Source organism: Caballeronia temeraria, assembly GCF_001544795.2.
Lineage (GTDB): Bacteria > Pseudomonadota > Gammaproteobacteria > Burkholderiales > Burkholderiaceae > Caballeronia > Caballeronia temeraria.
Genome location: NZ_FCOI02000005.1, coordinates 169,747 through 226,657 on the forward strand (window position 1 = coordinate 169,747; position 56,911 = coordinate 226,657).

The window sequence follows — 56,911 nt, forward strand, 5'->3', positions numbered from 1 at the left end:
CGGCTCCGGCGGCAAGGGCACTTCCGGCGCCGCCGCTTCCGATGCCGCGCTCGCCGCGGATGCCTCACTCGCGGCAGATGCCGCCGAAGCCTCGGACACCGCCGGAGCCGGCTGCGCGGGCATCGGCACCGGCATGGCAGGCAGCGCGCGCTCGGGCGCGCTCGCCGCTCGCGGAATACTCGCGCTTTGCAGCAGCGGCGGAACGGGCATCGCCCTCAGACGCCGTTGCACGACCGCATCCGAAGCGCCCGAAGCCGCCTGAGGCTGCGCGTGAGCCGCTGTCGTGATCGAAAGAAGCGCGCCTGTCACCGCGCCCACGAGAAATCTTGCGCCGATCGGCGTCTGGTTCGTCTTGTTCTTTCCTGCCTGCTGCATCGATATGAATGATCCGCTTTGCCTTCGTCCAGTCCGAGCGGCCCATGCGCGAGCCTGCGCGCATCGACAAAAAAGCCGGTGCGTACGAGACACCGGCTTCGCCGCTACATAACGTTCGTCAGGGGAGCTTCAGCAAAGTTCATTCCGGGCGCGCGCAATGCGGCGCGCCAGATGAGCCGTCAATGCAGACGGATCGACGCATCGCCGGAAGCCGAGGCCCGCGCGCGCAAGGGTTCGTCGTGAAAGCGCTGATGACACAGCTTCTGGGCGATCGCCTCGCCGATGTAAGGCACATCGGTCGCGAGCCTGGCGGTCGCATAGGCGTGAGCGGTGCCCGCGTCGTGCACTTCGATATCGCTCGCATAACCGCCGAGCTCGTGCTCCAGAAACCGCCGCACGTCGCGCGCGGCGCAGCGTTGGGGAAGATTCCAGACGAGCAGGTTCATCGCCGTCACCTTCTTGCGCGCGCGGGCGCGAGCCGTGACGCCCGCCGGGCGAGCATGTGCGCCGCGAGCGTGCCGGCAACGAAAAGGGACACATAAGCGAAGATCATCGCAACTCCACGGGCTAATTTCGAGATAGGTCCATACTAATCCCATAGACCCGGCCCGTGCTGCGACATTCCGTCTTTTTCAATAGATGTTCTAAATCGGACGGATACCCGGAACCCATCGTCAGAAACCCGAACAGGACATGCTGGAAAGGTTCGGATAACGATTCGGCCAGTCGCCCGCCATCGCGCTCTGCGCGTCCTTCAGCGTGATGTCGCCAGTGCAGACGCAGCGCTTCAGATAGACCGCGAGCCGTTCCTTGCGGCGTTGTCCCTCGCGCCCTTCCCAGCGGCGCAGATCGAGATTCGCGGGCGAATTCGGCGAGCCGCCGAGCAGCACCGGCATGCGGTGATCGAGCGCGTATTCCGACGCGAACGACGCATCGATGCTGCGCTGCTTGAGCAGCCGCTCCTTCTGGCGCATCTGGATTTCGAACGACGGCAGCACGCGGTCGACGTACCCCGGCATGCAGATCGTATCGACGATGGTCGCCTGCGTGACGCGCGAGTCGAGCCATTCGGCGCGCTGGGCGCGCGGCGCGCCGGGCACGAATGCGAGCATCGCCCAGCAGCATGCAAGCGCCGTGCGCGCGGTCCGGCGGGCACGGCCCGCGCCTGGTTTCGGTTCCTCGGTGAACCCGGTATCCCTTCGATTCATGCCTATCGTGCGCCATCGATCGCGGCCGCGGATCGCCGCTCGTTTTTGAGATGATCGGAGGTTCAATTAAAACACATGAAACGCTGGCTGAAGACGAAGAGTTGAGCGTGAGCTTTGAACTCCGTCACGCCGATGCACCGGATGCGGGAAAAACACGGGCGCTGCGGGCGGCGAGCGCGGCATCGAGCGCGTCGGCGGCCGCGACGAATGTCGCGAACGACGCCGCGATCCGCGCATCGTCCTCGCCGTTGCGATCTTCGTCGACGGCACGCTCACAGTCGCCTTGCAGCGCGACGCACGCGCGCATGAACGGCGCCGCGCCGATCACCGCCGCCGCGCCTTTCATGCGATGCGCGATGTCGCGCAAACGCGCGTGGTCGCTGTCCGCGAACGCCGCGTGGGCGTCGGCGAGATCTTGCGCGTTGGCGGACTTCAACGTGTCGACGAGCGCGCCGGCCTGATCGCCGAAGCCGGCGAGCAACGCGGCATCGAACGATTCGTGCACTTGCGGTTCCATCGGCGATGCGAGAGAAATACGGCCATCGCGCGTCGCGGCGAGCAGCGCCTCGCGCAGCGCGTCGAGGCCGAGCGGCTTCACGAGACACGCGTTCATGCCCGATGCGACCGCGCGCATCGCCGCTTCGGGCTGCGCATTCGCCGTCAGTCCGATGATCGGCACGGCGCGCGCTTTCGACGCGATCTGCGCTTCGTCTTCGCGGATCGCGCGCGCCAGTTCCTCGCCGCTCATTTCGGGCATCGAGCAGTCGGTGAGGATCACGTCGAACGCGTGCGGTTCGGCGCGCCAGCACGCGAGTGCGCTCTTGCCGTCGACGGTCAGTTGCGCGGCGCCGCCGAGCAGCCTGATCTGACCGTCGAGCACGATGCGGTTGGCCGGATGATCGTCGACGACGAGCACGCGCAAGCCCGCGAGCGATGCCGTCGATACGCCCGTCTGCGCAGGCCCCGCCGCGGCGGTGGACGCACCGGCATCCGCCTCGGGCAAATCGAGGCGCACCGTGAAGCGCGTGCCGCGCCCCGGCTCGCTCGACAGGTCGATGACGCCGCCCATCATCGTGACGAGCCGCTTGCTGATGGTGAGGCCGAGGCCCGTGCCGCCGACGTTGCGCGCGCGGCCGTCGTGCGCCTGCGCGAACGGCGTGAAGAGCATCGCCTGCTTGTCGGGCGAAATGCCGATGCCCGTATCCGCCACCGCGAGCGTCACCGCGCGCTTGCCGTCCTGCGCCGGCGCCGCCTCGTATTCGAGCGTGACCGCGCCGCTATCCGTGAACTTGATGGCGTTCGAGAGCAGATTGCCGACGATCTGCCGCAGCCGCTGGCCGTCGGCGCGCAGCCAGACCGGGCCGTCGCCCGAAAGCCGCTTCACGACGAGCGCGACGCCCTTCGCGCGCGCGGCGGGCTCGTAGATCGCGGCGACGCCCGCGACCCACGCCTCGATGTCGAGCGGCGCGGGGGCGAGCACGAGCCGTTCGGCCTCGATCTTCGCGACATCGAGCAGATCGTCGATCATGCCGAGCAGGTCGCGCGCGGCGTGGTGCGCCGTCGACAACGCGCGCTGTGTCGCGGCCCGCTCGCCCGGCGCGCGCAGTTCCATTTCCAGCAGCCCGAGCACGGCGTTCATCGGCGTGCGGATTTCGTGGCTCATCGTCGCGAGGAACGTCGATTTCGCGCGGTTGGCCGTTTCCGCTTCCTCCTTCGCGGCGCGCATCGCCTTTTCGGCGGCGATCCGGCGTGCGACCTGCACGCGCAGCGTCAGCGCCCAGCCCGCGAGCACAAGCACGAGCGCAATGCCGAGCAGCGCGCCGAGCTCGACTTGCGGACGGCGGCGCTGCCACAGCATCTCGGGATGCTCGGAGAGCTGCCAGCGCCGGCGGATGTTCTGCAACTCGGCCGGCGGCAAACTCTGGATCGCGCGATTGACGATGCCGAGCAGCACCGGTTCGCTGGCGGCGACCGTGAGGCCATGCGGCACGGGCTGCGTCGACAGCACGCCGCTCATCACGAGCGAGCCGCGATACGGATTGCCCAGCGCGTAATTCGCGAAGCTCATGTCGATGACGGTCGCGTCGGCCGCGCCTTTCGCCACGGCGTCGAACTGCCCGTCGAGCGGACGCGCGGACACGAAGCGCGCGTCCGGCGCTTCCCGCCGCACGACATAACGCACGAGCGGAAATTCCGGCAGCGCGACGCGCTTGCCCGCGAGCGCCGCGGCGTCGCGCAGCGGCGGCCGGCCGGCCGGCGTCACGATCGCGAGAAGGTCTTCGCCGGCCGGCTCGCTGGGCACGCCGCCGGAGACGAGCGATGCATCGCCTACGCTGTACGGCACGAGCGCGGAGGCGCCGCTGCGCAGATCGGCCGCCTGCTGCTCGCGGCTGCCGCGCACGCGGGCTTCGAAGCGCAAGCCGGTCACGCGCGCGATCGCATCGAGCAGATCGATGGCGGCGCCCGCCGGCCGGCCGCGCGAATCGATGAACGTCAGCGGCGCGGACTGCGCGGACATCGAGTAGTGCACGACGGGATGCGCGCGCACCCACGCGCGTTCCTCGGGCGAGAGCTCGACCGGTTTTTCCAGCCCGGTCGCCGATACCCCCGGATTCCAGCGTGCGTACTCGACCAGCCCGAGCGACGGCGGCAGCGCGCCGAGCGCATCGTCGACGCGTCGCCGCAGCGCGTCTGCGCCGGGCCGGTCGGCGGCGAACGCGAAGCGATAGCCGTCCTCGCCCGAATTCGCGGCGGCGGCGATCGTCAGATTCGGCAGATCGAAATACGTGATCGTGTAGGCGGCGGCCGTCATGTCGCCGACGAACGCATCGGCGTCGCCGAGCGAGACGGCGAGCAAGGCGTCGATGAGGCGCGGATACGCGACGGGCCGCATCGAGGGATACGCGGATTGCAGCCGCGCCGCCGATGTCTGCGCGTCGACGTAGGCGAGCCGATGCGTCGGCGGGCGCTTGTCGAGCGGCGCGAGAAAGGCCTGCTGGATCGGCAGATACGGGCGGCTGTAGGCGAGCGCAGCGCCGCGGTCCTCGCCGGTCGCGCCTGTCGCCATGTCGATTTCGCCACGTTCGAGCGCCGCGATCAGCGCAGCGCGGGTCGGATAGAGACGCCATTGCGCATCGGCGTCGAGCGCAGCGGCGATGGCCTTCGCGTAATCGACCGATATGCCGCGCGCCGTGGCCGCGCCCGGATACGCCATGTCGAGCGGCGGCGCCACGCCCGGCGCCGCGCCGATGACGATGCGCTCGCGGCAGAACACCGCGCACGACACGCCGATCAGGATGACGAAGAAGACGCGCGCGCACGCGTGCGAAAGCCGTCGCGCGCGCGGGACTTGCGCGGCGTCGCCCCGATGTGTCGCATGATCGAACAAGCCGCACCCCCGGAATGAGCGGTGCGGCTAGTGTCTCAAAAAGGCCGGATCACGTATATCACCGGCGCGGCGCATGAAGCCGCGCGTCGTTGCGCGACGCGAAACGCGCGTCAGGCCGGAACCGACTCCGCTTGTTGCGCGCGCGCCCACACGCGATGCTGGCTCATCGCTTCGATGAAGCTCTTCAGCACGGCTTTCGCGTCGCTGCCGACGGCGACACCGTCCTCGCCGCCCGGCAAATGCGCAGCCGCGAGCACGTCCTCGCCGTCGCCGATCGCGCCGATCGCCTTCAGATGCTTGAACGCCTCGAGCACGAAGTGACGCGCGTCGCCGGATTGCGCCAGCAGCTTCGCGCTGTCCTTGCCGCCCGCGACGATCACGCCGTCGAACATGATCGACGGCATGCCGAGAATGGTCGCATCGGCCTCGATGCCGGGGGCCGGCGAGCCGAGCGTCGGCGAGATGACCTTCGCGTGCGCGCCTTCGGCCTTCAGCGCGTCCTGCACGGCCTTGATGCTGGCGGCATCGGCGCCTTGCGCGGCGAGAATGGCGACCTTGCGCGTCTTGATGGAAGGCTTCGCCTTCGCGACGAGCGACAGCGCCGGCGATTCCGTCACCGATGACTTGCCGAGTTCATCGGCGTCGGCGTTCTTCTTCGGCGCGGGCAAGCCGAGATTGGCGGCGACGCGCGCGGCGAGTGTGTCATCGATGTTCGCGAGAATGCCGAGCTGGCGCTCGCGAATGTGCTTGCGCTCGACCTTCGACAGCTCGAACGAATACGCACCGACGATGTGGTCCTTTTCCGGATCGGTCATGCTGTTCCAGAAGAGCGTCGCCTGCGAATAGTGGTCCTTGAACGACGGGCTGCGCACGCGGATCTTCGAGCCTTCGACACGCTCCGTGTAGCTCTCGAAGCCGCCGCCCGCCGCGGCCGGCGCGGTTTCCTTCGGCCATCCGCCATCGATCGAATTCGGCTCGTAGGACGCCTGCCCCTTGTCGATCGTCTGGCGATGCATCGCGTCGCGCTGGCCGTTGTGCAGCGGCGCGAGCGGACGGTTGATCGGGATCTCGTGGAAGTTCGGTCCGCCGAGACGGCTGATCTGGGTGTCGGTGTATGAGAAGAGACGGCCTTGCAGGAGCGGATCGTTCGTGAAGTCGATGCCCGGCACGATATGCCCCGGACAGAATGCGACCTGTTCGGTTTCGGCGAAGAAGTTATCGGGATTGCGATTCAGCGTGAGCTTGCCGATCATCGTGAGCGGCACGAGCTCTTCGGGGATGATCTTGGTCGGATCGAGCAGATCGAAGTCGAACTTGTGTTCATCCTCTTCCTCGACGATCTGCACACCGAGTTCCCATTCGGGATAGTCGCCGTTGTCGATCGCTTCCCACAAATCCCGCCGATGAAAGTCCGGGTCCTTGCCCGCGATCTTTTGCGCTTCGTCCCACAGCAAGGACGCGGAGCCGATCGTCGGACGCCAGTGGAACTTCACGAAGCGGCCTTTGCCTTCTGCGTTGATGAAGCGGAAGGTATGGATGCCGAAACCTTCCATCGTGCGCAGGCTGCGGGGAATCGCGCGATCGGACATGGTCCAGAGCACCATGTGCGCGGATTCGGGCACGAGCGATACGAAGTCCCAGAAGGTGTCGTGCGCGGAACCGCCTTGCGGCATTTCGTTGTGCGGTTCGGGTTTGACTGCATGGACGAAGTCGGGGAACTTGATGGCATCCTGAATGAAGAACACCGGCATGTTGTTGCCGACGAGATCGAAGTTACCTTCCTCCGTATAGAACTTGACGGCGAAGCCACGCACGTCGCGCACGGTATCGGCCGAGCCGCGCGAGCCTTGCACGGTCGAGAAGCGCACATAGACCGGCGTTTCCTTCGACGGGTCTTGCAGGAATGCGGCCTTGGTCAGTCCGGCTTGCGATTCGTACACCTTGAAGACGCCGTGGGCGGCTGAGCCTCGTGCGTGGACGATGCGCTCGGGGATGCGCTCGTGGTCGAAGTGCGTGATTTTTTCACGCATGATGAAGTCTTCGAGCAGCGAGGGGCCGCGTTCGCCGGCGCGCAGGGAGTTCTGGTTATCGGCGATCTTGACGCCCTGGTTGGTCGTCAGGGCTTGATTCGTCGCATCCGTGCGGAATTTTTCGAGGGCTTCGACTTTGTTGTTGGTGTTGCTCTGCGATGGGGTGCGGGCCACGCCGCTTGCGGGCGGTTGCTTCTTTGTTGCCATTTTGTGCGGACTCCGGGGGTGGGTGAGGACTTGCTGTCCTTTACCGCAATTGGTGTTCCTACTCGGGGTTTTTTTGCTGGGTCCCAGAAAGTAACCAAAGAAAGCAGCTCGTGACGCCCGCGGTCACACGTAGTTTGGGTAGTTCTCTCGTCCTCGGTGGCACTCGCCTAAAAAGTGCCCTCGTAGGCCCAATCGGACTTGGATCGCGCACGGTCTGACAAGCTAGGAGTTTGAGGGCACCGGTTCAGCACGAAAGAGTTCCGGCACTGCGCTTCGCGCTGCCGTGGGGTCTGCAAGGGAAACCAGTGTGCAGCACTTGCAATGAAATAGGAGCGTTAGTAAAGAAGCGCGCGCGAACCCGATTTGACCCGTCGGCCGCGAAGCGGGCCGGAGCTATCTCGTGCTGAGCCCGCAAGTTAAGCGGTGCGAAGCGGCGGACCGTGCGCGATCCAAGCCCGGTAATTGTGATGAGGGCACTCTTTAGGCGAGTGCCACCGAGAACGAGAGGACTACCCAAACTACGTGTGACCGCGGGCCTCAACGAGCTGCTTTCTTTGGTTACTTTCTTTGCAGCAGCAAAGAAAGTGACTGCCGCCCCGCACAGGGGCATCGCTAATAAACCGACACGAACACGGGATCCGGCGACACAAAACCAAACCCACCAAACCCCGCCCCGCGCAGAAAAAAACCAATCAACCCCCACCCACCGGCGACAACGCCCCCAACTTATCGGCAGTCACCTTCTGCAAGCCAATAATCCGGCTCATAGCCGCATGATTCGCCGTCGCCGCGTCATACATCTTCGCGAGATCCGCTTTGAGCTGCGTCCTCGACCCGCCGTCGAGATAAACCATGTGCCCTGAAGGATAAAACGTCGCCGACAGATTCTGCCGCACGGTCTTGTCGATCAGCGGCATCTGCTGCAAGTCGATGATCGTCTGATAGAACGGCGTCACGAAGTCATACATCCCGTTGGCGGACAGCACCTTGAGATCCACGTTCAACGCCATTACGGCGGCGAGATCGCCCGCCGTATAAAGAATGACGTTGCCCTTCGAATCCAGGCCCTTCTGCGCGCCCGTCGGGTCCGTATGCTTGAAGTCCCAGTTGAGGAACGCCTGATCGTTCAGATCCGTGAACGACGATGTCGACGTGAACTTGAGCTGCTCGTTCAGATAGCTGTTCCACATCGTCGTGTAGACGCCGCTCACCGCCGTCATCGTCGGATCGTTGCCGCCCGAGTTCGGGTCGATCTTCCCCGCGATGCCCGTCGAAATCGCCGTCACGCGGCCATCGTAGGAACCGAGCGATTCGCCTTTCGACTTCAAGAGCGTCGTGAGAAACAGCGAATTGCCCCGGCTGTCGTAAGCCGCGATATCGAGACTCCACGCCAGCAGCGTCGCCTTATCGATGCCCGTGTACTCGGACAGCTTTTCGACGACTTCATCGTCCGTCTGCGGAAACTTGCGCAGCGCGTTCAGATAATCCGTGCGCGAGAATTCCGCCACCTCCTCCGCGAAAGTCAAAAGGTTCGTCGGCGTCGGATGCACGCCGAGCTTCTTGTGATACCACGCGTCCGCAGCCGCCGTCGGCAGCGCGCCGACGGGGTTGCCCGCCTGCCGGTAATCGAGAATCGACGATTGCAACGTGACGCCGTTCAGATCGATGCCGTCCTCGTGCAGCTTGTACGCGAGCACGCAACTGCGCGCCGTGCCGTACGACTCGCCGAACAGGAACTTCGGCGAATTCCAGCGGTTGTTCTTCGTCAGATAGCGCTTGATGAACTGCGCGATCGACGCCGCGTCCTGATCGACGCCCCAGAAATCGCGATTCTTGTTCGGCTCGATCGCCGCCGAATAGCCCGTGCCGACCGGATTGATGAAGATCAGATCGCTGCGGTCGAGCAGACTGTCCGGGTTGTCCTCCATCTGATACGGCGCGGGCGGCGTGAAGCTCGGCATCGCCGTCTTGATGCGGCGCGGCGCGAACGAGCCGAGCAAGACGAACACCGACGACGACCCCGGCCCGCCGTTATAGAAGAACGTGAGCGGCCGCGCTTCCTCCTTCGCGCCGTCCTTCGTGAACGCGACATAGAACATCTTCGCGCTCGGCTTCGAACTGCTCGGGTCGACGGTCACGAGATGGCCGACCGTCGCCGTATAAGCGATCTTCGCGCCGCCAACCGTCACGCTGTGATGCGTGATGGCCGCGTTCTCGTCGGCCTCGGTCGCCGCGACGGCGTCGTCGGGGCCGTTGCCGTAAGCGACCGGATCGAAATATGGCTGGTCCTTCTTCGCCGTCGTGGTCTTCTTCGGCGCTTTTTTCGCGGCGGCGGTCAAAGCCGGTTCGTCCGCGCCCGAAGGTTTGCCGCTCGCTGCCAGTGGATCGGAGTTCATTGTCGTCGCTCCAGAATCGTCGTCGTGGTTGTTGTTCACTGTCCTACGCCCTGCTCAACTTTTCGCGGGTGCAAGCGCCGCCGCGATCTTCGCGCCGTCCGGACTGCCCATGCCGGTGCACGCGTCCCAGCCAGCCGCCGCCGAGTAACTGCCGTTGTTGCCCTGCGTGATATCGCGAAACGCCGTCTTCGTCTTGTAGAGCCTCGGATTGACGAAGCCCGAAGGCGATCCGTTGATCGCGTTGATGCGCGCGATCAGCGCTGCCCAGAGCGGCGCGACCGCGCTCGTTCCGCCGACGACCGTATCCTCGCCGTCGATCAGCACGTCGTAGCCGGTTTGCGGCGACGCATCGCCCGATACGTCCGGCACGCCGCGCTTCGCGAGCGCCGTGTGCTTGCCGTTGCGCGTGACCGACAAACCCTGCTGCCACGCCGGCAACGCAAAGACACCGGACACGCCGCCGCCGCCCGCGCCGCCCTGGTCGCCATCGTTCCAGACGACTTCGTTCGAGATGCCCGTCCCCGATGCCGTGACGCTCGTGCCGCCGCAGCCGAGCACGTACGGGCTCGACGCCGGAAAGTCGACGTGGTCCGCGCCGTCGCCGACGCCATCGGACGAGCCGCTGTCGCCCGACGCCGCGCAGACCGTCACTCCGAGCGCGGCCGCGCTTTGCAGCACGTCGTTGAACGCGCCGATGGACTGCGACGACCAGTTCGACTCCGGCCCGCCCCAGCTGATCGAGATGACCGAAGGCTTGTTCGTGGAATCGTGCAGCGCGCGATTGACGGCATCGACAAAACCGGCGTCGCTGTTCGGCGCGAAGTACACGGCGATGCTCGCGCCCGGCGCAATCGCGCCCGCGATCTCGATATCGAGCGTCACCTCGCCGTCCGGGCCGTTCGGGTTGCCCGTGGGCGCATTGGTCGCGTTGTCGACGCCGATCGCGACGACCTTCGGCGGCTTCACGCCGAGCTTCGAGAAATACGCGGTGAGATCCGCATCGCGATAGCCGCCGCCCAGCTCGATGATCGCGATGCACTGGCCGGCGCCGTCGCCATCGGGAAAGTCGTAGAGGCGCGCGAGATCGACCGGCGTGAACGACGTGCTCGCCACGCCGCGCGCCGGCTTGAACGGCGGACGGAAACGAAAGTGCGGGCGCGCCTGCGGCTTGCTGTCGAGGCCGAGCACGGCGGTGACGGCGTCGTGCATCTCGCCGGGCACGTTGACCGGCCCCGTGCGCCCGCGATATTCGCCGATGTTGTGATGCTGAAAGCGTTCGAGCTTGACGTCGAAAGCTTTCTGGAATTGTTCGATGCTGCCCTTCAGCACGACGCTGCGCGTTTCGGTTTCCGCGCGCACCACCGTCAGGCCGTATTGCCTCGCGAACGCCTTGACCTTCTCGACGTCTTCGTCCGACGCGGTGAAACGTTTGTCGAATTCCTCGCGCGAAACGGCTTGCGCGGGCGCTTCGCCGGCATCGATACGCGCCATCATCTGTTTGAAACCCGCCTCGTCCTTGCGCCGCAGCATGACGATCACTTCGATCTGCTCGGATGGATCGCAGGCGCCGATGCACTGCGCGCCTTCGGGATGAATCTTCTCGCTGCCGCTGACCGGTTGCTTCGTCATGGTATCGATGCTCCTCGTTGGCCATGAAATTCAAAGTTTCTCGATCCTGCCGCTGCTGCCGCGCTTATCGTCTTATTTTCCGGGCGCGAATGCAATTGCTCGGACCGTTGACCCGATGATGCAGTTCCGGCGGGACAAAAACCGTCCCGGTCTTCGACGGTGTGTCCCGATCCGATTTCTCGGCGAAAACGAGAATGCGCCCGGCCACGGCGCCTAATGCGGACGGCCTTCGTCGTACTCGGAGCGCGCGCCCTGCGGCAGCCACGGCTCGCGATTCCTGCACCACAACTCATACGTCGGCTCGAAGACGCCGGTTTCGTCGAAAGCGCCGATGGGCAGATCGACTTCATCGCGCGTCGTGAATTCCATGTACGCGACCGAGCCGCAGACCGGGCAGAAATGCCGCCGCCCGTCATCGGAACTTTGCCAGGTCGAAAGGCTGCCGCTCATCATCACGTCGCCGCGCGCGTAAATCGCATAAGCTCCGAATGCGGAGCCGTGCACTTGCCGGCACGTCATGCAGTGGCAGATGCACGCGCGTTTGGGCTTGCCCGTCGCGCGAAAGCGGAACGCGCCGCATGCGCAACCTCCTTCATGAACCGCAGTGGCCAGCTCATCGTCCTTTTGAACGTTCATCGATCTCTCCCGTAAATACGACGGTTTGTTACGATAACCCTTCACGATCGGAGATGGCACTCATGAGCACATCGAGCATGACCGGCACCACGAACACCACGAGTACCTTGTCCCTGCTGAAGCTGCTTCCCGGCGCCGGATCGGAGTTCGGTCCGGCCGCCTCCGACCTCGTCGCCCACGTGCTGTCACATGATCGTTTCGATGCCGCCGCGAATGTGAGCGCGCCGCGCGAAACGTTCCGCGGCGTCACCGTCGACGATGCCATGAACGACGAATACGTGTTCCCGCTCGGCCGCACCGGCCAGTCGATCGTGCTGACGGGCTATCGCATCGCGGCGGGTTTCATCGCCGAACGCGCCGCCGACGAATGGCTCGAACTCGCGCACAAGGAACGCGTCGCAAGAGGCTTGCCCGCCGCGCCGCAAGGCAGCGAGCCGCACCTTTCGCCCGATCCCGCCGAAGCGGATCAACTGCTCGACCGCGCCTACGAGTGCGCCCAGCGCATTCTCGATCCGGTCGCGGGCGAGCCGGTTCTTTCGCTCTTCGAGACGCACTATCGCGGCGGACGGGAGTTTTTGCGCCTGAGTTGGGAAGGCTTGCCGGAGGATCTCGTGCCGGAATCGCGCCGCCCGCTCGCGGCGCTCGCCGCCGCCGCGCAAAACGGCGAGCGCCGCGAGAAACGCGACTACGATCCTTACGGCCTCGACGGCGTCGACGATTACGATGTCGACAGGCCGCTCGCCTATCGCGAGAAGATCGGGCCGTTTCTCTTCACGATGACGTATCGGCACGAGTATCCGCAAGTCGACGACGAGCGTCTCGGCACCGCCTTCGCCGTGTTCCACGAGGCGGGCAGCGATATCGTCGCGGCGGCGGTGCGGCTGCAGCTCGTCAAGGTGCCCCCGCTCACGAGCAGCGCCGATCTCGTCTATACGCTCGACACTTACTCCGGCGAAATGCTCTCGCTCGCGCTCGCGTCCACCGAAGCGCTCGGCCCGGAGAAGCTGTGCGAGGTGTTCAACGCGCATCGCGTGATCTACATCAGCTTGTGGGAAGTGCGCAAGCCGTGGCGCGGCGAGGGCCTCGGCGTCGCGCTGCTGCATCAGGCGCTGGAGCGGCTTCCCGTCGATGTCGATGGACGGCCGAACGCGCTGTGCGTCGCGCCCGAGCCGTATCAGACCGACATGCGTCACTTCGAGAAGCTGCCCGGCGTGCTGCGCGAAGAGCTGAAGACGCCGGCCAAGCGTCTCGCCGCGCATCTGACCAGCTGGCTCGAACGCTCGAAACTGCCGATCGCGACGCACTTCTTCGTGCCGATGGCCAAGCACGCGGGCATCGGCTCGGCGGGCGAGAACGCGCGGCTCATCGACCGGATCATGGAGAGCGAGGCTTGATGCGATGCTCGTCATCGTCGACATGCAGACGCGGCTCGTGCCGCATCTGGACGGCGCGCAACGTCTGACGGAGCGCGCCGGCACGTTGCTGCGCGCGGCGAATCTGCTCGACGTGCCGGTGATCTATACGGAGCAGAATCCGCAGCGGCTCGGCGGGACGGTCGATGCCTTGCTCGCCGATCTGCGCGCCGCGAAGGGCATCGAAAAGCATACGTTCGATGCGACGCTCGCCCCCGCCTTCATCGACGCGCTGCCGCCCGCGCCCGCGACGCTATGGATCGCCGGCGCGGAGGCGCACGTGTGCGCGCTGCTGACGGTGCTCGGCCTATTGCGGCTCGGCTATCGCGTGGAATATGTGGCAGACGCGGTTGCGTCCCGCCGCGCCGCCGATCGCGCCGTCGCGCTCGAACGCGCTCAGCAGGACGGCGCGCGGCTGACTACCGTCGAGACGGCGATTTTTGGATGGCTCGGCAGTTTTACGCATCCGCGCTTCAGGGACGTGCTCGCGCTCATCAAGTGATTCGCAAGGCGCCGCGTCGACGGACAGTTAGTTGCGATCACGCCACTCGGCCAGCGCTGCCGTGACGCGCGCGATCACGTCGTCCCAATTGTTTGGCGCGGTCTGGCGGAACAGGCGCGCATTCGGATACCACGCCGAGGTTTCGCCCTCGGTGTGCCAGCGCCAGCACGGGTTCGTGGACAGCAGCACCCACAGCGGCTTGCCGAGCGCGCCCGCGAGATGCGCGACCGATGTGTCCACGGAGATGACGAGATCGAGCGACGCGATGATCGCGGCCGTATCGGAGAAATCCTGGACATCGTCCATCAGATCGAGTGGCCGCAGATGCGGCGGCAGCGTGTCGAGTTGCGCGCGCGAGACCGGAGCCTTTTGCAGATTGACGAAACGCACACCGGGTAAACCGAGCAATGGCATGCATGCCGGCGCGTTGGACCCGCGGCGTGTATCGAACGGGTTCGGGCGCGGCTCGCTCATCGCGGCGATGCCCACCGTCGGCACCCGCGCGGGCAGCCGGTCGCGCCAGCGCTCGACACGCCGGTCGTCCGCGAAGAGATAAGGCGTGACGCTGGGAATGGTTTCGAGCGTGGTTCCGAGAAGCGCCGGCGCACTCATCATGAAACACCAGTAGTCATGCGGCGGCAGGGTATGCAGCGCGGCGGCGCTGACGCAGACATCGACGCCATCGGCCGAAGCGAGCAGCGGGTCTTCCAGCGCCCATACGACCGACAGCTTCGAAAGTCCTTGCGCCTTCAGCATGGGCAGATAGCGGCAGAACTGGAACGAATCGCCGAATCCCTGTTCGTGGATCACGAGCAGCGATTTGCCGGCGAGCGGCTCGCCCTGCCACCTCGGAAAAGGCAAGTCGGGCGGAGGGATGGGCCGCTGTGGCCAGGCATCGTCGTAGCGGACTTCCATCAGCGGCCACCCTTGTGCGTACTCTCCGACGCGCAGGAGTCCGCCGCCCAGATTGAGCCTGGCTTCCCCCGACTGCGGAGCGAGTTCGACCGCGCGCCGAAACACGTCGAGCATTTCGTTCAAACGCGCGGGCTGCTCCTTCAGCAAGTTGCCGAGCGCAATGTATGCCTGCACGTGATCCGGCTCGAGGTCTATCGCTCTGCGATACGCCGCTTCGGCTTCGTCGAGGCGTTCGAGTCCCGCGAATGCGGTAATCCGATAAAGCACCTGGCCCAGGTTGTAATGCGCGGCGCGCAGGTCGGGCACACATTCAGACAGGCGCCGGTACACGCTCTCCAGGTCCCCGTATCGTTCATGCTTTTCGAGCAACTCGGCGAGGCTCTGATAGGCGATCGTCAGGCTGGGATTCAACTCGATCGCCGCGCGATACGCACGCTCGCCTTCGTCCCAGCGCTGCTGGGCCACGAACGCGTTGCCGAGGTTGAGGTGCGCATCGGCCCAGTCTGGCCGCGCCTCGATCGCGTGCTGAAAATGCATCTGCGCCTCGTCCACGCGCGCTTGCGTCATCAGCAGCTTTCCCAGGCTGTAGTGCGCCGGAACCAGATCCGGCCTCAGTTCCAGCGCCCGGCGCAGCGACTGCTCCGCATCCGCGGCGCGGCCCTGCTGCATAAGCACGTTGCCGAGGTTGTTGTGCGTTTCGGGGACATCCGTTTTCAGATCGAGCGAGCGCCGATACAGCGCTTCCGCTTCCGGCAACTTTTCGAGCTGGGCGTACAGGTTTCCCAGATGGTTGTCGACGCCCGCATGCCGTGGATGCTCCGCGACCGCGCGCTCCCAGTACGCCTGCGCGCGATCCGGACGATTCATCGCGTAAGCGCAGCCTGCGGCGAGATCGAGCACCTCGGCATCGGCATGCGGGCGATCGAGCAATGGCGACAAGACCGCCAGTGCCTCCGCATGCTGATTCTGCGAGTAGTGCTGCACCGCACGGTGATAGAGGTCGGATGACATCGGGAAGACTTCGAAAGATTGAGAGAAAGCTGGCGAGGCGCACAGTCGCCTTCGACGACGGCGATGCGGACGCGATCGTGCAATTTTGAACGACGCGCATGCGCGAAAGCGTCACAAAACGTGCTCCACGTTGAATCGCAACGTGAAACGATCACTTTGCCGGCCGTGCTTTGCAGCATTTACGCGCCGACGCGCCAGGATTTGCGGCGACGCGCGGCCTCGCGGTCGTTCCGGCGGATGGCATCCGACTTGCTGTAGTCTGCGGTTGCGGGTCGACGAACGTTCGGTTCCCTTACAGTTGCCGGACGATGCCGTTCCCGCGCCCACGCGCCGCCAGAGGACTCGAGCATCGGCGCTCCGCCCGATTCGTCGCGATCGGCTGCGAGCGAATGCCCATGAAGACTGGAGCCCGTCGACGCCCTTCCGAACGAGCGAGGAGCAACCGATCGCCATGTCCCCAGTCGATACCCATCCCCACGACGCCAGCGACGCGGCCCAGAAGCCGTCACGCCGCCGTTTCCTGCAATCGGCCGCGGCGGCGGCGGCCGTGTCCGCCGCGCCCCACGTGCATGCGCAGCAACAGGCCGCGACGCCCGCCAGCGCGCCGATGCCGCCCGCCGCCGCGCCGATGATGCCCGTGAAGCTCACCATCAACGGCCATCCGTACGAATTGCAGGTCGAAGCGCGCACCACGCTGCTCGACGCGCTGCGCGAATACGCAAACCTCACCGGCACGAAAAAAGGCTGCGACCGCGGCCAGTGCGGCGCGTGCACGGTGATCGTGTCGGGCCGGCGCATCAACTCGTGCCTGACGCTCGCGGTGATGCACGACGGCGAATCCGTCACGACCGTCGAAGGCCTCGCGCCCGACGGCGACACGCTCGCGCCGATCCAGCGCGCGTTCATCGAAAAGGACGCCTTTCAGTGCGGCTACTGTACGCCCGGCCAGTTGTGCTCGGCGACGGCGCTCATCGCCGAATATCGCGCGGGCGATGCGAGCGCGGCGACCGCCGATGTGCGCTTTCGCCCCGCGCAACTGTCCGACGACGAAATCCGCGAGCGCATGAGCGGCAACATCTGCCGCTGCGGCGCGTATCCGAATATCGTCGCGGCGGTGAAGGCCGTCGCGTCGGGCAACGCCTGAGGAGACGCACATGGACGCGATCTCCTATCAGCGCGCCGCCGACATCGGCGCGGCGCTCTCGGCTGCGAGCCAGCCGGGCACGATGTTCATCGGCGGCGGCACGAATCTGCTCGACCTGATGAAAGGCGGCGTCATGCGGCCGATGAAACTCGTCGACATCACGCACATCGATGGCCTGAACGGCATCACCGCCTTGCCTGATGGCGGCCTGCGCTTGGGCGCGCTCGTGCGCAACAGCGACGCCGCGAACCACGCGTGGGTGCGCGAGCGTTATCCGCTCCTGTCGCAGGCGCTGCTCGCGGGCGCATCGGCGCAATTGCGCAACATGGCGACCGTCGGCGGCAATCTGATGCAGCGCACGCGCTGCGCGTATTTCTACGACACCGGCTTTCCCCAGTGCAACAAGCGCACGCCGGGCAGCGGCTGCGCGGCCATCAACGGCAACAATCGCATGCACGCGATCCTCGGCGCGAGCCGTCAGTGCATCGCGACGAATCCGTCCGACATGAGCGTCGCGCTCGCGGCGCTCGATGCCGTCGTGCGCGTCACCGGCCCGAATGGCGAGCGGACGGTTCCGTTCGCGGAGTTTCATCGGCTGCCGGGCGACCGGCCGGAGCTCGACACGACGTTGCAGGCGGGCGAGCTGATCACGTCGGTCGATCTGCCGCCGCCGCTCTTCGCGGAGCATTCGAAGTATCTGAAGGTGCGCGACCGCGCGAGTTACGCGTTCGCGCTCGTGTCCGTCGCCGCTGCCTTGCAGATGGACGGCAACACCGTGAAGAGCGCGCGCATCGCATTGGGCGGCGTCGCGCACAAACCGTGGCGCGCGACCGCGGCCGAACGCGCGCTCGCCGGGCAATCGCTCGACAAGGCGACGCTGCAGTCCGCCGCCGCGCTCGCCGTGCAAGGCGCGCAGGCGCAGCGCGACAACGCGTTCAAGATCGCACTCGCGCAGCGCGCGATCGTGCGCGCGGTTCAACAGGCTGGAGGTGTCGCATGAGTGTCATCGGAAAACCGCTCGATCGCACCGATGGCGTGCTGAAGGTCACCGGCCAGGCGCGCTATTCGGCCGACAACACCGACGCGAAGCTCGCCCACGCGGTGCTCGTCACGAGCACGGTCGCGAGCGGCCGCATCGCGTCGATCGATACGAGCCGCGCGCAGTCGATGCCCGGCGTGCTGCTCGTCATGACGTATCAGAACGCGATGCGCCTGCCGAACAACGGCGTCCCCGACGCGCAGCCGCCCGCCGTGCGCAAGCTCACGCTGCTGCAAACCAACGAGGTGCGCTACAGCAATGAGCCGGTCGCGGTCGTCGTCGCGGATTCGCTGGAACATGCGCAGGGCGCGGCGCGTTACGTCGACGTGCGCTATGAAGCCGCGATGCCCAATGCCGATTTCGAACGCGCGAAGGCGTCCGCGTATCAGCCGGAAAAGATGATGGGACGCGCGATCACGACGAAGCGCGGCGACGTCGACGCCGGTCTGAAACAAGGCCCGACACGCCTCGACGCCGTCTACACGACGCCCTACGAACATCACAATCCGATGGAGCCGCACGCCACCGTCGCCCGCTGGGACGGCCCGAACCTCACGCTCTACGACGCGACGCAAGGCGTGTCGGGCGCGAGAAGCGCGGTCGCGAAGTTCTTCGGCATCGCCGATGACCACGTGCGCGTGATCTGCCCGTTCGTCGGCGGCGGCTTCGGCTGCAAGGGCTCGGTGTGGTCGCACGTCGTGCTGGCGGCGATGGCGTCGAAGCAGACCGGCCGGCCCGTGAAGCTCGTGCTCGAACGTCCGCAGATGTTCGGCATGATCGGCAACCGGCCGTACACCGAGCAGCGCATCCAGGTCAGCGCGCACGACGACGGCATCATGACCGGCATGCGACACGACGTCGTTTCGACGACATCGACGTTCGAGGACTGGACCGAAAGCTCCGCGATCGTCACGCGCATGCTCTACGCGGTGCCGAACCAGTCGACATCGCACAAGCTGGTGAAGCTCGATATCGGCACGCCGACGTTCATGCGCGCGCCCGGCGAGACGAGCGGCTCGTTCGCGCTCGAAACCGCGATGGACGAAATGGCGTATCAACTGAAGATGGACCCGCTCGCGTTCCGTCTGAAGAACTACGCGAACATGGAGCCGCAGGAAAAGAAGCCGTGGTCGGAAAAGTCGCTGATGGCGTGCTACAACCGCGGCGCGGAGAAGTTCGGCTGGTCGAAGCGCAACGCGACGCCGCGCTCGATGCGCCAAGGCAATACGCTCATCGGCTGGGGCGTCGGCACGGCGACGTATCCGGCGAACCGCAGCGAGGCATCGGCGATTGCGCGCATCCTGCCCGACGGCACCGCGATGGTCGCCTCCGGCACGCAGGATCTCGGCACCGGCACCTACACGATCATGACGCAGGTCGCAGCCGACGCACTCGGCTTTCCGCTCGATTACGTGCGTTTCGCGCTCGGCGATTCATCGTTGCCGAAGGCGCCGGTGTCGGGCGGCTCGCAATCGGCGGCGAGCGTGTCGCCGGCGGTGCGGGCGGCATCGACGCAGACGCGCGATCAGCTCATCGCGATGGCGCTTGCGGATCGCGGATCGCCCGTCAACGGGCTCTCGCGCGCGGACGTGACCGTGTCGAACGGCTGGGTCGTGAGCCTGTCGAATCCTGAGAGGCGCGATCCGGCGGCGGCGATCATCGCGCGCAACGGCGGCCGCGCGATCGAGGCCATCGCCACGACGCGCCCCGGCGACGAGAAAAAGCAGTACGCGTTTCACTCGTTCGGCGCGGTGTTCGCGGAAGTGCATGTCGATGCGGACCTCGGGATCATCCGCGTGCCGCGCATCGTCGGGGTGTACGACGTCGGCACGCTTTTCAACGAGAAAACCGCGCATAGCCAGTTGATGGGCGGCATCGTGTGGGGCGTCGGCTCGGCGCTCTTCGAAAAGAGCGAACTGGATGCGCGTTACGGCCGCTATACGAACGCGAATCTCGCGGAGTACCACGTTCCGGTGAACGCGGATATCGGCATGCTGGATATCTCGTTCATCGGCGAGCCCGATCCGCATATCAATCCGGACGGCGCGCGGGGCATCGGCGAAATCGGCATCACGGGCGTGGCGGGCGCGCTCGGCAACGCGGTCTATCACGCGACGGGCGTGCGGGTGCGCGATCTGCCGATTACGCTCGATAAAGTCTTGCCGCCGACGATGGCGTGAAGTAAGCATAAAGAAAGCGAAGCACGCGGCGATCGTCGTATCGCCGCGTGCTTTTTTTGTGCTTGCGGCGTGCTTCGATGCGCCGCACAATCCCGATTCGATCCCCACACGAGCACCCGCGATGACTTATTCGTCGAACGCAACCGGCATCCTGCTGGCGGCGGGTCTCGGCACCCGCTTCGACCCTTCCGGACTCCAGAACAAGCTGCTCGCCACGCTGCCGGGTGGAACGCCCGTCGTGTTCCAGTCGGCGCGCAGGCTGCTCGCCGTGTCCGCGGAAGTGATCGCGGTCGTGCGGCCCGGCGCCGAAAAGCTCGCCGATGTGCTCAACGAAGCCGGCTGCAATGTCATCTTCAGCGCCGACGCCGAGCGCGGCATGGGCGCGACGCTCGCCGCAGCCGTGCGGGCGACATCGGAAGCGGATGGCTGGCTCGTCACGCTGGGCGACATGCCGTGGATCGAGGCGTCGTCGTATGAAGCCGTCGCCCGTGCGCTCGATGGCGGCGAAGCGCTCGCCGCGCCGTTTTATCACGGCAAGCGGGGGCATCCGGTGGGCTTCGGACTCGTGCATCGCGAGGCGCTCGCCGCGCTCGACGGCGACGCAGGCGCGCGCGGCATCTTCACGACGCACAAGCCGTTCGCCGTCGCGGTCGACGATCCCAACGTGCTGCGCGATGTGGATTTGCCGAGCGATCTCGCACAGGCTTAAGCCGCGATCGCCACTGCATCCGCCGAATCCGCGGCATCGTTGCCGATCGGCAGATAGCGTCGGCTGACTTCGAGCAGCGTCGCGCCGAAACCCTTCTTCGCCCGGAAATCCGTCCGCGCGCTCGTCAGCACACGCGGCGACGCGCTCCATTCGATCCGCGCGCCGATCGCCATCAACGCCTCGACGAGCGCCACATCCTCGCTCGATTCCAGCGGCGCGAAGCCGCCCGCCTGCACATACGCTTTCGCCGACACGCCCAGATTCGCGCCATGAATATGCCGATGCCCGTCCGCATCGGTATAAGTGCGTCCGAAATGCTCGCGCACCGCGCCGATATGCGGCGACCAGTCACGCACGCCGATCACGCCGCACACCGCGTCCGCGCAGCAGTCGAGCTGGCGCACGAGCCAGTCGTCGGCGACGGTCGTATCTGCGTCGGTGAACGCGAGCCAGCGCGCGCCCAGCGCCAGCGCCCGCTCCGCGCCATGCGCCCGCGCGATGCCGACGTTGCGCGCGTCGATGCGCGATACCTCCGCGCCCAGCGCCCGCGCGATGCCGGCGGTGTCGTCGGTGCAACTGTCGGCCACCACGATCACGCACGCCGCCTCGCCGAGCAGTTGATGATGGTCCGCCGCGCGGCGCGCAGCCGTCACGCACGCTCCGATGTGCGCGGCTTCGTTGTGAGCAGGAATAACAATGGCAAGCATGGCGGCTCCGTGTGTGAGTGTGTCCGCAGGCAATCGAACGCCGCGATGGATGAATTTCAGCAATGACCGTTCCCATGAAACGGCGGGCCGCACAGCCGTATAAGGGCGGGATCATCTCTAAATAGTTGCTGAAGCGTCGCGGGAATCGCTAGAATCACTGTATGGATATACAGTACTTTTCCGATTCCGTTCGCCGATGAAAAGCGTCACCATCGATCCTTCGTTTGCTTCCTGGCGTACCGAAGCGCGCACTCTCCTCATGGAAGACGCGCGGCCGGAGCACGTGCTGTGGCTCGAAACCGATGCATCGGCAACCGTGTTCGGCTCCATCGATCCCTCGCACGGCCCGTCGGACCCGAACGCGAAAAAGCCGGTCAAGGTCGCGCGCGAATTTCTCTCCATGCTCGAAACGGCGGCGTGCTATCGCGCGCCGGACCGCTGGCCGTTTCTCTACAAGGCGCTCTGGCGCTGGACGCAGGGCGACCGCGCGATCGCATCGGCAGACGATGCGGACGGGCATCGGCTGCGGCGCATGATCGAATCGGTCGAAGCCGAGGAGCGCGAGATGCGCAAGGTGCTGCGCTTCCGGCATCGCGATTCGTCGCTCGGGCCGCCCGAGTTCATCAGCTGGTTCGAGCCGGTGCACGACGTGCTGGAACACGCCGCCATGCACTTCGCCACGCGCATGGGCAGCGCCACATGGATGATCGCCACGCCGCACGGCGCCGCGTTCTGGGACGGCGCGCTCCTGCGCGTGGACCGCACGAGCGAGCCGGAAGAAAAGCCGATGGATTTCGGCGACACCGCGATGAGCGGCGAGGCCGTGAGCGGCGACGCCATCGAGGCGCTCTGGCTCGCGTATTACGAGAGCACCTTCGTGGCGGCGCAGACGAACGCCGCCGAAGTGGCGTCGCATATGCCGGTGCGCTACTGGAAAAGCCCGGAGAACGCGCGCACCGATCCCGCGCTGATTTCCCGCGCCGATCCTTATTCGCGGCGCGACCGTCATCCGCGCAACGTGCCGCCCGAGATGGAAGTGGCCATCAACACGGATCTGGAGCCGATCAAGGGCACGATGCTGACCGAGCCGCCGTCGCTCGACGCGTGCAGGCGCTGCGCGCTCTGGCGCAACGCAACGCAGGCGGTGCCGGGCGTCGGTCCCGGCAATGCGCGCGTGATGCTCGTCGGCGAGCAGCCGGGCGATCAGGAAGACCGCGAGGGCAAGCCGTTCGTCGGTCAGGCGGGCAAGCTGCTCGACGAAGCGCTCGCCGAAGCGCAGATCGCGCGCGAATCGCTCTATCTGACCAACGCGGTGAAGCATTTCAAATGGGAAGCACAAGGCGACGAGCGCGCCCATCTCGCGCCCGCGCAGCGCGAACGCGAAGCCTGCCGCTACTGGCTCGATGAAGAGTTGAAACGCATCGCGCCGAAAGTCGTCGTCGCGCTCGGGGCGACGGCGCTGAAGGCGCTCACGGGGCATCGGACGGCGTTGTCGGAGTATCTCGGCAAGACCATCGAGCATAAGGGCCACATCGTCGTACCGACGTATCATCCGTCGTATCTGATGCGCCTGACCGACGACAAAGTGCGCGCGGAAGTCTTCGGGACGATCGTCGAGGCGCTCGTTTTCGCGCAGCAGATCGCGGACGGCACCGCGAGCATTCGCACGCCGCTCAAAGACCCGACGCGCTGAAATGCAACAGGACGAAACAGGGCGCAACAAGAAGAAAGCGCCGTCAACGTTCCTGTAAGCCGCGCGTTATACCGGTGTCGCGCCGCTTTGGCGCTCACCGATGGTCCCCGACGACAACTCATGGCCGCTCTCCCGCTCGAAGAACTCCGCCGTCAACAATCGCTCACCGCTCTCGTGCCGAAATCGGCCGGGCAGTTGAAGACCGAACGCGAGCGCATCACCGCGCGTCTGCAAGTGCTGCTCAATATCACCGTTGCCGTGGCGTTTGCGGGCGTCGCGCTCATCGCGTGGCTGCCGTTTTCGCCGGTGCCGCACGAATTCCGCTTCGGCGTGCAGGAAGTGCTCGGCGTCGCGGTGTTCGCGTCGTGCCTGTTCATCCTGCACGAGCGCGCCGAACTGCAACTCGGCCTGTACGACTACGAGCCCGTCGAGCAGACGACGCAAGGCGAATTGCGCGCGCTGCTGCATCGCGTGCCGGAAGGCGCGTCGTATCAGGAAGCGCTCGCCGCCGACCAGCGCACTTTCGTGACCGGAGAAGTCGACGGAATCCGCCGCCGCGCCGAAGCGTTCACGCCGAAGACGCTCCCCGCCGACGACGGCAACGCGGAAACCTGAGCGCATCGCTCGCCGCGCAAACCGCACCGAAGCCGCCGCCTCGCCATCGCGAGGCGGCGGCTTTTTACATCGGCGCTGAAAACTTCACGCCTTGACGAGCGCCGCCGCGCCTCCTTCAATACGTGACAGATGCCGCAACGGGTGCTCAAACTGTCACGATTCAGGGACGCAATCCCTGTCCACGGCGCGCGCTTTCAGGCGAGACGCGCGACACACGCACCAGGCATGGCGGGTGCTTGCCAAGCGCGCGGCCCCGCAGATTTGCGACGAATCGAACGAGGCCACGCCACTTGCAGGAGCCAAGATGCGAGCCAATCCCCTTTCCGCTTTGAGCGACGACCTCGCGAACACACTCGTCCCCGATGCGCCGAGCGCGTTTCCGTGCCCGGACCCCGCCGCGCCCGCCGCCGACAGCGCCCGGGCCGCCCAGCCCGATGCTTACGACGAACTCGCCGCATTCCACGGCATCGAGCGCGAGCGCCTGGTGCTGATTCATCCGGGCAGCCACCATGCCGCGCCGGCGTGGCCCGCGGAACGTTACGCCGATGTCGCCGACCAGCTCGCCGCCGATGGCTGGCAGATCGCGATCGTCGGCGATGCGCCCGATCCCGAGCGCACCGCCGGCGTCCTCGGCGCGATGCAGACGGCCGCGCTCTTTCTGGCGGGCGCGGTGACGCCCGACACGCTGCCGCGGCTGATCGCCAACGCGCGCCTGCTCGTGTCCGACGACGCCGAAGCGACTTCGCCCGTCGCCACCGCGCGCGCGGCCGGCACGCCGCATATCGTGCTGGAGGAGCATCCGCGCGACACCGGCAGCGATGCGATCGCCGCGCGCGCCCGCGCCGCGCTCTCGAACACCGGCGACGCGCATCCGGGCGAGCCGTTCACGCTGCACATGCCGGCGGCGCACGAATCGGCATAGACACGCTCCACCTTTCAGGGGACATCATGAAATTCGACATGCAGACCAGTCCCGTTCCGGATCCCGTCGCGGACCCGAACCGCGATCCGGAAGCCGATCCGCTCACGCCGCCCTCGCCGGGTCATCGGCCGGAGGAGCCGCAGCATCCCGACGCGCCGCCCGACAAGGACCCGATCCGGCGCTTCTGAAGCGCCGCGCCCCCGCGCCTCCATACGGGAATTCCCGCCCTACATCCGCCGCCGTGGCCTGCCGTAAAGCGGGCATGCGGCGGCATGCGTCGTCGCAAAACACAACGCAAAGGCAACGCTAAGAGGCGACGGGCGCAACATGAACAAAATGACGTTGAACAGAAAGCTCGGCTCGCTGATCGCCGTGCTGTGGATCGGTTTGATCGCAATCGGGGTCATCGGGGCGTGGCAGAACCGGACGTCGATGATCGACGACCGCAAGGAGCAGTTGAAGACGCTCGTCAACGAGGCGCACGCGGTCACCGCGCATTACGCGGCGCTCGCCGCGAACAAGACGCTCACCGAAGACGAAGCGAAAAAGCGCGCGCTGGAAGTGGTCGGCGCGATCCGCTACGGCACGGACGGCTATCTCTCCATCAACGATTCACGTCCGACGATGGTGATGCATCCGATCAAGCCCGCCATGAACGGCAAGGATCTGTCGAGCTATACCGATCCGGCGGGCAATCACCTGTTCGTCGATATCGTGAAGGCGGGCGATCAGACGGGCGGCGGTTTCGTCAGCTATCTGTGGCCGAAACCCGGCAGCGACAAGCCGGTCGGCAAGCTGTCCTACTCGCAGCGCTTCGCGCCGTGGGACTGGTATCTCGTCACCGGCATGTACATGGACGACGTGCAGAGCGCCTTCTACGCGAGCGCCCTGCGCTGGCTCGCGATCACGGCGGTGCTCGGCGGCATCGCGACGGCGGCGATGCTCATCGTGCTCTCCAGCATCAAACGCACTCTCGGCGGCGAGCTGGAACTGGCGGTCGGCGCGGCGCATCGCATCGCGCGCGGCGATCTGACGAGCAGCGTCGCGCTTCGTCCGAACGACACGACGAGCCTCCTGCACGCGCTCAACGTGATGCAGAGCGGTCTCGTCGAGACGGTTTCGCGCGTCCGTAGCGGCACCGACAACATCAACGTGGGCGCGTCGGAGATCGCGGCGGGCAACACCGATCTGTCGCAGCGCACGGAGGAACAGGCCGCGGCGCTGGTGCAGACCGCGTCGAGCATGGATCAGATGACCGCCAACGTGAAGAACAATGCGGAAAGCGCGGCGCAGGCGGCGCGTCTCGCCGAGCAGGCGGCGGACGTGGCGACGCGCGGCAGCGGCGTCGTGAACGACGTGATCGACACGATGACGCGTATCACCGCGAGCTCGCAGCAGATCGGCGACATCATCGGCGTGATCGACGGCATCGCGTTCCAGACCAACATCCTGGCGCTCAACGCGGCCGTCGAAGCGGCGCGCGCGGGCGAACAGGGACGCGGTTTCGCGGTCGTGGCCGCCGAAGTGCGCAGCCTCGCGCAGCGCTCGGCGACGGCGGCGAAGGAGATCAAGGCCCTCATCGAAACGTCGACGCAGACGGTCGAGCAAGGCGCGTCGCTCGTGACGAACGCGGGCGCGACGATGACCGAGATCGTGCAATCGGTGCGCCGCGTGAACGAGATTCTCGACGAGATCAGCCACGCGTCGCGCGAGCAGAGCGCGGGCATCGAACAGGTGAACCGCGCGGTCGTCGAGATGGATCAGGTGACCCAGCAGAACGCCGCGCTCGTCGAAGAAGCGGCCGCCGCCGCGCATTCGCTGAAAGATCAGGTGGATGTGCTGCGCGAGGCGATCGGGAGTTTCAGGCTGCCGGCGTGAGGTTTTCGATCACGCGAGGAATCGTTCGACGAGGCGCGCCCAATACGCCGCGCCGACCGGCAGATTCTTGTCGTTGAAGTCGTAATGCGGGTTGTGGACCATGCAGCCGTCCTCGCCCGCACCATTGCCGATGCGCAGGAACGAGCCCGGCCGTTCCTGCAGCATGAACGCGAAGTCTTCGCTGCCCATCAGCAGATCCGCGTGCGCGACGACCTTCTCTTCCCCCACCAGCTCGCGCGCGACCTGAATCGCGAAGTCGGTCTCCGCGTCCGAATTCACGACGACCGGATAGCCTTCCAGATACTTCACCGTCGCGCTCGCGCCGTAGCTCGCGGCCTGCGATTCCACCAGTTCCTTGATGCGGCGCCTGAGCAATTCGCGCACGCTCGGATCGAACGAGCGCACGGACAGTTCGAGCGTCGCGCGGCTCGGGATCACGTTGTTGACCGTTCCGGCGTGCATCGAGCCGACGGTGACGACGGCCGGCTGCGCCGGATCGACGTTGCGCGCGACGATCGTCTGCAGCGCCATCACGATGCTCGCCGTCACGACGACCGGATCGACCGACAGATGCGGCCGCGCCGCGTGCCCGCCCACGCCTTCGATCACGATCGACACCTGATCGCCCGCCGCCATGAACGGCCCCTTGCGGAACAGGAACGTGCCGGGCTGCGCGCCGGGATGGTTGTGCACGCCGAACACGGCATCGCAATGAAAGCGCTCGAAAAGCCCCTCTTCGATCATTTTCTGCGCGCCGCTCGGCACGCCGTGCTCTTCCGCCGGCTGAAAATACAGATGCACCGCGCCGTTGAAGCGGCGCGTGCGCGCGAGATGGCGCGCGGCGCCGAGGAGCATCGTCGTGTGACCGTCGTGGCCGCACGCGTGCATCTTGCCGTGCGTCTCGCTCGCGTAGGGCTTGCCGGTCTGCTCGATGATCGGCAGCGCGTCCATGTCGGCGCGCAGGCCGATGCTCTTCGTGCCGTCGCCCGCTTTCAACGTGCCGACGACGCCCGTGCCGCCGACGCCGCGCGTCACCGTCCAGCCCCACGCTTGCAGCCGTTCGGCGACGAGCGCCGCCGTACGCGTCTCCTCGTAGGAAAGCTCCGGATGACGATGAATATCGTGGCGAATTTCGCGCAGCGACGGCGCGTCGTCGGAGAGATCGGCGATGACGGTGAACTGTTGGTCGGACGAGGTCGTCATGGAAAAGCCCTTGCTGAAAGACGGAAAACGGCGCACATGATCCTCCACATGCGCCGCGCTTGCCAGTTTTTGCGCGAGATTTTTTCGATCGCGGCGCGCCGGTCGTGAAATTTCGACCGGAATCAGCGCAGAAACCGGTCGATGACGTCGGCAAGTCTCGCGAAAGCCGGCGCGATATCCTCGTCCGGCACGCACGCATAGCCGATCAGCAAGCCCGGTTCCGCGTCCAGCCGATGCGCGTAGTACCCCGACAGCGGCCGCACGACGATGTTCTCCGCGAGCGCGGCGGCAGCGAGCGCGCGATCATCGACGTGACGGGGCAGTTTCAGCACGAGATGCAGCCCGGCATCGCCGCCGGCGATGGAAAGCGTGTCGCCGTAGCGCTCGTCGATGGTCGCGAGCATCACGTCGCGGCGCTGTCCGTAGAGCGCGCGCATGCGCCGGATGTGCGACGTGAAATGGCCCTGCTCGATGAACTCCGCGAGCACCGCCTGCTGCAATAGCTGGCCTTCCCGATACAGCTCGGCGCTCGCCGTGGCGAAGCTCTCCGCGAGCGCCTCCGGCACGACGACATAACCGATGCGCAGCCCCGGAAACAGCGTCTTGGCGAAGCTGCCGACGTAGATCACCTGCCCCGCCGTATCCATGCCTTGCAGCGACGCGAGCGGCCGGCTGCCGTAGCGGAATTCGCTGTCGTAATCGTCCTCGACGATCCAGCAGCGATGCTGCCGCGCGTATTCGAGCAGCATGCGGCGGCGCGCGAGGCTCATCACCATGCCGAGCGGATATTGATGCGACGGCGTGACGAGCATCAGCTTCGGCGGCACGGCGAGATCGGCGGGCGTCGGCGCGATCCCTTCTGCATCGACGGAAATCGCCTTCAGATCGAGCCCCGACACCTGCAACACGCTGCGCACGCCCCAGTAGCACGGATCTTCGGTCCAGATCGTGTCGCCCGAATCGGCGAGCAGGCGCGCGGCGAGATCGATGGACTGATGGATGCCCGTCGTCACGACGATCTGTTCCGGCGTGCAGCGCACCGAGCGCGACGTGCGCAGATAGTGCGCGAGCGCGTGGCGCAAACCCGCGTGGCCGCCGCCGGGCGCGTAGGTGAGCAGATCGGGCAGCGGCTTGCGCCAGTATTTCGCCTGCAGCCGGTTCCACACGCGCGACGGGAACCGCGACACATCCGGCACGCCCGGCATGAACGCGCCGCCCTGACGCTTCGACACGCCCGCGCCCGAAATCAGCCGTGCGCCGCGCGTGGAGAGCGTCGAGTGCGGGTGGGAGGGCGCCGGGATTGCGGGCGGTGCGTCGTCGAACACGATTTCATCGGGCGTGCTGTCCGCGACGAAGGTGCCGCGCCCCGTCGCCGACGACACGTAGCCTTCGAGCGCCAGTTGCTCGTAGACCTGCGTCACCGTGTTGCGCCCGACGCCCAGCTCGGCGGCGAGCAAGCGCGACGACGGCACTTTCGCGCCCGCCGCGAGCTCGCGCGTGAAGATGGCCTGCTGAAGCAGCCGATGCAATTGCCGGTAGATCGGCTGGCCGTTCGCGCGATCGATGCGCTGCGCCAGCCAGTCCGACAGCACGCTTGCGCGCGTCGACATCGAATTGGCTCCTATAGATTTATTGAAATGGCTCTGAACTTGAGGGCCAAATCTTACTATAGTCGTCTTTAAATTCAGTCGGCCGATGCGGCCATCAACGATCAAGGAGATTTCCGTGAGCACGACCCTCAAGAACGCCGATCTGCAAGCCCGCAAGAATGCCGCGACGCCGCGAGGCGTCGGCGTGATGTGCGATTTCTACGCGGCGCGCGCCGAGAACGCGGAACTGTGGGACGTGGAAGGCCGCCGTTTCATCGACTTCGCGGCGGGCATCGCGGTGTGCAACACGGGGCATCGTCATCCGAAGATCGTCGAGGCGATTCGCGCGCAGCTCGACTGCTTCACGCACACGGCGTATCAGATCGTGCCGTATGAGTCGTACGTGTCGCTTGCCGAAAAGATCAGCGCGCGCGCGCCGGGATCGCATGCGAAGAAGACGGCCTTTTTCACGACGGGCGCGGAAGCCGTCGAGAACGCGGTGAAGATCGCGCGCGCCGCGACGGGCCGGCCGGGCGTGATTGCGTTCACGGGTGGCTTTCATGGCCGCACGCTGATGGGCATGGCGCTGACGGGCAAGGTCGCGCCGTACAAGATCGGTTTCGGGCCGTTCCCGTCGGACGTGTATCACGCGCCGTTCCCGAATGCGCTGCACGGCGTGTCGGTGGCGGATTCGCTGCGCGCGATCGAGCATCTTTTCAAGGCCGATATCGAAGCGACGCGCGTCGCCGCGATCATCTTCGAACCGGTGCAGGGCGAAGGCGGTTTCGTTCCGGCGCCTGCGGATTTCGTGCGCGGCCTGCGCAAGATTTGCGACGAGCACGGCATTCTGCTGATCGCGGATGAAGTGCAGACGGGCTTTGCGCGCACCGGCAAGCTGTTCGCGATGGAGCATCACGGCGTCGTGCCGGATCTGATGACGATCGCGAAGTCGCTTGCGGGCGGCATGCCGTTGTCGGGTGTCGTCGGACGCGCGGAGATCATGGATGCGGCGGCGCCCGGCGGGCTCGGCGGCACGTATGCGGGCAATCCTTTGGCGGTGGCGGCGGCGCACGCGGTGCTCGATATCATCGACGATGAAAAGCTCTGCGAGCGCGCGAACGTGCTTGGGGACAAGCTCAAGGCGAAGCTCGATGGGCTCAAGGGCGATGTGCCGCAGATTGCGGACGTGCGCGGGCCTGGCGCGATGATCGCCGTCGAGTTCTGCAAGCCCGGTTCGCAGGATGCGGATGCGGCTTTTGCTAAACGCGTGCAGACGCTTGCGTTGGAGCGTGGTTTGCTACTGCTCGTGTGTGGGGTGTATTCGAACGTGGTTCGGTTCCTGTTTCCTCTCACCATTCAGGATCAGGTTTTTGATGAGGCTTTGGGTATTCTCGAAGATGTCTTGACGGAGACTGTTGGCGTCGCGGTCTGAGTTTTTTTTCGCTTTTTTCGCTTTTCGCGGGGCGGGGTTTGGTGGGTTTGCTTTTGTCGCCGGATCCCGTTTTCGTTTTGGTCTATTGGCACTGCCCCTATGCGGGGCGGCAGTCACTTTCTTTGCTGCTGCAAAGAAAGTAACCAAAGAAAGCAGCTTTTAAGGCCCGCGGTCACACGTAGTTTGGGTAGTTCTCTCGTTCAAGGCGGCACTCGCCTAAAGAGTGCCCTCGAAGGACTAACCGGGCTTGGATCGCGCACGGTCTGACTAGCTAGTCTTTTTAGGGCGCTGGTTCAGCACGAAAGAGTTCCGGCACAGCGCTGCGCGCTGCCGCCGGGTCCACGAGGGAAACCAACCTGACGCATGTGCGGTGCGATGCAAGTGTTAGTAGAGAAGCACGCGCATCCCCGATTGACCGGTCGGCCGCGAAGCGGGCCGGAGCTATTTGGTGCTGAACCAGTTTGTTATGTGGTGCGAAGCGACAAACCGTGCGCGAGCCAAGCCGGATGGGGCCTATGAGGGCACTCTTTAGGCGAGTGCCACCGAGGACGAGAGAACTACTCAAACTACGTGTGACCGCGGGCCTGAAAAGCTGCTTTCTTTGGTTACTTTCTTTGCAGCAGCAAAGAAAGTGACTGCCGCCCCGCACAGGGGCAGTGCTAATAGACCAAAAGCAAACCGGGATCCGGCGAAAAAAAAGCACCGCCGACCAAAAAACCCCGAAGCAACACAAAAGGACACACAGAACATGAAAGATCAATTGAAAGACCCGACGCTCTTGCGTCACGACGCCTACATCGACGGTGAATGGCAACAAGCCGACAGCGGTGAAACGTTTGAAGTCGTGAACCCGGCAACGGGCGAATCCCTCGGCAGAGTCCCCAAGATGGGCGCAACCGAAACGCGCCGAGCGATCGATGCCGCCAACGCCGCCTGGCCCGCCTGGCGCAAGAAAACGGCGAAGGAACGCGCGATCATCCTGCGCCGCTGGTTCGACCTGATGATGGCGAACGCCGACGATCTCGCGCTCATCCTCACCACCGAGCAAGGCAAGCCGCTCGCCGAAGCAAAAGGCGAGATCACGTATGCCGCCTCCTTCATCGAATGGTTCGCGGAAGAAAGCAAACGCGTCGCCGGCGATACGCTCGCGACACCCGCCGCCGACAAACGCATCGTCGTGACAAAAGAACCGATCGGCGTCTGCGCCGCCATCACGCCGTGGAATTTCCCCGCCGCGATGATCACGCGCAAAGTCGGACCGGCACTCGCCGCCGGCTGCCCGATCGTCGTGAAGCCCGCTGAAGCAACGCCCTTCTCCGCCTTCGCGCTCGCCGTGCTCGCGGAGCGCGCCGGCCTGCCGAAAGGCGCGCTCAGCGTCCTCACCGGCGACCCGAAAGCGATCGGCGGCGAAATGACGGGCAATCCGGTCGTGCGCAAGCTGTCGTTCACTGGCTCGACGGCAGTTGGCCGTCTGCTGATGGCGCAAAGCGCGCCGACGGTCAAAAAGGTGACGCTGGAACTCGGCGGCAATGCACCGTTCATCGTGTTCGACGACGCCGATCTCGACGCCGCCGTGGAAGGCGCGATTGCATCGAAATATCGCAACAGCGGACAAACCTGCGTGTGCACGAACCGCTTCTACGTGCACGAGCGCGTCTACGATGCCTTCGCCCAAAAGCTCTCCGCGGCAGCAGGCAAGCTCAAAGTCGGGCGCGGCACGGAAAACGGCGTGGCGCTTGGGCCGCTCATCAACGAAGCGGCCGTGCAGAAAGTGGAAGCGCATATCGAAGACGCGCTCGCGAAAGGCGCCGCGCTCGCTTCGGGCGGCAAGCGCCACGCGCTCGGGCACGGCTTCTTCGAGCCGACCGTGCTGACGGGCGTCACGCCCGACATGAAAGTCGCGAAGGAAGAGACCTTCGGCCCGCTCGCGCCGATCTTCAAATTCTCATCCGACGATGAAGTCGTGCAACTCGCCAACGACACCGAGTTCGGTCTCGCCGCCTACTTCTATAGCCGTGACATCGGCCGCATCTGGCGCGTGGCCGAAGCACTCGAGTACGGCATGGTCGGCATCAACACCGGGCTGATTTCGAACGAAGTGGCGCCGTTCGGCGGCGTGAAGCAATCGGGCCTCGGGCGCGAAGGCTCGCACTACGGCATCGACGATTACGTCGTCATCAAGTATCTCTGCATGGCGGTCTGATCGCGCCTCGGCCACGCGATGTGAAAAAGCCTCGGCACTCCAAACGCCGAGGCTTTTTGCCGTGCGGTCGAGTCACGCGTCATCCAGCGCAGGCTATGCGTCGAACCGGTAGAATCGGCCCCATATCCGGCTCGGGCGCGCGCCGCCCAATTTCTCGCCGCTTCTTCCGATCCCTCCAGGAGCGCTATGCGACGCTCGGCATTCTTTCTCCGCTTCATCGGCATCGGCATTCTGTTTCACATCTATGTGGGCGTGCGGCTCATCCCCGACGCGCCGGTCGGACTGCCGCTCAAAGTCATCGCGGCCGCGTGGCTCGCGGTATCGGTCATCGTGATTCCGCTCGGCATGGCCGCCCGGCAGATCGAACCGCAATCGCTCGCGGATCGCCTCGCATGGTGCGGACTCACAGCGCTCGGCTTCTTCTCGTCGCTGTTGTTGCTGACCTTCGCGCGCGACGTGATGCTGTTCTTCGTGCATCTGGCCGACTGGCTGCGCGGTGCGCCCATCGGCTCGCCGGTGCTCGTCGCCTATAGCGCGCTCGTCGTGCCGCTGCTCGCCGTGCTGTTCTCCGCGATCGGTTTCTACAACGCGCGGCGGCGCGCGCCGGTCGTGAGCGTGGATGTGCCCATCGATAATCTGCCCGCCGCGCTCGACGGTTTCACGATCGCGCAGATCAGCGACATCCACGTCGGCCCGACGATCAAGCGTCACTATGTGGAACGCATCGTGGCGGCCGTGAACGGGCTCGAACCGGACCTGATCGCCGTGACAGGCGATGTCGTCGACGGCACTGTGCCCAATCTCGCCGATCACACGCGCCCGCTCGCGGGCCTCAGCGCGCGGCATGGCGCGTTCGTCGTCACCGGAAATCACGAGTATTACTCGGGCGCCGACAAGTGGATCGCCGAATTCCGGCGCCTCGGCCTGACCGTCCTGCTCAATCAGCATGTGGTGCTGGATCACGACGGCGCGCAGGCCGTGGTCGCGGGCGTCACGGACTACGGCGCGGGCAGTTTCGATCCGGCGCACCGCAGCGATCCCGCGAAGGCGATCAGCGGCGCACCCGAGCATGCCACGGTGCGCGTGCTGCTCGCGCACCAGCCGCGTAGCGCGACGGCGGCCGCTGAAGCAGGCTTCACGCTTCAGCTTTCGGGACATACGCACGGCGGCCAGTTCCTGCCGTGGAATTTCTTCGTGCGACTGCAACAGCCTTTCGTTGCCGGCCTCGTGAAATTCAACGGGCTCTGGGTCTATACGAGCCGGGGCACCGGCTATTGGGGCCCGCCCAAGCGGCTGGGCGCGCCGTCCGAAATCACGCTCGTTCGACTCGTTGCTTCGACGGCGGCGTGAGCGATCCAAGCGAAAAAAGACGCGCGGTGCGGATGCACCGCGCGTCGAGCGCTCGGGGATAAGCGCAGCGCCCGATCCCGGGGAAGAACGGGCGCTCTCGACCTGGCAGGCGGGGCCCCGCCAGCGAGTGGATTAAAAATAAGGGAACCGCGAATCCCGAACCACTAGAAATTTCCGAAAGCGAAGCGCGCGTTCAACTCTTCCTCGGCGACGCCTTCTCCTGCCGATTCGCGAGATCCACCCGGACAATCGTGCCGCTTCTGAGCGCGGCCGCCTGGCGGGCGTCTTGCGCGCGCACTTCGATCGGCAGGTTGCTGGCATCCTTGAGCATGACGATGCCCGTCGCCGCATCGACGCTCGTCACCTGTACGACGAAGCGCTTGTCGCCAGGAATCGCATCCTGAAGCGTTGCGTGCCGGACCGGAGTCAGCGTGACAGGCTGCAGCGCCGTGCTCTTGATACGTGTGCCGAGTGGCAGCTTGTCGAGATCGTGCATGCCGGCGCTCACATTCAATCGAGTCTCGGCGCCCTGCGCATCGGCGATCGTGACGCGATGCGCGTCGTGATCGACTGCCTTCACCTCGCCGATGACCTGCACGACCATTTTCCCTTCGATGTGCGGAGCGGCACGTTCCGCCATCGCGCATTCACTTCCCAGCGCGAGCAGCGAGGCTGCAAGGATCAGCCCCCTCGTTCTCAGTTTCATAGTTTTCTCCATTGGTATCGGACATGGGCGCCCACGTCCTGAAACCGATTGTGCCCGTCGAGTTTTATATAGCACTGCCAAATTTTGTATCAAAACGCTTGCAACCCATGCGGCATTTTGAGCCGATGCTACGTCTTCGGCATCGCCGCCGGCGGCGTCGAATAGACGCTCCTGTGCGGGGCCGTGCCCTCCCGCGGCCAGTCGGAGCGCGCATCGAAGAACCATTCCGCGCGCTCGCGCCCCTTGCGGATCAGCGCGTGGATCAGCGCCGGATTGCGGTCGAGCTTCGATGCATAGTCGAGCGGGCCGGGATAATCCCGCGCATCCAGATGCATCTCCACGACGCGAACCTTGATCGGCTTGTAGCGTTGCGCGAGCGACTCGTCGGCGGCGAGCAACGCGTTCACGCGCGTCGTGAAATACAGCTCCTGCCCGAGCGCCAGATTGCCGGATAGCTCGTTACGACGATCGATGATCTCGTTCGACGATTCGGGCAACTCGCGCCGATATTGCGGATTGATCTGCACGACCCAGATTTCGTCGGGCCGGAGGTCGAGCGCGAAGTCGGTGAACTCGCGCACGGGCGGATTGCTGCTGAAGAGGCCGTCCCAGCACATGCGGCCATCGGCCGCGACCGCGCGATACAGCGGCGGCACCGCAGCCGACGCAACCAGTTGATCCTGATCGAGCTTGTCGCCGGGAAAGATCACGCGATCGCCCGTGCGCACATCGGTTGCGCCGACGAGCAGCGTGGGCTTCGCGCGAACTTGCGGATCGCTCGGCAGCGACGCGAAGGGCAGATGTTTGCCGAGCAGTTCGCGCAGGCGTTCTTCGGCGATCGGCGGGTACAGATACGGGCTGATTTCCGCATTGATGGGCAAGCGCGCGTACCACGTGCCGACCGCGTTGGCGACGATATCCGGCCCCTCGCGCGCTTCCAGGTCCTTCCAGAACCCGGCGAGCCGCCGCCGCGCGTCGGGCGGGCCGCCGAGCAGCAATCCGGCCCAGGCGAGCGCGCTGCACATCGCGCCGCCGGACGTCCCGGACAATGCGACGAGCTCGAAGCGGTTGATGAACTCGCCGCCCAAAAGCCGGTCGAGCACACCCGCGGCGAACGCCGCATGGCTGCCGCCGCCCTGACACGCGATCGCTACTTTCGGAATGACCGCCATCGCCGCACCTCTCGCATCCGTCGATATCGGACGTACGGTACAGGATAGGCGACGCGCGCCGCTATGCCAGCGCCGCCAGCACCTGCTGCGTCGAACGAATGCGGCCGATGCGCGGAAAGATGTAGCGGCAGGTCGATTCGTGCGTGTCGGCGTTGAGATCGCTCATCGCGTCCTCGACGAACACCTGCTGATAGCCGCGCTCGTGCGCGCCGCGCGCGGTCGAGTCCACGCCGATGGCCGTCGCGATGCCGCCCAGCACGATCGTGCCGATGCCGCGCCGGCGCAGATGCGAGTCGAGATCCGTGTTGTAGAACGCGCCCCACTGCCGCTTCGTGACGACGATATCCGACGCCTGCACGCCCAGCTCGGCGCACAACTCGCTCCAGCCCGCCGGCTCCGGCGCTTCCTGTGCCTGCCCCGCGTCAGTGATCGGACGCAGCCCGCCGGGACCGTTCGGAAAGGCCACCTTGACGAGCACGACCGGCGCGCCGAGCGCGCGGAAACGGTCGGCGAGCGCACGCGCGTTGGCGAGCACGCTGGCGGCATCGTGAGGCTGCACGGGCAAGGCGGCGATGCCTGCCTGCAAATCGATCAGCACAAGCGCGGTCTTCGCGGCATCGAGTTTGAGTTCGGGTGCGTTCATGGCGAATCGGAAAAATGGATGGATGACTGCGCGATGTCAGGCTTCGTCGTGCAGGAAGTCGAGCGCCGCGCCGTTCATGCAATAGCGCAGACCGGTGGGCTTCGGACCGTCGTCGAACACATGGCCGAGATGTCCGCCGCAGCGCCGGCAATGCACTTCGTTGCGCATGTGGCCGGTCGCGTCCGCATGCATCGCGACGGCGCCGTCGACTGGTTTCCAGAAGCTCGGCCAGCCGGTGCCGCTGTCGAATTTCGTCGCCGATGAAAACAGCGCGAGTCCGCACCCGGCGCACGCATAGGTGCCGTTGCGCTGTTCCTTGAGCAGCGGGCTCGCGAACGGCGGCTCCGTGCCGCCGCGCCTGAGCACGCGGAATTGCTCCGGCGATAAACGCCGGCGCCAGTCGGCGCTGCTGTGATCGATCTCGTACGCTCGGGCAGGCGCCGATGCCCCTGTGCCGCCGGCGAAGGCCGCTGCCATCACACCGAAAAAGTTGCGCTTCGTGCGTCTCATGATCTTCATCCGATGAACGCCCTCATGCCTGTGCCCGCACGCGCAGCCGCCGCGCTACGATTTGACCCGGTAACCGGTCTTGAAGATCCACGCGACGATCGCGATGAATACCGCAAGAAACACCAGCGTCATGCCGAAACTCACGCCGACGTGCACATCGGCGAGTCCGTAAAAGCTCCACCGGAATCCGCTGATCAGATAGACCACCGGATTGAACAGCGCGACGGTCTTCCAGAACGGCGGCAGGATATTGATCGAATAAAAGCTGCCGCCGAGAAACGTGAGCGGCGTGACGATCAAAAGCGGAATGATCTGCAGTTTCTCGAACCCGTCCGCCCAGATGCCGATGATGAACCCGAGCAGGCTGAACGTCACTGACGTAAGCAGCAGAAACACGATCATCCAGAACGGGTGATCGATTCTGAGCGGCACGAATAATCGCGCGGTCAGGAGAATGATGAGGCCGAGGATGACGGATTTGGTCGCGGCGGCGCCCACGTAGCTCACGACGAGCTCGAAGTACGACACCGGGGCGGACAGCAATTCGTAGATCGTCCCGGTGAACTTCGGGAAATAGATGCCGAAAGACGCATTGGCGATGCTTTGCGTGAGCAGCGACAACATCACGAGGCCGGGCACGATGAACGCGCCGTAGCTGATGCCGTCGACTTGCGGAATGCGCGAGCCGATGGCCGCCCCGAACACCACGAAGTAAAGCGACGTGGAAATGACCGGCGACACGATGCTCTGCATCAGCGTGCGTCCGGCGCGCGCCATCTCGAAACGGTAGATCGCGCGAACGGCGTATAGATTCATTTGGCTTCCCTGACGAGGCTCACGAAAATGTCTTCGAGCGAGCTTTGCGTCGTTTGCAGATCCTTGAAACGCACGCCGGCTTCGTCCACATGACGCAGCAGCGCGATGATGCGGCCCGGCTCGTCGTGCGCGTCATACGTATACGTGAGCTCGCTGCCGTCCGCCGAGCGCGTGAGGCCGTAGGGCTGAAGCTGCGCCGGAACTTCGGCGAGCGGATGCTCCAGTTGCAGCGTGAGCTTCTTCTGCCCGAGCTTGCGCATCAGCTCGTGCTTTTCCTCGACGAGCACGATTTCCCCGCGATTGATGACGCCGATGCGATCGGCCATCTCCTCCGCTTCCTCGATGTAGTGCGTCGTCAGGATGATGGTCACGCCGTTGCGCTGCAGTTCGCGCACGAGGTCCCACATGTCGCGGCGCAGTTCGACGTCGACGCCCGCGGTGGGCTCGTCGAGAAAGAGAATGTCGGGTTCGTGCGCGAGCGCCTTCGCGATCAGCACGCGCCGCTTCATGCCGCCCGAGAGCGTCATGATCTTGTTGTCCTTCTTCGCCCAGAGCGAGAGGGATTTGAGCACCTTCTCGATGTGCGCCGGATTCTTCGGCCGCCCGAAAAGCCCGCGGCTGAACGACACGGTCGCCCAGACGGTCTCGAACGCGTCGGTGGTGAGTTCCTGCGGCACGAGGCCGATCATCGCGCGCGCGGCGCGGTAGTCCGTGACGATATCGTGACCCGCGACGGTCACTGTCCCCTCGCTCGGATTCACGATGCCGCAGACGGTGCTGATGAGCGTGGTCTTGCCCGCCCCGTTCGGGCCGAGCAGCGCAAAAATTTCGCCGCGGCGGATTTCCAGGTTCACGTCCCGGAGCGCGCGAAAGCCCGACCCGTAGGTCTTCGACAGATTGGATACGGTGATGATGGTTGGCATGGCGTGGACGATAGCAGATACGGCGCGATCCGGCTTGGACGAAGGGGGTCGGCCATTCGGCTAATTTTGGGCGCGTGCGCCAGTGCCTAAAATGGACTTCCCCGAAAGGAGCCGACATCATGCTGTTCGAACAGATTCAGACCTCGTGCCTCAACGACGCCGACCTGCCGTGGGTGCCGTTCACGCCGTACAGCGAGCGCGTGCTCGTCAAGTATTTCAAGCTCGATCCGGTGCGCGGCGAGGTCATCGCGCTCATGAAGGCGCCGGCGAAAGGCCAGATGCCGCGCCATCGTCATACGGGAACCGTGATCGTCTATACGGTGCAGGGACGCTGGAAATACCGCGAGCACGACTGGATCGCGGAGCCGGGCAGCATCGTGTACGAGACGGCCGGTTCGAGCCACACGCCCGAGGCGCTGCCGCCCGATGCGGGGGGTGCGGACATCGTCACGCTCAATATCATTCAGGGCGAACTGCTGTTCGTGAACGACAGCGGCCAGGTGCTCGCCGCCGAAAGCTGGCAAAGCGGCTGGGACCGTTATTCTGCCTTTTGTCATGCAAACGGCATCGTCGCCCGGGATTTGACGGCTTTCGGGTAAACCGCCGCGGCCATTTCCGCTGGTTAGAATCGATGCCTGGACGCGCCTTGCGCGCTTTCGACCATTTCCGGTTTGCCGGCCGCACGGGCCGGCGCAGATCTAGGAGGAGCAAAAGCATGAAGATTCAGACCGTCGGCATCGTCGGCGCGGGAACCATGGGCAACGGCATCGCGCAGGTTGCGGCCGTCGCGGGCTTCAAGGTCATCATGATCGACGTCACCGACGCCGCGCTCGCGAAGGGCATCGCCTCGCTCACGGGCAGCCTCGAGCGGCTCGTGTCGAAGGACAAGCTCGCGGCATCGGCGCGCGACGCAGCCCTGACGCGCATCGAAACGTCGACCGACTACGGGCGTCTCGGAGACGCCGACATCGTGATCGAAGCCGCGACCGAGAACGCCGAGCTCAAGAACCGCATCCTGAAGCAGATCGAGGGCGCCGCGCGCGCCGATGCGATCATCGCGTCGAACACGTCGTCGATCTCGATCACCGCGCTCGCCGCGACCCTCGCCACGCCGGAACGCTTCATCGGCATGCACTTCTTCAATCCGGTGCCGCTGCTGCAACTCGTCGAGGTGATCCGCGGCGTGCAGACGAGCGATGAAACCGCCGCCGCCGTGCGCGAACTCACGGAGAAGCTCGACAAATCGCCGATCGGCGTACGCAATTCGCCGGGCTTCGTCGTCAACCGCATTCTGGTGCCGATGATCAACGAAGCGTTCTACGTGCTGTACGAAGGCGTGGCGAGCGCGGAGGAAATCGACGCGGGCATGAAGCTCGGTGCGAACCACCCGATCGGACCGCTCGCGCTGGCCGACCTGATCGGGCTCGACGTGTGTCTCTCGGTGATGGACGTGTTCCTCAAGGACTTCGGCGATTCGAAGTACCGCGCCTGCCCGCTGTTGCGCGAGCTCGTCTCGGCGGGACGGCTCGGGCGCAAGACGAAGCGCGGCGTGTATCAGTACGACTGAGCCCGGCTAGGCCGCATCGAAATCGAGGACCGGTCCGGCGGGCACGATGCCCGTCGGATTGATCGTCCGATGGCTCTCGTAGTAGTGCCGTTTGATGTGCTCGAAGTTCACCGTCGCGGCGACGCCCGGCATGCGGTAGATCTCGCGCGCGAACCTCGACAGATGCGGATAGTCCGCGATGCGCCGCAAATTGCATTTGAAGTGGCCGACATACACGGCGTCGAAACGCACGAGCGTCGTGAAGAGGCGGATGTCGGCTTCGGTGAATCGGTCGCCCGTGAGATAGCGGCGCGTGCCGAGGCGCGCTTCGAGAAAGTCGAGCGTGTCGAAGAGCGGCGTCACCGCTTCCTCGTAGGCGGGTTGCGTCGTCGCGAAGCCCGCCTTGTAGACGCCGTTGTTGACCGTGTCGTAAATGCGCGCGTTGAGCGCGTCGATTTCCTCGCGCAACTCGGGCGGATAGTAATCGCCCGGTTTCGCGCCGAGGCCGTCGAACGCGGAATTCAGCATGCGAATGATTTCCGACGACTCGTTGTTCACGATCGTCCCGCGCTGCTTGTCCCACAGAATCGGCACCGTCACGCGGCCGGTGTAATGCGGATCGGCCGCCGTATACACCTGATGCAGAAGGCGCGCGCCGTTGATCGTATCGGGCACGACGCCTGGAGCATCGTCGAACGTCCAGCCGTTTTCGAGCATCAGCCAGTTCACGACCGACACATCGATCATCCCTTCCAGCCCCTTCAACGCGCGCATGATGAGCGTGCGATGCGCCCACGGACACGCGAGACTCACATACAGGTGATAGCGCCCCGCCTCGGCCTTGAAGCCGCTTGCGCCGTCCGCCGTCACCCAGTTGCGAAACGCGGCGTCCTTGCGCACGAAGCGCCCGCCCGTGGACGACGTGTCGTACCACTTGTCCTGCCATTTTCCGTCGACGAGAAGTCCCATTTCCATTCTCCTTGCATGCCGTCGCGCAAGCGCTGCGCCACGGCATCGTCACATTCAGTTCGATGAAGGCGCGTCGATGAAGCGCACGAGTTGCGCCATCGTCGCATCCGGCGCTTCTTCCATCAGCCAGTGGCCCGCGCCCGGCATGACCACGCCTTGCACGTTCGTCGCGACGAGCTTCGCCTGATCGATCAGGAACGTGCCCGACGCGCGCTCGCCGGTGAGGACGAGCATCGGCATCGTGAGCGGCGTTTTCGCGAAAGCGGCGAAATCACCGGCGTCTTGCGGGAAAGCGTGGAAGTATTCGAAGCCCGCGCGCATGCGGCCATTGCGCGCGTATTGCGCCGAATAATAGCGGCGATCCGCTTCGCTCACCGAATGCGCGGGATCGGCGGCAAAGTCGTTCCAGAAATGTTCGAAGAAGACGCGCTCGCGGCCGCGCACGAGCTTTTCCGGCGTGTCGCCGTAGAAGTTGAAGTGCCATTTGTCGCGCAGGAGCCAGACTTTCTGCCAGTCGCCGACGCCGGGCAGGAACGCGTCCATCAGCACGATGCTTTCGACTTCGTCAGGATATTGCGCCGCGTACGCATACGCGACCATCAGCCCGATATCGTGCCCAACCAGCTTCACCTTGCGATAGCCCAGCGCCCGCACCATCGCGTGAATGTCCTGCGCGAGCGTCTTCTTGTCGTAGCCGGAAGCGGGGATCGCCGAGCCGCCCGCGCCCGGCAGATCGGGCGCGATCACGACGCGCTCGCCCGCGAGACGCGTCATCAGCGGTTGCCACATGCGGCTCGTTTCCGTGTAACCGTGCAGCAGGACGACGGGCGTCGCGTCGCCGTGTCCGGCTTGCAGATAGTGCAGCTCGACACCGTTCGCATCGATCGTGCGGGATTCGATCGCGCTCGCGGCGGCGACGTGCGGCGGATGCGGCGTGTTCGCGGCGTACGCGGACGGATGCAGCGCGGCGGCTGCGAGCAGTACGCCGACGGCGCGGCGGATCGTGTGCAGGAAAGGTTTCATCGTTCAGCTCCATCGAAGGTTCGGTTATCCGATAAAGCTCATGTTGGACCGCCGCCCCACTTTTGCCGTACGATCCCGACGATGAACTCGTTCGATGGAGTCGAACATGTTGTCAGAGGAAGAGCTCTCGCTGCTCGACGCGATTCGCGAAACCGGCAGCCTGTCGCGCGCGGCGGCGCGGCTCGGCAAGGCGCCGTCCACCGTGTCGCACGCCGCGCGGCAACTGGAAACGCGCTTCGACGCGCTGCTCTTCGACCGGCGGCGCTACCGGCTGCAACTGACGCCCGCCGGACATCTTCTCGCCGACGAAGCGTCGCGCCTGATGCTCGACGTCTCGCGGCTCGCGCAGCGCGTGAAGCAGATCGCGAGCGGTTGGGAAGACCGGCTGTGGCTCGTCTGCGACGAAATCCTCGAATTCGAGACGCTGCTGCCGGTCGTCCAGGCGTTCGATGCACTCGATTCCGGCGTCGCGCTGCGCATCACGCATGAAGTGCTGAGCGGCACGTGGGAAGCGCTGCGCGATGGCCGCGCGGATCTGATCGTCGGCGCCACCAACGAGCCGCCCGCGATTCCCGGTCTGCGCTGGTTCGAGCTCGGCGTGATGCAATGGGTATTCGCCGTGTCGCCGCGTCATCCGCTTGCGAATCTGAGCGGCCCGCTGAAGCGCGAGCAGATCGCGGCGCATCGGGCGGTTGTCGTCGCGGATTCGTCGCGTTCGGCGGGACGTGCGTACGGCGTGCTCGGCGGCCAGGCCGCGTTCGCCGTGCCGACGATGCGCGCCAAGATCCTCGCGCAGCGGCAAGGGCTCGGCACGGGCTGGCTGCCGCGGCATCGCGTGGAGACGCTTCTGGCGCGCGGCGAACTCGTCGAGAAGGAAACCGCCGACCCGCGCGAGCCGAACGTGCTCTATGTCGGCTGGCGCGGCGATCACGAAGGCCGCGCGCTGCAATGGTGGACGGAGCAACTCCGGCAGCCGCGCCTCGCGAAACGGCTCGTCGATGGCATCGACACATTCGCCTGACGGTATCGGCGTAAAACCTCGTTACACATTCCGCGTCCGCCGCGCGACGGAAACGCGCCGGTCGCCGCGTTCAAGTTCTCGTCACAACGTTAATCGACGGGACAGACCATGAAAAAAACAGCTTCGCCGCTGCGCGCGGCACTCTCGGCGGCCATCCTTGCGCCGGTCGTCGCAGTTTCTTTCGCCGCGCTGCACAGCGGCCCGGCCAACGCGCAGGCCATCGTCGTCGCGCCGGCCGCGCCGCCGGCGCCGCGTGTCGAGGCGCCGCCGCCGCCGCGCGCGGGCTATGCGTGGGATCCCGGCCACTGGCGCTATGCCCACGGCGGCTACGTCTGGGCGCCGGGTCACTGGCGGCCGGTGCGCGCGGGGTATCGCTGGGTTCCGGGCCACTGGATACAGCACGGGCCGAACTGGCGCTGGGTCGAAGGTCACTGGGCGTAATCCCGCGCGGCGCACCACGAGCGAACAGGAGTGGCTCATCATGTTGAAGACATTGCTCGCTGCGGCGCTCGTCGCCGCGACGCTTGCCGGGTGCGTCGTGTATCCGGCGCATCCGGCCTACTATCGCGGGCCGGTCGTGGTTTATTGAGGACGCGGACGACGTCGCTGCAACAGTCCGACATGCGCAACGAAACCCGACACCACATTGAACGAAGAAGAAGATCCGGATACCGCGCTCATTGCCCGCGTCGGCAATCGGGAACCGGGAGCCATCCGCGAGATCGTCGCGAGGAAGCTCCCGCGCATCGTCGCGCTCGCGTCGCGCATGCTCGGCGATCGTGACGAGGCCGACGACGTGGCTCAGGAAGCGTTCCTGCGAATCTGGAAAATCGCGCCGAAATGGCGGCGCGGCGAAGCGCGCTTCGATACGTGGCTGCATCGCGTGACGCTGAATCTGTGTTATGACCGTCTGCGCCGTCATCGCGAGACGACGCTTTCGGACGATATGCCGGAGCAGGCCGATCTCGCCCCGCTTCCCGACGAGCGTCTCGACGCCGCCGACGCCCACGCGCGCATGCAAAAGGCGCTCGCGACGCTGCCCGCGCGGCAGCGCGAAGCACTCGTGCTGCAGTACTACCAGGAATTGCCGAACGCGGAAGCGGCGGCCTTGATGGGCGTGAGCGTCGAAGCGCTCGAAAGCCTGCTCGCCCGCGCGCGCCGCAATCTCAGAGCCGCGCTCGACGCCCCGAAGGAACATCGATGACACCCGAACGATTCCGCCGCATCACCGAGGCGTACGGCGCGTCGCCGGAACGCTGGCCCGCGCACGAACGCGACGCGGCGCTTGCGCTCGTGAACGCGCAAGACGCCGACGCGCTCGCCGCCCTCGCCGACGCCCGCGCGCTCGACGGCCTGCTCGACGCGCACGCCGTCGCCGCGCCGAGTCCGGACCTCGCGCGGCGCATCGTCGATTCCGCGCCGACGCGTCCCGCGCGCGCCTTCTGGCGGCGTCCGCGCATCTGGTTTTCGGGCGTGGGCTTCGTCGGCGCGGGCGCGGCGGGCGTCGCGGCGGGCGCGCTGCTCGTCTCGCTGCTCGCGCCCGCCCCCGCGCCGGGCGAGATCGCGCACGGCGGCTGGTTCGAGCAATCCTATTCGGGCACGGCCTTCGGCGGCGCCCCTTCCGACTGGAGCGATCAATGAGTCCACGCACGCTGAAGACGCTCGCGGCGGTCTCGCTCGTGCTGAACGTGTTTCTGATCGGATCGATCGCGGGCGGCGCGTATCGGCTGTTCGCGCATCAGCGCGCCGAGACCGCGCAGCAACGCGGCATCCGCTTCGCCGCCGCCGATCTGTCCGCCGAACGCCAGCGCGAATTGCGCGACGCATTGCGCCAGACGCGGCGCCAAAGCGTGCCGCTGATTCGCGCCGCACGCGACGGGCGCATCGATCTCGCGCATCTCCTCGCGGCGCGCGACTTCGACCGCAAGGCGCTCGACGACGCCCTCGCCCGCACGCGCGACGCCGATGTCGCATTGCGTGCGCGCATCGAAGGCACGGTCGCGGATTTCGCCGCGACGCTCACGCCGGAGGAACGCCTGAAGCTCGTCGGTGCGATGGAGCGCTACGGTCCGCTGCGCGCCGTGCCGGCCGACGAGCGGCCGCAGCAGTGAATTGAAGCGACGGGTTTTGCACGCCCACGCGTTTAACCCGCATCGAGCACTTCGGAGTCCGTCATGGCCATCGCGCCGCAACTCTCGCCTGCCGCCATCGCGGTGAATCGCTTTGGGCTCGGCGCGCGTCCGGGCGAGCCGCTGCCCGCCGATCCGCGCGGCTGGCTCATCGAACAGGCCGATCCGCGCAAAAGCGCCTATCAGCCGATGCCGCCCGCGCTGAACGGCCAGCCGTCGAGCGCCGCGCTCGCCGCGCAATTCGCGGAGCGCCAGCGCGCGCTGCGCGACGCGAGCGACGCCGATAAACCCGCCGTGCGCAAGCAGTACGGCGAGCAGATCCGCGACGTGTACCGCAATGCCGTCGATGCCCGCGTGACGAGCGCGCTCGCGACGGGCACGCCGTTCATCGAACGTCTGGTGCATTTCTGGGCGAACCACTTCGCGGTGTCGATCGAGAAGCCGCCTGTCGCGATGCTCGCCGGTTCGTTCGAGAACGAGGCGATCCGCCCGCACGTGCTCGGCCGCTTCGAGGACATGCTCGTCGCGGTCGAGCGGCATCCGGCGATGCAGATCTTTCTGGATCAGGCGCGCTCGGTCGGCCCCGACAGTCCGGCGGCCATGCGCGCCGCGACGAGAAATCCCGGCAACAAACGCGGTCTCAACGAGAACCTCGCGCGCGAGATCATGGAACTGCATACGCTCGGCGTGCGCAGCGGCTACACGCAGGCCGACGTAACCGAATTCGCGCGCGCCCTCACCGGCTGGAGTCTCGGCGCGATGTCGGCGAATGCGGCGAACGGAACGGGCAATCCCAACGATCCGGCGCCGCCCGGCGCGTTCGTGTTCCGTCCGCGTCTGCACGAGCCGGGCGCGCGCACGGTGATGGGCCAGCAGTACGCCCAGCCGGACGAAGCGCAGCCGCTCGCCGTGCTGCACGATCTGGCGACCGCGCCTGCGACAGCGCATCACATCGCGGACAAGCTCGCGCGCCACTTCGTCGCGGATACGCCGCCGCCCGCGCTCGTCGACAGACTCGCGAACGTGTTCTCCGATACCGGCGGCGATCTGCCATCCGTGTATCGCGCGCTCGTCGATGCGCCGCAAGCATGGTCCAGCGCGCCCGCCAAGTTCAAGACGCCGTGGGACTGGACGGTGTCGTCGTTGCGCGGGCTCGGGCGCACCGATCTGCAAGGCATGCACGCCGCGCCGCTTTTCACGCAACTCGGCCAGCAAGTGTGGCGTCCCGGCTCGCCCGCCGGTTACGACGATGTCGCCGCGAGCTGGGCCGCGCCCGATGCGCTCGTGCGCCGCGTCGAGCTGGCGCAGCGCTTCGCCGCGCGTTTCGGCCAATCCGCCGGCGACACGCTCGACGCCCGCGCGCTCGGTCCGCAACTGCTCGCGGGCTCGCTGTCCGAAGCGACCGCGAGCGCCGTCGCCCGCGCGGAAAGCGCGCCGACCGCGCTCGCGCTCCTGCTCGTATCGCCCGATTTTCTAAGGAGATGAACCCATGCTGACGCGTCGCCGATTCCTATGGTGCGCGGGCGCGAGCGCCGGCGCGATGCTCGTCGCGCCGCAACTCGTTTTCGCGTCCGCCGAAACCGATCGCCGCTTCGTCTTCGTGATCCAGCGCGGGGCGGCGGACGGGCTGAACATCGTCGTGCCGTACGGCGATCCCGCTTACGCGGCGTTGCGCGGCCCGCTCGCGATCGATCCCTCCACCGCGGCGAAGCTCGACGGCACGTTCGCGCTGCATCCGTCGCTCAAGCAGGTCGCGCAGATGTATGCGGGCAAGGAGGCGCTTTTCGTGCAGGCGGTGGCGTCGCCGTATCGCGAGCGCTCGCACTTCGACGGCCAGAACGTGCTCGAAACCGGCGGCAACGCGCCGTATCAGTTGAAAGACGGCTGGATGAACCGCCTTCTGTCGATGCTGCCCGCCCCGCGCGCCGATGCGATCGCGTTCGCGCCGACGGTGCCGGTCGCGCTGCGCGGACGTGCCGAAGTGACGTCGTACGCGCCGTCGTCGCTGCCGCAGGCGCCCGACGATCTCATCACGCGCGTCTCGCAGCTCTACGCCGCCGATGCGCAGCTTCACCCGCTCTGGGATGCCGCGATGCAGGCGCGCGGCCTCGCCGCCGATGCGGGCGCGCGTCAGGACCCGGCGAGTCTCGGCAAGCTCGCCGCAACCTTTCTCGCGAAACCCGACGGCCCGCGCATCGCGATGATCGAAACCGGCGGCTGGGACACGCACAGCGCGCAGAATCCGCGTCTCGCCGGGCAACTGAAGGCGCTCGACACGATGCTCGCCGCACTGCGCGACGGGCTCGGCGAACACTGGGCGAACACGACGGTTCTAGTGGCGACGGAATTCGGCCGCACGGCGGCGGCGAACGGCACGGGCGGCACGGATCACGGGACGGCGTCGGCGGCGATGATCGTCGGCGGCGCGGTGGCGGGCGGGCGTGTGCTGGCGGACTGGCCGGGGCTCGCGCATGCATCGCTGTATCAGGCGCGCGATCTGAAGCCGACGATCGGCCTCGATACGGTGATCGCGAACGCGGCGGGCGAGACGTTCGGCATCGATCCGCAGCGCGTCGGCGCGGCGCTTTTTCCGGACGGCGGCGCGCAGCGCTTCGGACAACGAATCCTGAAAACCTAACCTTTCGACAGCAGATCGACGACGCGCATCGAATGCGTCTGCTCGGCGATATCCCTCGCCGTCATGCCGCGATCGTCGCGCAGATCGCGTTTGGCGCCGCGCGCGAGCAGCATCGACGCGGTTTCTTCCTGATCGTAGCCCGCCGCCCACATCAGCGCGGTCAGATGATTGCGATACGCCGCGTTCACGTCGACGCCCGCATCGAGCAGACGCTGCACGATCGCCGTATGCCCGCGCCCGGCCGCATATTCGATCGCGGTCTTGCCGACGCGATCCGTCGCGGCCACATCCGCGCGATGCGCGATCAGCAGCGCGGCAATTTCCTCGTTGCCGTCGAAGGCCGTGGCCATCAGCGGCGTGATGCCCTGCACGTCCGCCTGGCTCACGTTCGCGCCGCGCTCGATCAGCATGCGCGCCATCGGCACGAGGCCCTTCTTGCACGCGCTGATGAGCGGCGTGTCGCCGATACGGTTGCGTGAATCGATCGACGCGCCTTCATCGAGCAGACGCGTGACGGCGGCCTGATCGCCTTCGCGCGTGGCGGAAAGCAGACGTTCGTTGAGCGCGTAGGCGTCCTGTTGCGCGTGCGCGATCGCGCAGGTCATCGAACAGGCGAATGCCAGCAGGCGGAGGATTTTTGTCATCGTTATAAGCGCCTTCGATGCGTCATTGCAGATTCGCGATGTAGTTCGCGAGATTCTCGATATCCGCGTCCGTCAGATTCTTCGACACGCTCGTCATGTTGCCCGCGTCGTTGGTGCGCTTCCTGTCGCGGAAATCCTGCAACTGCTTCACGATGTACGCATACTGCTGCCCGGCCACGCGCGGAATCTCGTTTTGCCCCTTGAAGCCGCCGAGGTGGCACATCGTGCAGAGAATCTCTTCGGACTTCTTCCTGCCCGCCTCGACCTTGACCGGGTCCGCCTTGAAATCGGTGGCGATGGGCTTTTGCGCGGCGAAGTAATCGGCGAGCGCGTGCATGTCGTCGGGCGTGAGATTCGCGGCCATAGGCGACATGCGCGGGTCGCTGCGGCGGCCCGCCTTGAAGTCGCGCAACTGGAAATAGAGGTAGCGCGACGTTTGCCCCGCGAGCGACGGATACTCGCCCGTCGTCGAATTCCCGCCGATGCCATGACACGACGTGCAGACGGCCGCCTTCGTCGCGGCGTCCGTCTGCGCGTCCGCGCGCGAAAGCGAAGGCAGCGACAGCAGCAGACACGCGACAAGCCACAGCGCGTAGACGAGCCAGACCCGCACGCGTTTCGATCGCGTCGTCATCAAGGCAGCGCGAACACGAGCAGGCTGTTGCCGCGCTTGAAGTCGAGCTGCGTGTTGCCGCCCGCCGCGACCGCGATGTACTGCTTGCCGTTCACCATATACGACACCGCCGGCGCATTGACGCCCGCGCCGCACTGGAACTCCCAGAGCTTGCGGCCCGTGGCGGCGTCGAAGGCGCGGAAGAGACCGTTGCCTTCGCCGTTGAACACGAGCCCGCCCGCGGTCGCGAGCACGCCGCCGATGAGCGGCTGATCCGTCTTGAAGCCCCACGCGATCTTGCCGGTATCGACATTCACCGCGACGAGCCTGCCCCATTGCTGCTCGGACGGAATCACCTTGAACGCGCCGCCGAGCCACAGCTTGCCGCCCGGATACGCGGCTTCCTCGACCTGATACGTCATCGGCTGATGCAGGTTCGCCGCGTAGGCCATGCGTGTCTTCGGGCTGAAGGCCATCGGCGACCATTCGACGCCGCCGTTCGCGCCCGGCAGCATGCGCGCGCCGGTGGCCGTCGGCAGGGTCCAGACGCCTTCCTGCGGGATCATCGGCTCGGACACGCGGATCAGCCTGCCGTCGCGGCGATCGTGCACGTAGACGAAGCCCGTCTTGCCGCCGTGGATGATGCCGGGAATCATCTGCCCGTTCTTGTCCTTCACGTCGATGAGAATCGGCGGGCTCACCGCGTCGAGATCCCACACGTCGTGCGCGATGTACTGGAAGTGCCACTTGTACTTGCCGCTGTCGAGATCGACGGCGACGAGCGAATCCGTATAGAGATTGTCGCCGGGGCGAATCGCGCCGTAGAGGTCCGGCGACGGATTGCCGACCACGAAATACACCGTGCGCGTCTTGCGATCGATCGCGGGCGCCATCCACACGCCGCCGCCGAGCGTCTTGCTGAAGTCCGTGCCCTTGTCCGCGAGCGTCTTTTTCTCCGCCGCGATGTCGCGTTTCATATTGCGGCCGACGGCGTCGTTCTCGGCCCAGACGCCTTCGCTGCCCGTGTCGGGGATCGTGTAGAAGGTCCACAGCAACTGGCCGGAGTTCGCATCGAACGCCTTCACGAAGCCGCGTATGCCGTACTCGCCGCCGTTCGTGCCGATCAGCACCTTGTCATCGACGACGACGGGCGCCATCGTCTCCGAATAGCCTTCCTCGGGATCGGCGATCTGCGTCGACCACAGCACGTTGCCGGTCTTGGCATCGAGCGCGACGAGCTTCGCGTCGAGCGTGCCCATGAAGAGCCGGTCGCCCGAGATCGCCACGCCGCGATTGTTCGGGCCGCAGCAGAAGGTCGTGACCGGACCCATCTTGTGCTTGTAATGCCAGAACTCCTTGCCCGTGACCGCGTCGATCGCGTAGACGTGGTTGTAGGACGTCGTGAGGAACATCACGCCGTTCGAGACGATCGGCGCGGTTTCCATCGACTCCATCACGGCGGTCTGGAAGATGAATGCCGGTTTGAGCTTCGCGACATTCGATGTGTTGATCTGCGTCGCGCTCGCGTAGCGCGTTTCGGCATACGATCCGTTCGAGTGCAGCCAGGACGCGCTGTCGCCCGCGGCGCCGTCGAGTTGTTGCTGCGAGATAGGTCGCAGCGAACTCGGGACCGGCGCGGCTTGCGTCGTGTTGGCGTTCTGGATTTCGTCGGCGGCTTGGATTCCGGGCGATGTCACGATCCCGAAAGCACCGAAGGCGACAATGAGCGGAACGAGCGAGGTACGGGAAAAACCGGCCATGACAGTCTCCCAAATCGTTCTTGTTCGGTCCTCGTTATGCGCGGCGGAACATGACGTGTCCTCTTCTGCGCCCGCAAAAAAGAATAGGCAATTTAAAAACGCATTTCCAGGATTCGTGGCAAAGAGTTCGTTCGTTTCGGCACGCGCCGGCGAAGGGTATTTCAGGGGCAGGCGCGCGCCGATTTTTAGTAGTATGGATTGGCATGCCGGTATGATTGCGTCCGTCACGACGCAAGCGCCTTGCCGGATCGCCGGCTTTCGCTTATCGCTTGTTCATTGCTGGTTCATCGCTCGTCGCGCGCCGTGCTCGTGCCTTTTCGTTCCATTGCGCCGCGGAGAGCATCACTTCACCCGGACGCATCATGCCAACGCTATCCAACGGGCAGCCGAATCCGAATCCCCGCCAGCCGGTGGATATCGCCCGCATTCTGCTCATCATCACGATCCTGACCGCGCTCACGGTCGGCAGTCTCTATGTGCTGCGGCCGTTCCTGCCGGGACTCATCTGGGCCACGACGATCGTCGTCGCGACCTGGCCGCTCATGGTCGGCGTGCAGCGCCGCTGCGGCAACCGCCGCTGGATCGCGACCACCGTGATGCTGCTGATGCTGCTCGTCGTGATCGTGTTGCCGCTCTATTCGGCGGTCTCGACGCTGGCTGAGCACGGCGGCGAAATCATGGCCGCGGTCAAGAGTCTGCCGAGCTATGCGCTGCCGCCGCCGCCGGGCTGGGTGCATGACGTGCCGGTCATGGGCGCGCGCGTCTCGAAGGAATGGCAGATGCTCTCCGACGCCGGCCCCGGCGGCCTGCTCGCGAAGCTCGAACCTTACGTGACGATCGCCGCGCGCTGGATGCTGTCGCATGCGGCGGTCGTCGGCGTATTCGTCATGCACATGGTGATCACCGTCATCATCTCCGGCATTCTGTACATGAACGGCGAGTCGGCCGGCCGCTTCGTCACGCGCTTCGCGACGCGCATCGCCGCGCGGCGCGGCGCCGAAGCCATCAAGCTCGCCGGCCTCGCGATCCGCGCGGTGGCGCTTGGCATCGTCGTGACGGCGGTGACGCAGTCGGCGCTCGGCGGCATCGGGCTTGCGCTCGCGGGCGTGCCGGCGGCGGGCATCATCACGGCCGTCATGCTGATGCTGTGCCTCGCGCAGATCGGCCCGCTGCTGCCGCTGCTCGGCGGCGTCGCGTGGCTTTTCTGGCACGGCTCGCACGTGACGGCCTCGCTGCTGCTCGTGTGGTCGATCATGATCGCGATGCTCGACAACTTCCTGCGACCCATACTCATCAAGCGCGGCGTGAATCTCTCCATGCTGTTGATTCTCTCCGGCGTGCTCGGCGGCATGTTCGCGTTCGGAATAGTCGGATTGTTCATCGGTCCCGTGATTCTCGCCGTGACGTCGACGCTTCTCAACGCGTGGATCAACGAGCAGCCGCCGCTGTCGCAAGTCGAAGCGGCGAGCCAAGAGGAAATCGCAAAAGCCACGTCCACAAGGGATCTCGCTGATGCGCCGAGAAGACAGACCTGATTGGCGAATAATCGCTTTAAATTTATTTAATGCGTGGCAATCGGATTTTACTTAAATCGAAAATTCGGATTCTTACGAAAATGAGATATCATCCCAATTAACACGGTGTTTCACGGTTTTTGGGCGGTGCAAATCCGTTACAATGCAATCCTTGTTATTTGCCCATTGAGGGCGCAGGGGATTGACCATGTCTTTGCGTGACGTGGACGTCATCGACTATATCGGAGTCAATATTCTCTTCGGACGAGTATATGTCGGCCTGTTCGACGATCTCGACTGGCGTGAAGAGCGAGAGCATCGCGATTTGCTCACGAAGAAAATCGACCGCTATATCGCTTATATTCGTTCCGGCAAGCTGCTTCTGAATTATCCGAAAGTTCGCGGCTACGAGATCGTGATCGAATATGTGTCGATGCATCCCATGACGCCGTCCGGGCTCGAATTCTGGAAATCGCGCGAGCGTGTGATAACCGATGCCGGTTACAAGGCGCATATTCGCGGCGTCGACGTGCGGCGTTCGCTCGGCCTTTCCATCGAAGAACCGGAACGCGCTCAGGCGGAGCCGGTCGAGCCGCCCGCACTCGAAGTGCTCGACGCGGACCCACGCATACAGGAACTCACCGACGTCGCGAATGTGGCCGATATCGCCGATATCGCGGATGTCTCGTATCTTCCGCCCCCGCCGCCCGAATCGCGCCGGCTGCGAGCGCTGCCCGTGTTGAGGCGTCTCGCGATGCGTCAGGCGGCCGGCGGCTGATCGGCGCAACATTCCGGACAAGAAAAAGCGGCGTGGCTCGAACCTGAGCCCCGCCGCTTTTTTTTGCGCGCGTGAGCGCCGCTTCAGTCCACCTTAATTCACGCCGCTCAACGCGGATTGCGCGATCGACGGCACCGAAATGCCGTTGGTCTTCGCGTACTGCACCGCTTGCGAGAGCGTCTGCACGAGCGACTGCAACTGTCCGGGCGCCGATTGCGCGATGTAGCCCGCCGCTTGCGCCGTCGCGGGGTTCGAACCGGCTTGCAGCAGCGACGACATGTCCATCGACTTCGACACCGCGCCCAGATTCGATTGCAGCCCGGCGTACTGCTTCACGCCCTGCCCGAGCGATGCCAGGCCGTCGCTGAAGGTCCGCTTGCTCGCGGCTGTCGGCGGCGTCGTGGAGCCGCCCGCGAACGCCTGCATCAACGATTGCGACACGCTCTGCTGCGTCCCACCGAGTTGCGACAGCACGCTCGTGCTCGGCACGCCGCCGCCCGATGCGCCCGACAGCAAGCCCGCCGCCGATTGCGCCTGGCTCGCGACGCTCGACATGCCCATCGCCGACGCCAGGGTCGATTGTCCCGTCAGCACCTGCTGATTCGCGCCGACATAGCTCTGCACGAGCGAATTCAGCGCCGATGGCTGCGCCGCGCCGTTCGCGCCTGACGCCACGTCGGACTTGCCGCTGCCGAAGCCGAATTGCTGAAGATTGAGTTGTGCGTACGATGCTGCCGGCGCCACCAACGCGAATGCGATGCCGGCCGACAGAAGCGCGATCCGTGTCGTACGGTTCGGCATGGTCGGTTCCTCCTCTTGAATTGTCCGATGATCGGTGAGCCCATTCGACCATCGGTCAATTCGACGGTTCGCCGCGGAAACATTTGCTTGCGAATTCGTCAGGAGAACATGCTCAAAGATCGGCGAGCGGATGCATTTCGCGGCGCCACGGCGACGACAGAAAGTGCTGCACGCGTTCGGCTCGCACCTGCGCGAGCGTCGTCGGGGCGAAACGCGGCCGCTCGTCCTTGTCGATGATGAGCGCCCGCACGCCTTCGGCGAAATCGCCGTCGTCGATCGCGCGGTACACGACGCCCAGTTCCATGCGAAAGCAATCCGCGAGCGTCATCTGACGGCCGCGCAGCAGCGCATGATAGGTGACTTCGAGCATCGTCGGCGAATGGCTTTCGATGAGCGCGAGCGTCGTGCGCGCCCACTCCGATTCGTCCGCCGCGAGCGATGCCGCGATGCGCTCCGCGCCGCCCGTCGCGCTTGCCGTGAAGTGGCGCCTGATCTGCGCGCGAATGTCGTCGAGCGGCGCGTGCCGTTCGATGTTCGCGTTCGGCACGAACACGCGCCTCAGTTGCGTCATGGCCTCCTGCGCATCGTCCCAGCGGATGCTGTCGAGACGCTCGATGAAGCCGCGCAGCCAGATCGACGGCACGCATTCGTCCGCGAGCCCGACGCGTTGCGCATCCGCGCCCGAAAGCCGCGCGCCCGTCAGCCCGACGTACAGGGCGAGATCGCGCGGCAGCACGCGCAGAAAGTGCGTTGCGCCGACGTCCGGCAACAGGCCGATGCGCGTCTCGGGCATCGCCATGCGCGTGCGCTCGGTCGCGATGCGCAACGCGGCGCCTTGCGCGAGCCCCATGCCGCCGCCCATCACGATGCCGTCCATCAGCGCGATCACCGGCTTCGCGAAGCGATGCACCGTGAAATCGAGCCGGTATTCGTCGATGAAAAACTTCAGCCACGGCGTCTCGTGATGCGGATCGTTGCGCGCGGCGTGATAGAGCCTGCGCACGTCGCCGCCGGCGCAGAACGCCTTGTCACCCGCGCCGCGCAGCACGACCGCGGCGATCGAGGCGTCGGCGGCGCATTGCGCGAAGATATCGGCGAGATGCGCGATCATGCCGTGCGACAGCGCATTCAACGCGTGCGGCCGGTCGAGCGTGACGATCGCCACGCGGTTCACGACCGCGAAGGCGACTTCCGGCGCGTCGCGTGAAAGTTCAAGCGTGCTCATGAATTCCTTTAGTCGGTCTTGCTGGTCTGGCGCAGCTCCGGGAAATCCTCTTCCCAGAACTCGAACTCGCCGCGCGCGCCGTCCTGCGTGCGCGCAATTTCCTGCCTGCGCAGATCGACGCGGCGAATCTTGCCGGAGATGGTTTTCGGCAAATCGGCGAACTCGAGACGGCGGATGCGCTTGTACGGCGCGAGCCGCTCGCGCGAAAACGCGAACACGCTTTTCGCCAGCTCCGGTCCGATCGAATAGCCGTGACGCAGCGTCACGAACGCCTTCGGCACGGAAAGACGCAGCGGATCGGGACTCGGCACGACGGCCGCCTCCGCGATCGCTTCGTGTTCGATCAGCACGCTCTCCAGCTCGAACGGGCTCAGCCGATAATCCGACGACTTGAACACGTCGTCCGCGCGGCCGACGTACACGAAATAGCCGTCCGCGCCGCGCGACGCGACGTCGGAGGTCCGATAGAAGCCGCCGCGCATCGCGTTTTCGGTGGCCTTGGGGTTATCGGCGTAACCGGTCATCAGGCCGAGCGGCGGCGGATCGAGCGCCAGCGCGATTTCGCCCTCTTCCGCGGGATGGCCGTCCGGATCGAGCAAGGCCACGCGATAACCCGGCAGCGGACGGCCCATCGAACCGGGCACGAGCCGCTGGCCCGGCGTGTTGGCGATCTGCGCGGTGGTCTCGGTCTGGCCGTAGCCGTCGCGGATCGGCAAGCCCCACGCGTGCTGCACGCGCTCGATGATCTCCGGATTCAGCGGCTCGCCCGCCCCGACGATCTCGCGCAGCTTCACCTCGTACGACGCGAGCGGCTCCTGCACGAGCATGCGCCAGACGGTCGGCGGCGCGCACAGCGTCGTCACTTCGTGCTTCACGAGCACGTCGAGCGCGCGGGCGGCATCGAAACGGCTGAAGTTGTAGATGAACACGCACGCCTGCGCATTCCACGGCGCGAAAAAGCAGCTCCACGCGTGCTTCGCCCAGCCCGGCGAGCTGATGTTCCAGTGGACGTCGCCGGGTTGCAGGCCGATCCAGTACATCGTCGAGAGATGCCCGGCCGGATAGCTCTGATGCGTATGCGCGACGAGCTTCGGCTTCGACGTCGTA

52 protein-coding genes (2 of these 52 running past the window's edge) are annotated in these 56,911 nt (G+C 65.7%); 26 read left to right on the forward strand and 26 right to left on the reverse strand.

Translation table 11 applies throughout. The annotated features are described in order from the left end of the window. The 7 genes from AWB76_RS10055 to AWB76_RS10085 all read right to left on the reverse strand — a co-directional run. On the reverse strand, positions 1–375 hold the beginning of the coding sequence (locus AWB76_RS10055) for a L,D-transpeptidase (RefSeq protein WP_061160000.1). Its footprint begins 804 nt before the window's first position; only the first 375 of its 1,179 coding nucleotides appear in the window; it begins with the start codon at positions 373–375; its stop codon lies beyond the left edge, outside the window. A 179-nt stretch (positions 376–554) separates the two neighbouring features. Next, on the reverse strand, positions 555–821 hold the full coding sequence (locus AWB76_RS10060; RefSeq protein WP_061160174.1) for a hypothetical protein: 267 nt from the start codon (positions 819–821) through the stop codon (positions 555–557). 228 nt (positions 822–1,049) lie between these two features. Then, entirely contained in the window at positions 1,050–1,583 is a 534-nt protein-coding gene (locus AWB76_RS10065; RefSeq protein WP_061160001.1) for a hypothetical protein, read from the reverse strand. A gap of 124 nt (positions 1,584–1,707) precedes the next feature. After that, on the reverse strand, positions 1,708–4,971 hold the full coding sequence (locus AWB76_RS10070) for an ATP-binding protein (protein ID WP_061160002.1): 3,264 nt from the start codon (positions 4,969–4,971) through the stop codon (positions 1,708–1,710). A 110-nt stretch (positions 4,972–5,081) separates the two neighbouring features. Further along, positions 5,082–7,208, reverse strand: coding sequence for a catalase HPII (gene katE / locus AWB76_RS10075; protein ID WP_061160003.1), 2,127 nt, complete (start codon positions 7,206–7,208; stop codon positions 5,082–5,084). A gap of 692 nt (positions 7,209–7,900) precedes the next feature. Continuing rightward, positions 7,901–9,604, reverse strand: a complete 1,704-nt coding sequence (locus AWB76_RS10080; protein ID WP_061160004.1) for a S10 family peptidase — start codon at positions 9,602–9,604, stop codon at positions 7,901–7,903. Between the two features lie 54 nt (positions 9,605–9,658). Continuing rightward, positions 9,659–11,233: a S53 family peptidase gene (locus tag AWB76_RS10085; RefSeq protein ID WP_061160005.1), complete on the reverse strand. Its 1,575-nt coding sequence runs from the start codon at positions 11,231–11,233 to the stop codon at positions 9,659–9,661. On the opposite strand from AWB76_RS10085, the gene AWB76_RS10090 reads away from it, so the two are divergent. After that, complete coding sequence (locus tag AWB76_RS10090) at positions 11,232–11,450, forward strand: hypothetical protein (protein ID WP_061160006.1); 219 nt, start codon at positions 11,232–11,234, stop codon at positions 11,448–11,450. The genes AWB76_RS10085 and AWB76_RS10090 overlap by 2 nt on opposite strands. On the opposite strand, the gene AWB76_RS10095 is transcribed toward AWB76_RS10090, so the two are convergent. Continuing rightward, positions 11,447–11,869 (reverse strand): GFA family protein, encoded by a 423-nt coding sequence (locus tag AWB76_RS10095; RefSeq protein WP_061160007.1) that lies wholly within the window; start codon positions 11,867–11,869, stop codon positions 11,447–11,449. The genes AWB76_RS10090 and AWB76_RS10095 overlap by 4 nt on opposite strands. Before the next feature lie 62 nt (positions 11,870–11,931). On the opposite strand from AWB76_RS10095, the gene AWB76_RS10100 reads away from it, so the two are divergent. Together AWB76_RS10100 and AWB76_RS10105 are read left to right on the forward strand one after the other, a co-directional pair. Continuing rightward, entirely contained in the window at positions 11,932–13,263 is a 1,332-nt protein-coding gene (locus AWB76_RS10100; protein WP_061160175.1) for a hypothetical protein, read from the forward strand. 4 nt (positions 13,264–13,267) lie between these two features. Further along, positions 13,268–13,783, forward strand: a complete 516-nt coding sequence (locus AWB76_RS10105; RefSeq protein ID WP_061160008.1) for an isochorismatase family protein — start codon at positions 13,268–13,270, stop codon at positions 13,781–13,783. Between the two features lie 27 nt (positions 13,784–13,810). On the opposite strand, the gene AWB76_RS10110 is transcribed toward AWB76_RS10105, so the two are convergent. After that, the gene (locus AWB76_RS10110) at positions 13,811–15,709 is read right to left on the reverse strand and encodes a tetratricopeptide repeat protein (protein WP_061160009.1); all 1,899 of its coding nucleotides are present in this window, start codon (positions 15,707–15,709) and stop codon (positions 13,811–13,813) included. A 451-nt stretch (positions 15,710–16,160) separates the two neighbouring features. Between AWB76_RS10110 and AWB76_RS10120 the strand changes: the two genes are divergently transcribed. The 4 genes from AWB76_RS10120 (at position 16,161) to AWB76_RS10135 (ending at position 20,781) form a co-directional block, all read left to right on the forward strand. Continuing rightward, positions 16,161–16,853 (forward strand): (2Fe-2S)-binding protein, encoded by a 693-nt coding sequence (locus tag AWB76_RS10120; RefSeq protein WP_061160011.1) that lies wholly within the window; start codon positions 16,161–16,163, stop codon positions 16,851–16,853. Positions 16,854–16,863: 10 nt separating this feature from the next. Beyond that, complete coding sequence (locus AWB76_RS10125; RefSeq protein ID WP_061160012.1) at positions 16,864–17,853, forward strand: FAD binding domain-containing protein; 990 nt, start codon at positions 16,864–16,866, stop codon at positions 17,851–17,853. Beyond that, positions 17,850–20,072: a xanthine dehydrogenase family protein molybdopterin-binding subunit gene (locus AWB76_RS10130; RefSeq protein ID WP_061160013.1), complete on the forward strand. Its 2,223-nt coding sequence runs from the start codon at positions 17,850–17,852 to the stop codon at positions 20,070–20,072. The genes AWB76_RS10125 and AWB76_RS10130 overlap by 4 nt, the downstream gene beginning before the upstream one ends. 121 nt (positions 20,073–20,193) lie before the next feature. Beyond that, positions 20,194–20,781 (forward strand): nucleotidyltransferase family protein, encoded by a 588-nt coding sequence (locus tag AWB76_RS10135; RefSeq protein ID WP_061160014.1) that lies wholly within the window; start codon positions 20,194–20,196, stop codon positions 20,779–20,781. On the opposite strand, the gene AWB76_RS10140 is transcribed toward AWB76_RS10135, so the two are convergent. Next, entirely contained in the window at positions 20,778–21,488 is a 711-nt protein-coding gene (locus tag AWB76_RS10140) for a glycosyltransferase family 2 protein (RefSeq protein WP_061160015.1), read from the reverse strand. The genes AWB76_RS10135 and AWB76_RS10140 overlap by 4 nt on opposite strands. A 196-nt stretch (positions 21,489–21,684) precedes the next feature. Here AWB76_RS10140 and AWB76_RS10145 point away from each other — a divergent pair, with 196 nt between their 5' ends. The 5 genes from AWB76_RS10145 (at position 21,685) to AWB76_RS10160 (ending at position 26,596) form a co-directional block, all read left to right on the forward strand. Continuing rightward, positions 21,685–23,181, forward strand: coding sequence for a UdgX family uracil-DNA binding protein (locus AWB76_RS10145; RefSeq protein ID WP_061160016.1), 1,497 nt, complete (start codon positions 21,685–21,687; stop codon positions 23,179–23,181). 120 nt (positions 23,182–23,301) lie between these two features. Continuing rightward, the gene (locus AWB76_RS10150; protein WP_061160017.1) at positions 23,302–23,796 is read left to right on the forward strand and encodes a hypothetical protein; all 495 of its coding nucleotides are present in this window, start codon (positions 23,302–23,304) and stop codon (positions 23,794–23,796) included. Positions 23,797–24,100: 304 nt separating this feature from the next. Beyond that, entirely contained in the window at positions 24,101–24,718 is a 618-nt protein-coding gene (locus AWB76_RS10155) for a glycosyltransferase family 9 protein (protein ID WP_061160018.1), read from the forward strand. A gap of 26 nt (positions 24,719–24,744) precedes the next feature. Continuing rightward, positions 24,745–24,906 (forward strand): hypothetical protein, encoded by a 162-nt coding sequence (locus tag AWB76_RS41555; RefSeq protein ID WP_167357744.1) that lies wholly within the window; start codon positions 24,745–24,747, stop codon positions 24,904–24,906. Positions 24,907–25,054: 148 nt separating this feature from the next. Then, positions 25,055–26,596 (forward strand): methyl-accepting chemotaxis protein, encoded by a 1,542-nt coding sequence (locus AWB76_RS10160; RefSeq protein WP_061160176.1) that lies wholly within the window; start codon positions 25,055–25,057, stop codon positions 26,594–26,596. Between the two features lie 9 nt (positions 26,597–26,605). Here AWB76_RS10160 and AWB76_RS10165 read toward each other — a convergent pair whose 3' ends face one another. Beyond that, entirely contained in the window at positions 26,606–27,799 is a 1,194-nt protein-coding gene (locus tag AWB76_RS10165; protein WP_061160177.1) for a M20 aminoacylase family protein, read from the reverse strand. A gap of 122 nt (positions 27,800–27,921) precedes the next feature. Next, positions 27,922–29,409 carry a MocR-like pyridoxine biosynthesis transcription factor PdxR gene (pdxR, locus tag AWB76_RS10170; RefSeq protein ID WP_061160019.1) on the reverse strand — a complete coding sequence of 496 codons (1,488 nt, stop codon included), beginning with the start codon at positions 29,407–29,409 and terminating at the stop codon, positions 27,922–27,924. Positions 29,410–29,494: 85 nt separating this feature from the next. On the opposite strand from pdxR, the gene gabT reads away from it, so the two are divergent. The 3 genes from gabT (at position 29,495) to AWB76_RS10185 (ending at position 34,373) form a co-directional block, all read left to right on the forward strand. Beyond that, positions 29,495–30,820 (forward strand): 4-aminobutyrate--2-oxoglutarate transaminase, encoded by a 1,326-nt coding sequence (gene gabT / locus AWB76_RS10175; protein ID WP_061160020.1) that lies wholly within the window; start codon positions 29,495–29,497, stop codon positions 30,818–30,820. Between the two features lie 748 nt (positions 30,821–31,568). Then, a complete protein-coding gene (locus AWB76_RS10180; RefSeq protein ID WP_061160021.1) occupies positions 31,569–33,023 on the forward strand; it encodes an NAD-dependent succinate-semialdehyde dehydrogenase in 1,455 nt (484 codons plus the stop codon). 186 nt (positions 33,024–33,209) lie between these two features. After that, positions 33,210–34,373 (forward strand): metallophosphoesterase, encoded by a 1,164-nt coding sequence (locus AWB76_RS10185; protein ID WP_061160022.1) that lies wholly within the window; start codon positions 33,210–33,212, stop codon positions 34,371–34,373. Between the two features lie 193 nt (positions 34,374–34,566). On the opposite strand, the gene AWB76_RS10190 is transcribed toward AWB76_RS10185, so the two are convergent. The 6 genes from AWB76_RS10190 to AWB76_RS10215 form a co-directional block, all read right to left on the reverse strand. Beyond that, a complete protein-coding gene (locus tag AWB76_RS10190; protein WP_157696090.1) occupies positions 34,567–35,079 on the reverse strand; it encodes a hypothetical protein in 513 nt (170 codons plus the stop codon). A 128-nt stretch (positions 35,080–35,207) separates the two neighbouring features. After that, positions 35,208–36,251 (reverse strand): patatin-like phospholipase family protein, encoded by a 1,044-nt coding sequence (locus AWB76_RS10195; protein WP_061160024.1) that lies wholly within the window; start codon positions 36,249–36,251, stop codon positions 35,208–35,210. Positions 36,252–36,312: 61 nt separating this feature from the next. Further along, a complete protein-coding gene (locus AWB76_RS10200) occupies positions 36,313–36,894 on the reverse strand; it encodes a hydrolase (protein ID WP_061160025.1) in 582 nt (193 codons plus the stop codon). 36 nt (positions 36,895–36,930) lie between these two features. Continuing rightward, positions 36,931–37,413 carry a peptide-methionine (R)-S-oxide reductase MsrB gene (msrB, locus tag AWB76_RS10205; RefSeq protein WP_061160026.1) on the reverse strand — a complete coding sequence of 161 codons (483 nt, stop codon included), beginning with the start codon at positions 37,411–37,413 and terminating at the stop codon, positions 36,931–36,933. Between the two features lie 45 nt (positions 37,414–37,458). Further along, positions 37,459–38,220 carry an ABC transporter permease gene (locus AWB76_RS10210; protein WP_061160027.1) on the reverse strand — a complete coding sequence of 254 codons (762 nt, stop codon included), beginning with the start codon at positions 38,218–38,220 and terminating at the stop codon, positions 37,459–37,461. Continuing rightward, the gene (locus tag AWB76_RS10215) at positions 38,217–39,143 is read right to left on the reverse strand and encodes an ABC transporter ATP-binding protein (RefSeq protein ID WP_061160028.1); all 927 of its coding nucleotides are present in this window, start codon (positions 39,141–39,143) and stop codon (positions 38,217–38,219) included. The genes AWB76_RS10210 and AWB76_RS10215 overlap by 4 nt, the downstream gene beginning before the upstream one ends. Positions 39,144–39,262: 119 nt before the next feature. Here AWB76_RS10215 and AWB76_RS10220 point away from each other — a divergent pair, with 119 nt between their 5' ends. Then, complete coding sequence (locus tag AWB76_RS10220) at positions 39,263–39,742, forward strand: 2,4'-dihydroxyacetophenone dioxygenase family protein (protein WP_061160029.1); 480 nt, start codon at positions 39,263–39,265, stop codon at positions 39,740–39,742. 32 nt (positions 39,743–39,774) lie between these two features. Continuing rightward, positions 39,775–40,710 carry a 3-hydroxybutyryl-CoA dehydrogenase gene (locus tag AWB76_RS10225; RefSeq protein WP_279616398.1) on the forward strand — a complete coding sequence of 312 codons (936 nt, stop codon included), beginning with the start codon at positions 39,775–39,777 and terminating at the stop codon, positions 40,708–40,710. 6 nt (positions 40,711–40,716) lie between these two features. Here the strand turns inward: AWB76_RS10225 and AWB76_RS10230 are convergent, their stop codons facing one another. Both AWB76_RS10230 and AWB76_RS10235 read right to left on the reverse strand, forming a co-directional pair. Beyond that, positions 40,717–41,658: a glutathione S-transferase family protein gene (locus AWB76_RS10230; protein WP_061160178.1), complete on the reverse strand. Its 942-nt coding sequence runs from the start codon at positions 41,656–41,658 to the stop codon at positions 40,717–40,719. A 54-nt stretch (positions 41,659–41,712) separates the two neighbouring features. Further along, complete coding sequence (locus tag AWB76_RS10235; protein ID WP_061160031.1) at positions 41,713–42,681, reverse strand: alpha/beta fold hydrolase; 969 nt, start codon at positions 42,679–42,681, stop codon at positions 41,713–41,715. Positions 42,682–42,787: 106 nt separating this feature from the next. Between AWB76_RS10235 and AWB76_RS10240 the strand changes: the two genes are divergently transcribed. From AWB76_RS10240 to AWB76_RS10270, 7 genes are all read left to right on the forward strand, one after another. Continuing rightward, positions 42,788–43,702 carry a LysR family transcriptional regulator gene (locus tag AWB76_RS10240; protein WP_061160179.1) on the forward strand — a complete coding sequence of 305 codons (915 nt, stop codon included), beginning with the start codon at positions 42,788–42,790 and terminating at the stop codon, positions 43,700–43,702. 108 nt (positions 43,703–43,810) lie between these two features. Beyond that, complete coding sequence (locus AWB76_RS10245) at positions 43,811–44,143, forward strand: YXWGXW repeat-containing protein (protein WP_061160032.1); 333 nt, start codon at positions 43,811–43,813, stop codon at positions 44,141–44,143. Between the two features lie 205 nt (positions 44,144–44,348). Further along, entirely contained in the window at positions 44,349–44,906 is a 558-nt protein-coding gene (locus tag AWB76_RS10250) for an RNA polymerase sigma factor (RefSeq protein ID WP_061160033.1), read from the forward strand. Continuing rightward, on the forward strand, positions 44,903–45,343 hold the full coding sequence (locus AWB76_RS10255; RefSeq protein ID WP_061160034.1) for a hypothetical protein: 441 nt from the start codon (positions 44,903–44,905) through the stop codon (positions 45,341–45,343). The genes AWB76_RS10250 and AWB76_RS10255 overlap by 4 nt, the downstream gene beginning before the upstream one ends. Next, positions 45,340–45,813: a periplasmic heavy metal sensor gene (locus AWB76_RS10260; protein WP_061160035.1), complete on the forward strand. Its 474-nt coding sequence runs from the start codon at positions 45,340–45,342 to the stop codon at positions 45,811–45,813. The genes AWB76_RS10255 and AWB76_RS10260 overlap by 4 nt, the downstream gene beginning before the upstream one ends. Before the next feature lie 63 nt (positions 45,814–45,876). Next, positions 45,877–47,316 (forward strand): DUF1800 domain-containing protein, encoded by a 1,440-nt coding sequence (locus AWB76_RS10265; protein WP_061160036.1) that lies wholly within the window; start codon positions 45,877–45,879, stop codon positions 47,314–47,316. A 4-nt stretch (positions 47,317–47,320) separates the two neighbouring features. Continuing rightward, complete coding sequence (locus AWB76_RS10270) at positions 47,321–48,469, forward strand: DUF1501 domain-containing protein (RefSeq protein ID WP_061160037.1); 1,149 nt, start codon at positions 47,321–47,323, stop codon at positions 48,467–48,469. Here the strand turns inward: AWB76_RS10270 and AWB76_RS10275 are convergent. Genes AWB76_RS10275 through AWB76_RS10285 form a run of 3 tightly spaced genes read right to left on the reverse strand, consistent with a single transcriptional unit; the run spans position 48,466 to position 51,486 of the window. Then, positions 48,466–49,113: an ankyrin repeat domain-containing protein gene (locus tag AWB76_RS10275; protein ID WP_061160038.1), complete on the reverse strand. Its 648-nt coding sequence runs from the start codon at positions 49,111–49,113 to the stop codon at positions 48,466–48,468. The two genes, AWB76_RS10270 and AWB76_RS10275, sit on opposite strands and share 4 nt — an antisense overlap. 22 nt (positions 49,114–49,135) lie before the next feature. Beyond that, a complete protein-coding gene (locus tag AWB76_RS10280) occupies positions 49,136–49,747 on the reverse strand; it encodes a c-type cytochrome (protein WP_061160039.1) in 612 nt (203 codons plus the stop codon). After that, the gene (locus AWB76_RS10285) at positions 49,747–51,486 is read right to left on the reverse strand and encodes a pyrroloquinoline quinone-dependent dehydrogenase (RefSeq protein WP_061160040.1); all 1,740 of its coding nucleotides are present in this window, start codon (positions 51,484–51,486) and stop codon (positions 49,747–49,749) included. The genes AWB76_RS10280 and AWB76_RS10285 overlap by 1 nt, the downstream gene beginning before the upstream one ends. A 362-nt stretch (positions 51,487–51,848) precedes the next feature. Between AWB76_RS10285 and ydiK the strand changes: the two genes are divergently transcribed. Both ydiK and AWB76_RS10295 read left to right on the forward strand, forming a co-directional pair. Beyond that, on the forward strand, positions 51,849–53,021 hold the full coding sequence (gene ydiK, locus AWB76_RS10290) for an AI-2E family transporter YdiK (protein ID WP_167357745.1): 1,173 nt from the start codon (positions 51,849–51,851) through the stop codon (positions 53,019–53,021). 187 nt (positions 53,022–53,208) lie between these two features. Next, the gene (locus AWB76_RS10295) at positions 53,209–53,778 is read left to right on the forward strand and encodes a DUF6572 domain-containing protein (RefSeq protein WP_061160042.1); all 570 of its coding nucleotides are present in this window, start codon (positions 53,209–53,211) and stop codon (positions 53,776–53,778) included. 93 nt (positions 53,779–53,871) lie between these two features. Here AWB76_RS10295 and AWB76_RS10300 read toward each other — a convergent pair whose 3' ends face one another. The 3 genes from AWB76_RS10300 to AWB76_RS10310 all read right to left on the reverse strand — a co-directional run. After that, on the reverse strand, positions 53,872–54,579 hold the full coding sequence (locus AWB76_RS10300; RefSeq protein ID WP_061160043.1) for a hypothetical protein: 708 nt from the start codon (positions 54,577–54,579) through the stop codon (positions 53,872–53,874). 112 nt (positions 54,580–54,691) lie between these two features. Beyond that, entirely contained in the window at positions 54,692–55,804 is a 1,113-nt protein-coding gene (locus AWB76_RS10305) for an enoyl-CoA hydratase/isomerase family protein (protein WP_061160044.1), read from the reverse strand. 8 nt (positions 55,805–55,812) lie between these two features. Then, a protein-coding gene (locus AWB76_RS10310) for an AMP-binding protein (RefSeq protein WP_061160045.1) crosses the window boundary here: on the reverse strand, positions 55,813–56,911 show its 3' portion. 608 nt of this gene lie beyond the right edge of the window; 1,099 of the gene's 1,707 nt are visible here — the last part of the coding sequence; its start codon lies beyond the right edge, outside the window; its stop codon occupies positions 55,813–55,815.

Coding starts and splice junctions, on each gene's coding strand:
- AWB76_RS10060 (WP_061160174.1), bottom strand. CDS start 821: ATGAACCTGCTCGTCTGGAATCTTCCCCAACGCTGCGCCGCGCGCGAC.
- AWB76_RS10065 (WP_061160001.1), bottom strand. CDS start 1,583: ATGAATCGAAGGGATACCGGGTTCACCGAGGAACCGAAACCAGGCGCG.
- katE (WP_061160003.1), bottom strand. CDS start 7,208: ATGGCAACAAAGAAGCAACCGCCCGCAAGCGGCGTGGCCCGCACCCCA.
- AWB76_RS10080 (WP_061160004.1), bottom strand. CDS start 9,604: ATGAACTCCGATCCACTGGCAGCGAGCGGCAAACCTTCGGGCGCGGAC.
- AWB76_RS10090 (WP_061160006.1), top strand. CDS start 11,232: ATGGTATCGATGCTCCTCGTTGGCCATGAAATTCAAAGTTTCTCGATC.
- AWB76_RS10085 (WP_061160005.1), bottom strand. CDS start 11,233: ATGACGAAGCAACCGGTCAGCGGCAGCGAGAAGATTCATCCCGAAGGC.
- AWB76_RS10095 (WP_061160007.1), bottom strand. CDS start 11,869: ATGAACGTTCAAAAGGACGATGAGCTGGCCACTGCGGTTCATGAAGGA.
- AWB76_RS10100 (WP_061160175.1), top strand. CDS start 11,932: ATGAGCACATCGAGCATGACCGGCACCACGAACACCACGAGTACCTTG.
- AWB76_RS10105 (WP_061160008.1), top strand. CDS start 13,268: ATGCTCGTCATCGTCGACATGCAGACGCGGCTCGTGCCGCATCTGGAC.
- AWB76_RS10110 (WP_061160009.1), bottom strand. CDS start 15,709: ATGTCATCCGACCTCTATCACCGTGCGGTGCAGCACTACTCGCAGAAT.
- AWB76_RS10120 (WP_061160011.1), top strand. CDS start 16,161: ATGTCCCCAGTCGATACCCATCCCCACGACGCCAGCGACGCGGCCCAG.
- AWB76_RS10125 (WP_061160012.1), top strand. CDS start 16,864: ATGGACGCGATCTCCTATCAGCGCGCCGCCGACATCGGCGCGGCGCTC.
- AWB76_RS10130 (WP_061160013.1), top strand. CDS start 17,850: ATGAGTGTCATCGGAAAACCGCTCGATCGCACCGATGGCGTGCTGAAG.
- AWB76_RS10135 (WP_061160014.1), top strand. CDS start 20,194: ATGACTTATTCGTCGAACGCAACCGGCATCCTGCTGGCGGCGGGTCTC.
- AWB76_RS10140 (WP_061160015.1), bottom strand. CDS start 21,488: ATGCTTGCCATTGTTATTCCTGCTCACAACGAAGCCGCGCACATCGGA.
- AWB76_RS10145 (WP_061160016.1), top strand. CDS start 21,685: ATGAAAAGCGTCACCATCGATCCTTCGTTTGCTTCCTGGCGTACCGAA.
- AWB76_RS10150 (WP_061160017.1), top strand. CDS start 23,302: ATGGCCGCTCTCCCGCTCGAAGAACTCCGCCGTCAACAATCGCTCACC.
- AWB76_RS10155 (WP_061160018.1), top strand. CDS start 24,101: ATGCGAGCCAATCCCCTTTCCGCTTTGAGCGACGACCTCGCGAACACA.
- AWB76_RS41555 (WP_167357744.1), top strand. CDS start 24,745: ATGAAATTCGACATGCAGACCAGTCCCGTTCCGGATCCCGTCGCGGAC.
- AWB76_RS10160 (WP_061160176.1), top strand. CDS start 25,055: ATGACGTTGAACAGAAAGCTCGGCTCGCTGATCGCCGTGCTGTGGATC.
- AWB76_RS10165 (WP_061160177.1), bottom strand. CDS start 27,799: ATGACGACCTCGTCCGACCAACAGTTCACCGTCATCGCCGATCTCTCC.
- pdxR (WP_061160019.1), bottom strand. CDS start 29,409: ATGTCGACGCGCGCAAGCGTGCTGTCGGACTGGCTGGCGCAGCGCATC.
- gabT (WP_061160020.1), top strand. CDS start 29,495: ATGCGGCCATCAACGATCAAGGAGATTTCCGTGAGCACGACCCTCAAG.
- AWB76_RS10180 (WP_061160021.1), top strand. CDS start 31,569: ATGAAAGATCAATTGAAAGACCCGACGCTCTTGCGTCACGACGCCTAC.
- AWB76_RS10185 (WP_061160022.1), top strand. CDS start 33,210: ATGCGACGCTCGGCATTCTTTCTCCGCTTCATCGGCATCGGCATTCTG.
- AWB76_RS10190 (WP_157696090.1), bottom strand. CDS start 35,079: ATGAAACTGAGAACGAGGGGGCTGATCCTTGCAGCCTCGCTGCTCGCG.
- AWB76_RS10195 (WP_061160024.1), bottom strand. CDS start 36,251: ATGGCGGTCATTCCGAAAGTAGCGATCGCGTGTCAGGGCGGCGGCAGC.
- AWB76_RS10200 (WP_061160025.1), bottom strand. CDS start 36,894: ATGAACGCACCCGAACTCAAACTCGATGCCGCGAAGACCGCGCTTGTG.
- msrB (WP_061160026.1), bottom strand. CDS start 37,413: ATGAAGATCATGAGACGCACGAAGCGCAACTTTTTCGGTGTGATGGCA.
- AWB76_RS10210 (WP_061160027.1), bottom strand. CDS start 38,220: ATGAATCTATACGCCGTTCGCGCGATCTACCGTTTCGAGATGGCGCGC.
- AWB76_RS10215 (WP_061160028.1), bottom strand. CDS start 39,143: ATGCCAACCATCATCACCGTATCCAATCTGTCGAAGACCTACGGGTCG.
- AWB76_RS10220 (WP_061160029.1), top strand. CDS start 39,263: ATGCTGTTCGAACAGATTCAGACCTCGTGCCTCAACGACGCCGACCTG.
- AWB76_RS10225 (WP_279616398.1), top strand. CDS start 39,775: ATGCCTGGACGCGCCTTGCGCGCTTTCGACCATTTCCGGTTTGCCGGC.
- AWB76_RS10230 (WP_061160178.1), bottom strand. CDS start 41,658: ATGGGACTTCTCGTCGACGGAAAATGGCAGGACAAGTGGTACGACACG.
- AWB76_RS10235 (WP_061160031.1), bottom strand. CDS start 42,681: ATGAAACCTTTCCTGCACACGATCCGCCGCGCCGTCGGCGTACTGCTC.
- AWB76_RS10240 (WP_061160179.1), top strand. CDS start 42,788: ATGTTGTCAGAGGAAGAGCTCTCGCTGCTCGACGCGATTCGCGAAACC.
- AWB76_RS10245 (WP_061160032.1), top strand. CDS start 43,811: ATGAAAAAAACAGCTTCGCCGCTGCGCGCGGCACTCTCGGCGGCCATC.
- AWB76_RS10255 (WP_061160034.1), top strand. CDS start 44,903: ATGACACCCGAACGATTCCGCCGCATCACCGAGGCGTACGGCGCGTCG.
- AWB76_RS10260 (WP_061160035.1), top strand. CDS start 45,340: ATGAGTCCACGCACGCTGAAGACGCTCGCGGCGGTCTCGCTCGTGCTG.
- AWB76_RS10265 (WP_061160036.1), top strand. CDS start 45,877: ATGGCCATCGCGCCGCAACTCTCGCCTGCCGCCATCGCGGTGAATCGC.
- AWB76_RS10270 (WP_061160037.1), top strand. CDS start 47,321: ATGCTGACGCGTCGCCGATTCCTATGGTGCGCGGGCGCGAGCGCCGGC.
- AWB76_RS10275 (WP_061160038.1), bottom strand. CDS start 49,113: ATGACAAAAATCCTCCGCCTGCTGGCATTCGCCTGTTCGATGACCTGC.
- AWB76_RS10280 (WP_061160039.1), bottom strand. CDS start 49,747: ATGACGACGCGATCGAAACGCGTGCGGGTCTGGCTCGTCTACGCGCTG.
- AWB76_RS10285 (WP_061160040.1), bottom strand. CDS start 51,486: ATGGCCGGTTTTTCCCGTACCTCGCTCGTTCCGCTCATTGTCGCCTTC.
- ydiK (WP_167357745.1), top strand. CDS start 51,849: ATGCCAACGCTATCCAACGGGCAGCCGAATCCGAATCCCCGCCAGCCG.
- AWB76_RS10295 (WP_061160042.1), top strand. CDS start 53,209: ATGTCTTTGCGTGACGTGGACGTCATCGACTATATCGGAGTCAATATT.
- AWB76_RS10300 (WP_061160043.1), bottom strand. CDS start 54,579: ATGCCGAACCGTACGACACGGATCGCGCTTCTGTCGGCCGGCATCGCA.
- AWB76_RS10305 (WP_061160044.1), bottom strand. CDS start 55,804: ATGAGCACGCTTGAACTTTCACGCGACGCGCCGGAAGTCGCCTTCGCG.